This window comes from Pseudarthrobacter woesei, from assembly GCF_055412745.1.
Genome location: NZ_JBVAYU010000011.1, coordinates 55,152 through 108,178, shown reverse-complemented (window position 1 = coordinate 108,178; position 53,027 = coordinate 55,152). Strand labels below are relative to the sequence as shown.

Genomic DNA, 53,027 nt, shown 5'->3' with positions numbered 1-53,027 from the left:
ACCTCGTCACCCCGGTCCCGGGCACGGACCTGGTCCGCGACGAGGGCATCCGCGCCGGCTCCTCGTCCGAGAAGCTCGCCGGGCTCAAGACCGTGTTCCGGACCGGGGACGGCACCGTCACCGCCGGCAACGCCTCACCGCTCTCGGACGGTGCGTCCGCGGCCTGGCTCGGCTCCGAAAACGCCGCGGGGCTGCTGGGCCTGGAACCGCTGGCCCGCATCGCCGGCCGCGGCGCGCACGCGAACGATCCCCAGTTCTTCGGCTACGCCCCCGTGGAGGCCGCCAACAAGGCCCTCGCGAAGGCCGGCATCGGATGGGACCAGGTGGGCGCCGTCGAACTCAACGAGGCCTTCGCCGCTCAGTCCCTGGCCTGCATCAACGCCTGGGGCATCGACCCCGCGATAGTGAACCGGCACGGCGGCGCCATCGCCATGGGCCACCCGCTGGGCGCCTCCGGCGGCCGCATCCTGGGCACCCTGTCCCGGTCCCTGCAAGCCTCCGGGCAGCGCTGGGGAGTCGCCGCGATCTGCATCGGCGTCGGCCAGGGGTTGGCCGTTGTCCTTGAAAACGTCACCACAACCGCCGTGCCGCCGGCAAAACCAGTAAAGGGATAGGACATGCTGAACTTCGTAGACAGCGTCGGCGAGGCCGTCGCCGGCATCAAGGACGGTTCCACCGTGATGATCGGCGGCTTCGGCAACGCCGGCCAGCCGTTCGAACTCATCGACGCGCTGATGGACTGCGGCGCCACCGGCCTCACCGTGGTCAACAACAACGCCGGCCAGGGCGACCAGGGCCTCGCGCTGCTGATCAGGGAAGGCCGGGTGAAGAAGATGATCTGCTCTTTCCCGCGGCAGCCCGATTCCTGGCACTTCGACGCGAAGTTCCGCGCCGGCGAGATCGAGCTGGAACTCGTCCCGCAGGGCAACCTTGCCGAGCGGATCCGCGCCGCCGGGGCCGGGATCGGCGGCTTCTTCACCCCCACCGGCTACGGCACCATGCTGGCCAAAGGCAAGGAAACCCGCATCCTGGACGGCCGAGGCCAGGTCTTTGAAACCCCCATCCACGCCGACGTCGCCCTCATCAAGGCGCTCACCGCCGACGGCAAGGGCAACCTCGTCTACCGCAAGACCGCCCGGAACTTCGGCCCGATCATGGCTGCCGCGGCCCGGCACACCGTCGTCCAGGTGTCCGGGATCGTCCCCACGGGAGGCCTTGATCCGGAGATCATCGTGACCCCCGGAATCTACGTCAACAGCATTGTGAAGGTGGCCTGAGATGAACAGCCAGTCCAACAGCCACGCGGGACTTCAAACCTCCGACAAGCCGCTGGGCCGCGATGACCTGGCCCGCCTCGTGGCCCGGGACATCACGCCCGGTTCCTTCGTGAACCTCGGCATCGGCCAGCCCACCCTGGTCTCCAACTACCTCGAGCCGGAGCAGAACATCACGCTCCACACCGAGAACGGCATGCTCGGCATGGGCCCGGAAGCCACCGGAGACCAGATCGACGGCGATCTCATCAACGCCGGCAAGATCCCGGTCACCGAACTCCCCGGCGCGTCCTACTTCCACCACGCCGATTCCTTCGCGATCATGCGCGGCGGGCACCTGGACATCTGCGTGCTCGGCGCCTTCCAGGTCTCCGCCACCGGCGATCTCGCCAACTGGCACACCGGCGCGCCGGACGCGATCCCGGCCGTCGGCGGCGCCATGGACCTCGCCACCGGGGCCAAGGACGTCTTCGTGATGATGACGCTCCTGACCCGCGACGGCGTCTCCAAGCTCGTCGAGACCTGCACGTACCCGCTGACAGGCATCGGCTGCGTGACCCGGGTCTACACGGACAAGGCCGTCTTCCTGACCGGCCCCGACGGCGTCGAGGTCCGGGAAACCTTCGGCTGCACCCTGGCGGAGCTGCAGGAAATGGTGCCGGTGCCGCTCAAGGCCGCGTCCGCCGTCGGAAGCTGAGAATCCGCCCGCACCGATAAAGTGGTGCGGGATTGAGAGGCGTGGAAATGAATAACGCAGCAAAGGGCGCCAAAGCCGGCGGCGCGCCCGCGGCGAGCGACCAGTACGTGCAGTCACTGGCGCGCGGGCTGGCGGTGATCCGCGCCTTCGACACGGACCATCCGAAGATGACGCTGACCGAAGTGGCGGCCCGGACGGACCTGACCCGGGCCACGGCACGGCGGTTCCTGTACACGCTCGTGGAGCTGGGCTACGTCCGCACCGACGGCAAGATCTTCGCGCTGACCGCCAAGGTGCTGCAACTCGGCTACGCCTACCTCTCCGGGCTGTCGCTGCCGCAATTCGCCCAGCCGCACCTCGAGGAGCTGTCGCTCCAGCTGGGGGAGTCGACGTCGGCCGCCGTCCTCGAGGGCACGGACATCGCCTACATCGCCCGGGTTGCGACGCGCCGGATCATGACCGTGGGCATCACCGTGGGCACCCGCTTCCCGGCGTACGCCACCTCGATGGGCCGGGTGTTGCTCGCCGGCCTGGGGCCCGCCCAGCTGGAGGAGTACCTTGCCGCCGCCAACATCAGGCCGCTCACCCCGGAGGCCATCAACACGCGGGAGGGCTTGCTCGCGGAGCTCGCCGTCGTCCGGGCCCAGGGCTGGTGCCTGTTAAACCAGGAACTCGAAGTGGGGCTGATGTCCGTCGCGGCGCCGGTCCATGACGGGCCGAAGGTGGTGGCCGCCATCAACGTCTCCCTGCAGGCGCAGTCGGTAGCTGCCCAGGCCGATCCGGAGGCCTACCTCGAATCGGTGCGGCAAGCGGCCGTGGCCGCCGCCGAACTCGTCTCGGCAGATCTCTCCGGCGGGCGCTAGCTGTCAGCTGTCGCGGTCCGGAACGGGTGCCGTTGAAACGGTGATGGTGACTCCGGTGGAATCGTCCCGGATCTTCAGATGCAGGTCCCTGCCCACCAGCGTGGCGTGGATATCCTCGCTGTCCTCAGGCGCGAGCTGCTCAGCCAGCCGGGTGACAGCCAGCGCCATCGCCCGGCCCCAGTCGTGGGGATCCATACTGGACGCCTCAGCCTCGGCCGAGTAGTTCTCCTGTGGTTCGGTCATGTGCTCCCGCTTCCCGCCCCTGGAGCTCATCCTGTCGGGCGTGTCCGGACAGGCATCCGGCCGGCCACTGAGATCGGGCCGGCACGCTCCAGTACCTAAGCATGGCCAGTTTAGTGACCCCGGCAGCCGAACGTCCATGATTCGGGTTCCCGGTGCGGAAGTTACGCCGGGAGTCCGGCTAGGATTTTGAGTTCGGGACACCGCCTGCCTACCTGCCCTCGAAGGACGCCATGCCAGAGAACAACCCCGCTCCTGATAGCCAAACAGCGCTGGACAGCGAAACAGCGTCCAGGCGCGCCGCCGTGATCATTAACCCGATGAAATCCCCGGGTCAGGACTTCAAGGACGCCTTCCACCGGCTGTGCGAGACGGAAGGCTGGGCCGAGCCGCTCTGGCTGGAAACGACCGCGGAGGACACCGGCCTCGGGCAGGCGCGCCAGGCGCTCGACGCGGGGGCCGACGTCGTCATTGCCGCCGGCGGCGACGGCACGGTCCGCTGCGTGGCAGAGGTCCTCGCCGGTACCGGAACCGCGATGGGCCTCGTGCCGCTGGGCACCGGAAACCTGCTGGCCCGCAACCTCGGGATCGGCATCATGGATCCGCTGTCGGCCAGCCGTGACGTCCTCAACGGCACGGACGCCGCGGTGGATGTGTTGAAGGCCGTGCTGGACCATTCGGAGGACGAACAGCTCTTCCTGGTGATGGCCGGGCTCGGCTACGACGCGGCGATTATGGCGAACACGGTCGACGAACTCAAGGACCGCGTGGGCTGGCTCGCCTACGTGGAGGCCGGCATCCGGCACCTGCCGGGCAAACCCGTAAAGGCGAAGATCAGCATCGACGGGCAGGCCGCGGTGCGCCGCCGGATCCGCAGCGTTATGGTCGGCAATTGCGGCAAGATCATGGGCGGCGTGGAAATTTTCCCCGGCGCCAAGGTGGACGACGGAATCCTCGACCTCGTGATCCTTGCCCCCGCCGGGCGGTTTGGCTGGCTGAAGGTGTTGGCCGGCGTGTTCGGACGGAAGAATTACAAGAATAAGTCCGTGGAATATTTCACTGGAAAATCCGCTGAAATCACCCTGGACCACGAACAGGAATTCCAGCTCGACGGCGACCACCTGGGCAAGGCCCAACACCTCAAGGTCACCGTCGAGCACAACGCCCTGACCATCCGGATGACCGCCCGGAGGGCGTAGATCCGGCCCCGCGCGGGTTCGCCCGCGGCGGGGCGGTCCGCCCGCCCGGGTCCGCCCGCCCGGGTTCACCCGCCCGGGGCGGGCCGGTGGGCCAGGATCTCCGCGAGTTCCGCGAGCCGGTGCGCCCGGGCGGATTCGGCCGGAGTGAACGGCTCACCGGGCCGGGAGAAGGTCATCGGACCGTGCCATGCCGTGGGAATCCTCAGCACGGCCAGGTCTGCGGCCAGCGGGGTGCCCGAATCGCCGGCGTCGCTGTCCGGCCCGGTGATGATTCCCGCGCGCAGCAGCTCGGCTACTGCCAGCGGCAGCTCGGCGGGGTTCGCCGCGATCCGGGCCGCGAGACTCAGCGCTCCGGTCTGTCCGTCCGCCATGGCCAGCGCCGTGGTGGGCCAGACGTGAGGTTGGCTGCCGCCGCCGTCGCGCAGGGCTTTGAGCAGATCGGCTTCGCGCAGTTCGCCCGGTGCCGAGAGCACGAATTCATCCAGTACCCCGCCGGCCACCGGGTGGACGTGGATGCTGAGGATGTTGGTGTCCAGCCCGGCCAGCGACTGGGTGATCCTCTGCAGGGAGCCGGGCCGATCCTTCAGCACCGTCCGTGCCCGCCATAATGCCGGAGCCTCGTCCAGCCGGCTTCGGTGGCGCAGGGCGGGGGCGTGCAGCCAGCGCCGCAGCATCCGCGCCGCGGACGGCTCCGCCACCCAGATCACGAGGATCGTGGCTGTCAGCGTGAGGACCAGCACTTTGGCCACATACGGAAGATGGGTTTCGACCACCGCGGCATGTACCAGCAGTTCGATCGGCAGCATCACCGCGATATTGGCCAAGGTCAGCCGGGTCTTGGTCGGCTCGGGCATCTGGCCGCACACTTCGCAGCTCAGCACGGACGTTGCCGGGGACGATGGTGTGCCTGGTTTTCTGCCGGCGGCTGGAGGCTTCATGGGTCCCATGATGTCCGGCTGCTGTTTCCGGCGGATTGCGGCGGCGTGACGATTGGGTCTTCCGGTGCCGTGCCCGGGCCAGGGCGGCCCTAGCGGACGGATTCCCTGGCCGGCTTGGCCGGCTGCTTCGCTGCCAGTTCGCCGGCGGCCCCGTCGAGCCGTTCGCCGGTCCGTCCGGGGCCGGCGAGCTGGGCCAGCAGGTCACGGATTTCCGCCAGCAGGGCGGTGTCTGCCGGGATCGGCTTCTCTTCGGGCTCCGTGGTGGCGAGGCGCTTCTTGACCAGGCGGTTGATGCGGTTCATCGGCGCCACGAAGATGAAGTACACCACGGCGGCCGTGATCAGGAACGTGACGAAGGCCGTAATGACCGCGCCGAAATTGACGAAGGTCTTCTCATTGCCCGGCCAGATGTGGAAGCCCAGCCCCTCGGTCTCCACGCCGCCGGCGGCCGCAATGATCGGGTTCACGACGTTCGAGGTGAACGCGCCCACCAGGGCCGTGAATGCGGTGCCGACCACCACCGCGATGGACAGTTCGATCACGTTTCCGCGCAGGATGAAATCCTTGAATCCTTTAAGCATGGGGTCCTCCGTGTGCCTTTGCCGTGCATCTGTGGTGCGCTGTCCCAAGCAGGGGAATCAACCGCTAGACGCTATCACTTCTAGCGCCCCGGCCCTCTTCCACTGAATGGATGAGGATGGCGGTTCCGCGCCGTTCCGGCGTAGTTTCGAGTCTGGATGCCAGCGCCGCCGTCGTAACAATCCGACTGCCAGAAGGAAGCCTCCGGTAACAAGGACCACCAGATGGCGATCCGCTGCACCATCGGTGTCTCTCTTCCACTGATCACGCTGGTGCTGCTGGACTGTCCGGACCTGGCCATTTTCGCCTCCTTCGGCGCCAGGCTGCTGGCCGGGGGGCTGCTCGCTGATCGCCGCCTGGTGGCGGCTGCGCCCGCGGGATCGTTGTTCCACATCTTTTGCCTTTGCCGCGATCGCGTCCATCCCCAACCAGCCGCCACTCTGGCAGGGCGTGCTCGTGGCGGTTTTGGCCGTTGCCTTCTCCCTGCTGGTCGGCCTGTCGTCCCGCTCGTGGGCTACAGGACACGGCGCCGGGTCCAAGGCCTCTGTCCATTGCCGGGCGGGACTCCGAGGCTAATCTGGACAAGACCAAGCAGCGAAGGGTTCCCATGGAAGCTGTACAGACACAAACCAGGGACGTGCTGGACGTCAGCGGACTCGTCAAGCGCTACGGGAACCTGACCGCGGTGGACGGAGTCTCCTTCCACATCCGCGCTGGCGAAACCTTCGGGCTGCTGGGCCCCAACGGCGCCGGAAAGACCACCATCATCTCCATGGTGGCGGGCCTGATCCCCGCCAACGCCGGCACGGTGAGCGTCGCGGGCCGGGACATGGCCCCGACCGAAACCGCGGCCAAGCGGAACATCGGCCTCGTCCCCCAGGACCTGGCCATCTACCCGGACCTCACCGCACGGGAAAACCTGAAGTTCTTTGGGCGGCTGCAGGGACTGACAGGCAAGGAACTCACCCGGCGCTGCAACGAGGTGCTCGAGCTGATCGGCCTGAGCGACCGTGCAGGGGACCTGACCAAAAAGTACTCGGGCGGCATGAAGCGCCGGCTGAACATCGGCATCGGCCTGCTCCACCGGCCCACCCTGCTGATCCTCGACGAACCGACCGTCGGGGTGGATCCGCAGTCCCGCAACTCCATCCTGGAATCCGTGGAAAAACTCTCCGTGGAAGGCATGGCGGTCCTGTACACCACCCACTACATGGAGGAAGCGGAGCGGCTGTGCGACCGGATCGCAATCATCGACGAGGGCCGGATCCAGGCCGAAGGCACCCGGGAGCAACTGATCCGGCTCACCGGCGGCGTGGACCGGATCAAGCTTCACGGCGGCGGCAACACGGCGCGCGCTGCTGATGCCCTCCGCGGGCTGCCGGCCGTGCAGCACATCGACAGCGACGGCGCCGGCCTGACGCTCACCGCCAGCGACGGGCCCACCGCACTCGCCGGCATCGTGACGGGAGCCGGGGACGCCGGAATGTCCGTGACCTCCGTGGAAATCGTCCGGCCCGACCTTGAATCGGTCTTCCTGCACCTGACCGGCAAGGCGCTGAGGGACTGAGATGCGCGGGCTGTGGACCATGGTGGCGAGCGATTTGCGCCAGCGCATCCGGGACAAATCCGTCATCATCTTCTCCCTCGTCGTCCCGCTCGCCCTGATGGGCGTGCTGAGCCTGGTGTTCGGCGGCCTCGGCGATGACACCGTGGGCCTGCAGCCGGCCACCGTCGTCGCCAGTGCGGACGACGCCGACCAGCTGGGGGCCGCGCTGCTCGGCGCCATCGATTCGCTCGAGATCATGGACGTCACAGTCAAACGGGTGCCCGCCGCCGAGGTCCGCAGCGAGACCCAGGCCAGCGGGGCCGACCTCGGCATCATCGTCCCCGCGGGGTTCAGCGCCGCCGTCCTCTCCGGGCAGGCGGCGTCCGTCCGGCTCGTTGAAGGCAACGGGGCAGGCCTGGAGGCGAGCGTGCTGATTTCCGTAGTCCAGGGCGTTATGGACCAGTTCGCCGCCGGGACCGTCACGGCATCCGCCGCCGGCATCTCCGGGCTGCCGCCGCAGGAGCTCGCGGCCCTGGCCCAACAGGCGGCGGCCGGCGCCCCGCTGATCACGCTGGCCGAAGGGCAGGCGGCCGCCGAGCAGCTCACGCTCCGCGGCACCCTGGTCGCCGGCCAGGCCGGGCTGTTCCTGATGTTCACGGTCGGTTTCGGCGTGCTGGGGCTTCTGGCGGAGCGCGAACAGGGGACCCTGGCCCGCCTGCGGTCGATGCCGATCAACGCCGGCACCGTGGTGGCGGCCAAGGCCGGCGTCGGCTTCATCCTGGGCGTCGTGGCCACCACTGTGCTGCTCACCGCCGGATCCGTGCTGTTCGGCGTCTCCTTCGGCTCCCCGCTGGTGGTGGGCGCCCTGATTCTCAGCGTCGTCACGGCCGCGACCAGCCTGACGTTCATCGTTGCGCGCCTGGTCCGGACGGCGGAGCAGGCCAACGTGGCCCAATCCATCCTGGCGATGGTGCTCGGCATCGCCGGCGGCGCGTTCTTCCCGGTCCAGGGCACCGGTTTCGCCGCGACCGTCCTTGACCTGAACCCCATCGGGGCGTTCATCCGCGGCCTCGGTATCTCGGCCGGCGGCGGCAACCTCGCCGACGTCGCGGCGCCGATAGGAGTGATGGTGGTTTTCGCGCTGGCCGGGACCCTCGTCTCCCGCGTCCTTCCGGACCGGGGAGCGCAGGCATGAGCGCCGTCCTGGCGATCGCCGGCGTCGAACTGCGGCGGTTCCTGCGCGACAAATCCAACATTTTCTTTGTCTTCATCTTTCCCCTCGTACTGATCCTGCTGCTCGGCTCGCAATTCGGCGCCGGCAGCGGCCAGGCCCATGTGGGCATCTCCGGCCCGCGCGGCGCGCTGTCGCAGGCACTGGCCGGCAAGCTGGAGGCCTCCGGCGCCGAGGTTACCTTCGCCGGCGCGAACACCGTCCGGGCGGAGCTCAGCCGCGGACGCACCGACGTGGGGCTGTTCATCGACGACGCCGCCGCGGCGGACTTCGACGCCGGCCGGCCGGCCGAGCTCGACGTCGTGGTGGCCTCCCAGTCCTCCGCGCAGGCCGTTATGCAGGCGGTACGCACCGCCGTGCAGGCGGTGAGTATGGAACAACGCCAGCTCTCGGCCCTGACCGGCGCCGGAATCCCGGCCGGCGAGGCGGAGGGTGCCCTGGACCGCGCCCGGCAGCTGGCCGTGTTGCCAACGGTGGAGATCACGGACACCAACGAGATATCGCAGGAGTTCCGGGGCCTGGGCCGGTTCGATCTGGGCGCCTCGCAGCAGCTGCTGCTGTTCGTGTTCCTCAGTTCGCTCACCGGCGCGGCCACGCTGATCCAGGCCCGGCGGTTCGGTGTGGTGGGCCGGGTCATGGCCGCCCCCGTTTCCGGCGGGCAGGCCGTGGCGGGGCAGGCGCTGGGGCGGTTCGCCATCGCCCTGGTCCAGGGCGCCTACATCATGATCGGCACCGCGCTGCTGTTCGGCGTCGAGTGGGGCAACCTCTGGCTGTCCGCCCTTGTCCTGACGCTCTTCTGCGCCGTCGCGGCCAGCGCCGCGATGGTGGTCGGCTCCGTGATGGACAACGACGCCGCCGCCGCCGGAATCGGGGTCGGCGGTGGTCTGGTGCTGGGCGGGCTGGGCGGCTGCATGGTCCCTCCCGAGTTCTTCCCGGAGACGCTCCGCGCCGTTTCCTACGCCACCCCGCACCGCTGGGCCTATGACGCCCTCGCGGACATCCAGCGCCACCAGGGCACCCTGGCCGATATCCTTCCCCAGCTGGGCGTGCTGGCCGTGATGGCGGTGTGCCTGCTCCTGGTGGGCGCCCGGCTGCTGCGCCGAAGCCTCACCCGGGCCCTGTAGCGCCGGTGACGGGCCTTGGCGCGGGCTCCAGCGACCGGAGCCAAGGGCCTGAACCTGGCCCTGCACGACGTCAAGGTGCTCTTCGAAGGATTGGACAGCTTCTACAAGACGGGTTCCACAGCGCTGCTCGATGGCTACAGCGGCCGCGCCTACCTCGCCGAGGCCTACACAGGCTGGCCGGGTGCGCAGTAGGGGCCGCTGTCAGGGGACGCGCACGGGTTCGTCCCGCACGGCGTCCGCCGGGCCCGCCGTCGTGCCGTCCTTGCCGACGGATCCGGCCTTTGCCGCCCTGGCCGCCTTCCGGCCCGATCTGCCGTAGACCAGATACATAGTCACTCCCGTGATGACCATGAGCAGCACCGTGTAGACGAACGTGTTGGAGACCCCGTCCACACCCTCGGCGCCGTCCGTGTTCGCCTTGATGACCAGGCCCAGGGGCTGGAACAGCGGGTGGGCCAGGAAGATCGCGGTGTCATAGTCGTCCAGCATGCTGTTGAAGTTCAGGGCAGTGATGGCGGCCGCCGCCGGCAGCACGATTGGCAGCAGGATCCGGCGGAACATGTACAGGGTCCTGGCGCCCATGATGCTGGCAGCTTCCTCGAGCGAGGAGTTCACCGAAGCAAAGGACGCCTTCAGCATGCGGAGGGTGAACGGGATCTTGACGGTCACGAAGGCGATGAGCAGGAGGACCGTGGTGCCGGTCAGCACGGCGCCGCCGACCAGCGGATTCGGATGGTCGTAGCTGAGGATCAAGCCCAGGGCGAGCAGGGCCGAGGGGAGGATCCACGGAATGTGGAGCAGGTACTCGAAGACGGCCGTGACCCAGTTGCGGTACTTCTGCAGGAGCCGGGCCACGAACAGCAGCCCACCGACGGCGATCACCGCGGCCAGGGCGCTGTAAACGATGCTGATGATGAAGGGCCGCAGCCCCGATGGTTGGGTGAGCACCCGGATGTAGTTGTCCAGGGTGAGGCTGCCGGGGGACAGTTGTCCGGTCTGGATCGCGACGCCGTCGGCGAAGGAGTACAGCACGATCAGGACCACGGGCAGTGTGTAGACGGCGAACAGCAGGTACGCGACGGCGTGGACCGCCACATTCGCCACGGGGTTGCCGATCTGCTGCTTTTGCAGCCCGGAGGAGACTTTGGAAACCGAGAAGTACGTTCCCCCCTTTTCCAGCCGTGTCATGACTGCCAGCATCAGCATGGTGGCCACGCCGAGGATCACGGCGAGCAGCGCGGCGAGGTCCCGCGACGTCGGGCTGTTGGCAAAGGTAAGGATCATCGGCGTGATGGTCTGGAAGTCCCGGCCGCCGAGGACCTGCGGCGCCGACAGCGCGCCCAGCCCGGTCAGGAAGGACAGGACGGTCACGGCAAAGAGGGTGGGTTTGAGCATCGGAAGGACGATCCGCCGCAGGATGGTCCAGGTCGAGGCCCCCATGTTTCTGGCCGCTTCGATGGTTTGGTAGTCCACGCCTTTGAGCGCGTTGGTGACAAACAGCATGTGGTTTGTCGTCGTGGCGAACGTCATCACGGCCAGGACGGCAAAGAAGCCGGAAAACCAGCCGGGTTCCATCCCGGGGAACATCCCCAGCAGGAAGCCGGTGACAATCCCCTTGTCCCCGTAAATGAACTTGTACCCTGCCGCCAGCACAATCCCGCCGTAGATAAACGTCGTGGCGTAGCCGAGGAACAGTATCCTCGAGCCGCGGATCTTGAAGTACTGGGTGACCAGCACGATGAAGATGCCCACCACATTGACGGTGATGGACAGCGCGATGGCCAGCAGAAAACTGTTTCCCAGTGATTTCATCGCCCGTTGGGAGGAGAAGAGCTTTTCGGCCGCGCGCCCGGAGAAACTGCCGTCCGGAAAGAAGGTCTGAATCAGCACGTTCGCATTGGGCCAGACCAGAAAGGCCGCGATGAACCAGGTCAGCGCGACCCCAACGATCAGGACGGCGGGCGAGCGGAGCATGCTCCGAGTGCTTGCCCCCTTCGCTCTGCCCCCGCTGCTCACCGGCGGGCCGCTTCCTGCGGCCGGCGCCCGAGTGCGGCGCCGGTTTCCGGGTGGTACTGCAGGACGCGGGATGGCTGGACGTACACCGTTGTCTGGCTGCCCGTCTGGGGGTGGGCCCCGCCGTCTTCCCTGACCAGCAGCCGGATGTCGGAGCCGTGGCAGCGGACCACGTACCGGCTGTGCAGCCCGTGATACGTCTTCGAGACCACGGTTCCCTCCACGGGGACGGCAGGGGCGTCCCCGCCGGAGGGTTCCAGGGACGCTTTTTCCACCCGCAAATAGGAGTTGGCCGTGGGATCGAGGGTGTGCATCGACTGCCGGTTCAGTTCCGCGACGAACCCGGCGGTGAGGCGGGAGCTGTCCCCGATGAAATTGCAGACGAATTCGGTGGCAGACTCGTCGTAGATGCTTTGTGGGGTGCCGATCTGTTCCACCACACCCTTGTTGAAGACCGCTACCCGGTCACTCATTGCCAGCGCCTCGTCCTGGTCGTGGGTGACGTAGACGGTGGTGATGCCGAATTCGCTTTGGAGGTCCTTGAGCTGCTGCCGAAGCTGGTGGCGGAGCTTGGCGTCCAGGTTGGAGAGCGGCTCGTCGAGGAGCAGGATCTTGGGCTGCAGTACCAGTGCCCGGGCGACGGCGACGCGCTGCTGCTGCCCGCCGGAGAGCTCCGCCACGTTTTTGCGCAACTGCTCGTCGGAGAGGTCTACGCGCCTGGCGATGTCGCGGACGAGCCTGTCGCTCTCGGCCGGTCTCTCCTTGCGGACCCGCAGTCCGAACGCGATGTTCTCCCACACGCTCATGCTGGGGAACAGGGCATAGTTCTGGAAGACCATGCCGACGTGGCGCTTGTCGCTCGGGAGCCGGGTGACGGCCTTGCCGTCGACGTAGACCTCGCCGGCGGAGGGTTCAATGAACCCGGCCAGGGTGCGCAACGCCGTCGTCTTTCCGCATCCGGAGGGACCGAGGAGCGTGAAGAACTCGCCCTGCTTCACATCGAGGTTCAGCTCGGGGATGGCGGTGAAGTCACCGAAAGTGACTTCGATGTTCTCGAAACGGATCATGGGAACCTGTCTTGTGTGGCGGCCGTCGGCGGCTGGCGGGGAACCAAATATGGGTTGCAGCCGGCATCGGTGCCGGCTGCAACCCAGGGCTGGCTCAGCTCATGTATTCCAGTTCGATCTTTTCGACCCACTGGCCCATGTTTTCCTGGACGAAGTTCCAGTCGATGTCCTGCTGCTTGAGGGTGCTGAAGAACTCGACGACTTCGGGCTTTGCCTTGGCCACGGCGGCCTTGTTGACCGGCATGGAGTTGAACTGCTGTGCCCAGTCACCCTGGGTCTGCGCGCTGCCGAACCAGTTGATGAACTTGAGGGCCTCGTCCTTTTTATCCGTTCCCTTGACCAGGGCCACCTGCTCGATGGCCAGCGGCACACCGACAGAAGGCATCACAGTTTCCACGTTGACCTTGAACGACTTTTCACGTTCGACAATGATCGAGGAGGGCATCTGGCCCATGTCCGTGTCGCCCGAGGCGATGCGGGCGAAGAGATCGGTTTTGGCCACTGCCGGGGATCCGTTACGGAAATACCCTTCGATCTGCTTCCAGCCCTCGTCGGAGATACCCAGATCGCCGCTGTCGTCCTTGTATCGGGTCAGGATGCCGGCGAAGACCAGCTGCGCGGTGGCGGTGCCGAGGCCGGTGACACGCTCATAGCGGGACTTGAATTTGTCCTGGCTCCACAGGTCGGTCCAGTCCTTGGGTGCCTGGTCCTTACTGAACGTCCCGGAGTTGTAGCCGAGGAGAATCGCCTGCTGGACCAGCGGCCAGTAGGCCTTGCTGCCGGACTTGTCCCCCTTGGCGGTGTCGACTTCTCCGGACCAGGAGGGTGTGAACGGCTCAGTCGCACCGGCGGCCTTGATCTGCTCGAAGTACATGTTGTTCAGCCCGAATGCGACGTCCGCAATCGGGTTGTTCTTTTCGGCAATGAGCTTGTTGGTGGCGTCCGCGCCGCCGGCCCCGACGATTTCGATCTTGAAGCCCGCTTCCGCCGCCTTCTTCGTGAGCCACTCGCCGCGGCCTTCACCGTTGGAGTTGGTGTAGACGATGAGGGTTTCGCCGGACGGTGGTCCCGAGGGTGCGACGGCGGCGGGTCCGGCAGCCGTTCCCGACGCCGCGGGGGCAGCGGCGCCCGCTCCGCAGCCGGTAAGCAGGGTGGCGGCGACGGCGGCGGCAACAAGGGTTTTCAATCTGCGCACGAGTGGGACTCATTTCTGAACGGGATCAGAGGGGCATTTGTCCGGCCAGCCTATAGGGGCAACCGCCGGAGTCGACGGTTATGGCTATCGATTCGATGAAATAGCCGGCCCTCGGCACTTGAGTCTGGTCCGTCCGGCAGAACGGAGTGCGCCCATGGCGTTAACCCGCCGTGAACATCCAGGGCAGCCTGGCCCGTGCCGGTCCGGCTGCGCCGTCTCGAGCGCCGGTCGTAGAATCGGTCACATGGACGCTCTAACGGTCGTCGGCGGCGGCATCGCAGGGCTGGCACTTGCCGCGCATCTTGACCCGGCCCGCTTCCTGGTGACCGTCCATGAGCGGCGGCAGGAGCTGCCGTCCGTGGAGACGTCGCTGGCCATGTGGCCCACAGCCCAGCAGGCACTTGATGCGATGGGGATCCTTCCCGCGATCCTTGCCGCCGGCTCCGGCTTTGGCGCCATGGCACTCAGGGACGGATCCGGGAACGTCTTCCTGCAGGCCCGGGCGCCGGGCGGGGTCGGAGTTTCCCGCGCTGACCTCCTGCGGCTGCTGGACGCAGCCGTCCCCGATTCGGTGCTTCGGGCCTACGGGCCCGTGGCATCGCTGCCGTCTTCTGCCCTGGTGGTCGGCGCCGACGGAGTGCACAGCGTGGTCCGCCGGGCCGCCTGGGGCGAACACTCCGGGGCAAGGCCCAGTCCATACCTTGCCCTGCGCGGCATCATCGACGCGCCAGTGCCCCCGGACACCGGCGGTGAATACTGGGGCCGCGGGCAACTGTTCGGCATCATCCCCGCAGCACGCGGCAGGACGTACTGGTATGCCTCCTACCGGTCAGAGCTGGGGCCCGGCGGCATCGACGTCGGGGCGGCACTGCATGCCACCCGCGAGCGGTTTGCCGGCGAGTTCTCCGGAATCGGCCGCGTACTCGCGGCTGCGACGCCGGAAGGGACGCTGGCACAGCGAATCTGGACTGCGCCGCCGCTGGCGGGGTACGCCCGGGGCGGCGCGGTGCTCGTGGGGGATGCGGCGCACGGAATGACGCCGAATCTGGGACGCGGCGCGTGTGAGGCGTTGATTGACGCGGTCACGCTGGCGGATCTGCTCAACACCCGGCCGCTCCGGGAGGCGATTGCGTCGTACAGCAGGCGGAGGCTGCTGCGCAGCCAGGCCCTGCGTGTGGCGTCGTCCGCCATAACACGGCTGGCGCTCGCGGAACGTGCCCAGCCGCTGCGGGACGCGGTGCTCAAGGCCGCCGCGCGGCCCAGGCGTGCTCCCGCCGTCGAACGCTGAACCCCTAGTCCTCGTCCAGCGCCGCCGTCAGGTGGTGGGTCGGGATCCGGTCCCGGTCATAGGTGATCTCGGTGAAGCCGTGCGGTGCCGGCTTGCCGTGCGGACCGAGGTTTACAAAGACGATTTCCTCGATCGTGAGGATGCTCTGGCGGGTGATCATGTTCCGGACCTCGGCGCGCATGGTCAGGGAGGTACGGCCGAAGCGGGTGGCCGTCAGCCCCATTTCGATCAGGTCGCCCTGCACGGCGGAGCTGACGAAGTTGATCTCGGAAATGTACTTGGTGACGGCCCGGCCGTTGCCCAGCTGCAGGATGGCGTAGATCGCCGCTTCCTCGTCGATCCACTTCAGCAGGCTTCCGCCGAACAGCGTGCCGTTCGCGTTGAGGTCTTCGGGCCGCACCCACTTGCGGGTGCGAAAGGTGATGTCTGCCGGTTCCATAGTGCGAGATTAGCCGACGGCGGTGCGCCGGGTGCTGTGTGACGAGCGGCGGCGCGGGTCCTCACGCCATCGCGGTGTGGGCGGCGCTGTGCGAGTCGATCGCCTTGGCGTAGCAGTACGAGTGCTCCACCCCGATGTAGGACCCGAAGTTGGGCACCGGCAGGAAGCCGGCGCTCGCGTAGAAATGCCTGCCGTCAGGCTGCGCGGAGCCGGCCTCTGCGGTGATCCTGGTGATGCCCAAGGAATGGGCATGCGCCTCCAGCGCCGCCAGGATGGAGCTGGCCACGCCGGAGCCGCGCGTGTAGGGCAGCACGTAGAGCCGCTTGATCTCGGCGGTGTTCACGTCCAGGATCCGCAGTCCGCCGCAGCCCACGGGCTGGCCGGAAGCCTTGTCGTGCGCGACGAGGAACACGGCGGTGTCAGCTTCCGACGGCGGCGGCCCAGGTTCGTGGTCGCTGCTGCCGAAGCGGGCGTCCAGTTCCGCCTGCTGGGCCGCGCGCAGATCCGCGCCCACGGGGTTGGCCCAGGTGACCTGCCGTATGTTGAGCCGCGGGTTGGTCTGCATCATTGCCTCGCTTCGCCGAAGGGTTATGCAACTCAAGGCTAGGCAGTGCCGGTTTCGTCCGTGTTTCCTGCTCGTAAGGCTTCGGAGAACTCGTTGACAGGTGCGGCAGGCGGCCACTACGGCGTGCGGCCGGCCGGGTCCTCCGCCGTCGGGTCCGCGAGGGCCAGACCGCCCACGGGACTTCCGTCCCAGTGGATGAGCCGCCAGCCGGCGTCGGGGTCCCCGTCCAGCGCCACGATACCGGTGTTGGCCAGCACATGCCGGGCGGCAAAACCGGGTTCCCTATTGGCGGCCCGGAGCCCTGCCCAGACGCGGATGGCGGCGCCGTGGCTGACCACGGCCACGGTCCCCGCGCCGCCGGCTGCCGCTGCCGCGGCAATCCGGGCGATCGAGGCATCGTAGCGTTCGAAGAAGTCGTGTCCGCTGGGTCCTGCCGGCATCCGGCGGTCCAGTTCGCCCTCGGCCCACCCGAACACCGTGCCGAGGTAGCGCAGGTGCGATTCCCGGTCGGTGGCCTTCTCCAGCGCCCCGGCTTCGATCTCCCGCAGCCCCTCCAGCACCTCGATCTTCAGGCCGCGCACCGTCGCGAGCGGTGTGGCCGTGATCTGGGTGCGGATCAGCGTGGACGCGTAGAGGAAGCCGATCTGCTCATTGGCCAGCGACCTGGCCAGGGCGGCGGCCTGCCGTTCGCCGAGCTCCGTCAGCCCGGGGCCGGGGTGGGCGGTATCCAGCTGGCCCAGGACGTTGCCGGGCGTCTGGCCGTGGCGGATGAGCAGAAGCCTCATTTGAGGTGGTCCACCAGCTTGTCCGCGATGCCGGTGTACTTGCCGGGGGTGAGCGCCAGCAGCCGGGCTTCGGCCTCCGCGGACAGGCCCAGGCCCTGGACGAATTCGTGCATCCGGGCGGCGTCGACGCGCTGTCCGCGGGTCAGGTCCTTGAGCCGCTCGTACGGGTTGTCCATGCCGTCGACGCCGGCGATCGCCTCGGCGCGCATGACCATCTGGATGGCCTCGCCCAGGACTTCCCAGTTGGTGTCGAGGTCCGCGGCCAGCACGCTCTCGGCGACGTTGAGCCGGTCCAGTCCCTTGGCCACGTTGGAGATGGCGAGCAGCGAGTGGCCGAACGCGACGCCGATGTTGCGCTGCGAGGAGGAGTCCGTGAGGTCGCGCTGCCAGCGGGAGGTGACCAGGGTGGAGCCGAGCACGTCGAGCAGGCCGGAGGAGATCTCCAGGTTGGCCTCGGCGTTCTCGAAGCGGATCGGGTTGACCTTGTGCGGCATGGTGGAGGATCCGGTGGCGCCCGCGACCGGGATCTGCACGAAGTAGCCGATCGAGATGTAGCTCCAGACGTCCGTGCAGACGTTGTGCAGGATCCGGTTGAACCGCGCGACGTCGGCGTACAGCTCGGCCTGCCAGTCGTGGCTTTCGATCTGGGTGGTCAGCGGGTTCCAGGCCAGGCCCAGGCCCTCGACGAAGCTCTGGGCAACCTGCTGCCAGTCGGCGCCGGGGGCGGAGGCCACATGCGCGGCGTAGGTGCCGGTGGCGCCGTTGATCTTGCCGAGGTACTCGGTCTTGGCGATGCGGTCCAGCTGGCGGGTCAGGCGGTGCGCGAAGACCGCGAGTTCCTTGCCCAGGGTGGTGGGCGTGGCCGGCTGGCCGTGGGTGCGGGAAAGCATCGGCACGGCGCGGTTGTCCTCGGCCATGGCGCCGATCCGGGCTACCAAGGCCCGGGCGGCCGGCAGCCACACATCCTCCACGGCACCCTTGATGCCCAGGGCGTAGGAGAGGTTGTTGATGTCCTCCGAGGTGCAGCCGAAGTGCACCAGGGCGGTCAGGTGCTCGATGCCGAGGCCGGCCAGGCGCCGGCCGATGTAGTACTCGACGGCCTTGACGTCATGCACCGTGACGGCTTCAATGTCGGCCAATTCGGTGACCGAGTGGGCGTCGAAGCCGGTGACGATGGCGCGCAGGTTCTCCTGCTGAACGGCAGTCAGCGGTCCGGCGCCGGGCAGGACGTTGTTGCCGGTCAGGTGGATGAGCCACTCAACCTCCACGGCGACCCGGTCGCGGTTCAAGGCGGCCTCGGAGAGGTAATCGACCAGCGGGGCGACGGCGGACTGGTAGCGGCCGTCCAGCGGGCCGAGCGCGATCTGGGGTGAAGACGCGGCGAGGGCCAGGCGTCCGGACGGCGTGCGGGTTTCAGCTGTGGCGGCAGTTTCAGGCATGTCCCGATTCTTTCACGAAGTCACGCCGCGTCTTAAGTGCGCTGTTCCTTGTGACTTGCGGTTGTCCGGTGGTTGTCCGGTGGCTCCTCCGGAGGGTTGTCCATTTGGGTTGTCCACATAGCTGCCGCTGGAGCATTGGCACGGCCAGCCGTCCCTCTAGCGTGGGGTTCATGACGACAGGGATGACTAGTGCAATGGCCGGCTCAATGATCGGCAGCCTGACGGCCGCCGACGCTGCGGCGTGCGCCTCGCGCAGCTACGAGGTCCAGCAATTGGCGGCCCGCGTTGCCGCCTGCGCCGACCAGGCTGATGCCGTGCTGTCCCACTTGGTGCGGCTGGAGCTGCAAACCTGGCAGTCGCCCGCCGGACGGGCGTACCGGACCTCGCTCTCCCTGCACGCAGCCTCACTCCGCCGGGTCCGGAACACCCTGCAGGATGCCGTGGCCGTGGTGCTCCGGCACGCCCAGAATGTGGTGCTGTCCTCCGGCCGGCCGGGTTCCTGATGGCGGAGGCCACGCCGACCGGCTCCGGGGGAGCGCCCGTTCCCGCGGCGCCGGTCGACGGCATGCTCCGGATCCGCGGCGGGGTGGGTGGGCTCAGCTTCCAGTTCGAGGAGCTGCTCGCCGGGGCTGCGGCCCTGGACGGGGTGGCGAAGGAGTTGGCGGCCGTGGAAGCAGACGCAGACGCGGTGCGGCGTGCCCTGTTCCCCTATCAGCCCGATTCCTACGCCAGCGGCAGCAACGCCATCATCGCCGTCGGAGAGGGGGCCCAGGCCCTGGGCCGTGTCCGGGCCGAGCTGGAGCGACTCTGCCGCGAGGTCAGGGCCAGCCACCGGGAGTACGAGTTCGCCGAGGCCCGGAACAGCCTGCTTCTGCGGATCGGCAGGACGGGCGCAGGGTACGGACCGTTGTGGGGGCTTTTCGGACTACCTCCGATGACCCTCCGCGATGTGGTGGAGGATGAGGTCTCGCAGGCGCCCGCGAGGCTGGCGCTGCTGCTGGGCGTGCCCGCCGCGTTGGCCGGGGCGGGCGGTGCCGTCATCGGCGCAGACGGCGTCCGTGGCGTAGTCCGCGGGCTGGCGGCGGCGCCCGGCCTGGAGTTCCTGCAACCCCGTCCGGTCCGGGTCGACGGCAGGGAAACCCGGACGGAGGAGGTCGACGTCTCACCTGCCGGGCTGCTGCTGCGGGCCGGGGCGCTTGGCCGCACCAGCGGAGACATCGAGGTCCTGCGGCTCGGGGAGGGAAGTCAGCGCGCGTGGGTGGTCGTCATCCCGGGAACGCAGGGCGGGCTGCCGGCGGGCGCAAACCCCTTTGACCCCGCCGGCGTCGCAGAGGGCCTCGGCTACGACTCGGCGGAGACGGCCCAAGCCGTCCGGCGGGCCCTGGCGGAGGCCGGTGCCGCGGCGGGCGACCAGGTGGCCGCCGTCGGCTACAGCCAGGGCGGCATCCACGCCATGAACCTCAGCCAGGACAAGGCGTTCCTGGCCGAATACGGGTTGAGGTTCGTGCTCACGGCCGGTTCGCCGGTGGGAGGAATCGAGCCCGTGCCAGGTGTCAGCAGCCTGCATCTGGAGCATGCGGACGACTGGGTGCCCGGGACGGACGGGCGGCCCAACCCTGACACCAAGGACCGTGTGACCGTCACGTTGACGAATCCGATTGCCGTCCGGGACTGGCTGGAACCGGGCATGGGGCCGGGCCACCGGATGGGCCTCTATGCTGACGGCGCCCGGGAGGTCTCGGCGAGCCGGGATCCGTCGCTTCAAGGCTCCACCGCCGCGCTTGCCGCCGTCGTGGGGGCCGGGGGTGCTGCCACCGTCACGCGGTTCTCGCTGCGGCGCGATGCCATGGCGTCGCCGCGGGGAGTTCCGATGGCACCGGGCCCGCGGCCGGGCCCGGCGAAGGCCCCGATGCAGGGTCCGATGCAGGGTCCGGGCGGCAACCCAGGAGACCGCGCCCAGCAGCCGGCGGCCTAGCGCTCGCCGGCCAGGTGCACCTCCCTAGCGCCGGCCGGTGACGGGCAGCCAGCTGGCCACGAGGGACACCGCGCTGATAATGAGGGCGGCGAACACGGCAGTCCAGAAGAAGGCGTCAATGGTGAATTGCACTGTGGTGTAACTGCTGATCCAGGACGTCAGGTAGAGCATTGCCGCGTTGATGACAATCGTAAAAAGACCCAGGGTGAGGATGGTGATCGGCAGCGACAGCAGGCTGACGATGGGCTTGACGAAGGCGTTGACGAGTCCGAAGACTAAGCCGATGAACAGGTAGCCAAGGATGATGCTGATCGTGCCGTTGCCCGCGGTGGAAATATCGAGGCCGGTGAGGATCCAGCACGCGATTGCCAGGGCCAGCCCGTTGATGATGACCCGAACGATGAATGAGCGCATGGCCCCATGCTGTCATATCTCCGCCCGTGGCGGCAGGGCCGGGAAGTAGGCTAGATGGCATGACTTCATCAGAGAACCCGGCCGGGGGCATCAGGCCCCGCCCGGTGGTAGACCTCCTTCCCCGCTATGCGGCCGGCAAACCGCCCGTCCCCGTTGAGGGCCTGGTCAGCTACAAGCTTTCCTCCAACGAAAACCCGCTGCCCCCGATCCCTGCAGTGCAGCAGGCGATCGCGGCGCAGACCGACTTCAACCGCTATCCGGATCCGCTGAGCAGCAGGCTCCGGGCCGCGCTCGCCGGCTTCCTGGACGTTCCCGCCGAGGACATCGTCACCGGCGCCGGCAGCCTCGGGGCACTGAACCAGCTCCTTGCCACGTTCGCCGGCCAGAACGACGACGGCAAGCCGGACGAGGTCATTTACGCCTGGCGCTCGTTCGAGGCGTACCCGATCTGCGTCGGCGTCGCCGGCGCCGAGAGCGTCCGGATCCCGCTGACCGCCGACGGCCGACACGATCTGGACGCCATGGCGGCCGCGGTGACGGCCCGCACCAGGATGATCCTGCTGTGCACGCCCAACAACCCCACCGGGCCCATCCTCACCACCGCGGAAACCGAACGCTTCATCCGGACTGTGCCCTCCGACGTTGTGGTGGTCATCGATGAGGCCTACCAGGAGTTCGTCCGCGACGAGCACGCTGTTGACGGCATTGAGATGTACCGCAAATATCCCAACGTTGTGGTGTTGCGGACCTTCTCCAAGGCGCACGGCCTTGCCGGGCTGAGGGTGGGCTACAGCGTGTCCAACCCTGACCTCAGCCAGCACCTGCGCGTCACCGCCACTCCGTTCGCGGTGTCCCAGATCGCGGAAATCGCCGCCGTGACCTCACTGCGGCATTTCGCCGAGGTTGTAGAAAGGGTACAAAGCCTGGTGGACGAACGGGACCGCGTCACGGCCGGTCTCCGTGAGCTCGGATGGTTTGTTCCGGAGGCGCAGGGAAACTTTGTCTGGCTCAACCTGGGCTCCAATAGTGCGGAATTCGCTGCCCTTGCGGGGGAGCGCGCACTCTCCGTGCGCGCCTTCGGGGACGAGGGGGTGCGGGTCAGTATCGGGGAGGCCGAGGCAAACACCCGTTTCCTGGAACTCTGTGCGATCTATACAAAACCGCCACGGCGTTCCTAGCGCTTAACATGAAGCCTGCGGGCTGCCTACTGCGGATAAAGTAGGGACGAGTAAGCCAAATATATGCCGGATCAGGAATATATTCCTGATCCGGCATATATCCCAGCGATTGCGGCGCATTCGGATGCGGCAAGCAAGGAGACGGTATGGGCGCCACACATCTGCCCTCTACCGAGTTCGACGGAACCGATATGGATGACCACCTCGAGGCGGAAGCCGAAGCCCAACTAGGCGACCCCGCGGAGCCGATGGTGCAGCTGCTGGGCCCGGACGGAAAGCTGGGCTCCGACCCGGTCTTCTCCGAATACGCCGAGCGGCTCACTCCGGAAAAGCTCCGCGGATTCTATGCCGACATGGCCAAGATCCGCCGCTTTGACGTGGAAGCCACCGCCCTCCAGCGGCAGGGCCAGCTGGCATTGTGGGTCCCGCTCACCGGCCAGGAAGCCGCACAGATCGGCTCCGGCCGGGCCAGCCAGCCGCAGGACTACATCTTCCCCACTTACCGAGAACACGGTGTGGCGCTGACCCGCAACGTGGACCTGGCCGAGCTGCTCCGCCAGTTCCGCGGCGTCTCCAACGGCGGATGGAACCCCAAGGACACCAACTTCCACCTCTATACCCTGGTCCTCGCGGCCCAGACCCCGCACGCGGTCGGCTACGCCATGGGCATCCAGCGCGATCAGAGGCTCGCGGCGGCCGCCGCGGACGGAACGCCGGGCGGGGCGCCGGAGCCCAAGGCCGCCGTCGTGGTCTATTTCGGTGACGGTGCCAGTTCCGAAGGCGACGTCCACGAATCCATGGTCTTCGCCTCCTCCTACAACGCGCCCGTCGTGTTCTTCTGCCAGAACAACCACTGGGCCATCTCCGTGCCCAGCTCCGTGCAGACCCGCATCCCGCTGGCCAACCGCGCCAAGGGCTACGGCTTCCCCGGCATCCGGGTGGACGGCAATGACGTGATCGCCGTCCACGCCGTCACCGAGTGGGCACTCGATCACGCCCGCGAGGGCAACGGCCCCGTGCTGATCGAGGCGTTCACGTACCGCGTCGGTGCACACACCACGGCCGACGACCCCACCAAATACCGGGAATCCGCGGAGGAAGCCCGGTGGCGCGCGAAGGATCCGCTGGAACGCCTGGAAAAGTACCTGCGCGCCCAAGGCATGGCGGACGACGCCTTCTTTGACCAGGTCGGGGCCGCCGGCGACGAACTCGCCGCCTACGTCCGCAAGACCACCCACGACCTGGAAACCCCGGACATCCGGACAGCCTTCGCCAACACCTATGTGGAGGCCCACCCGCTGGTGGCCGAAGAGCTGGCCTGGTTCGAGGAGTACAGTGCCGGGTTCGCCGACGAGGCCGAGGCAGCGACCGGCCAGGCAGAGGGGGCGGCCAGCTCATGACCACCATGACCATTGCCAAGGCCATCAACGAGGGCCTGCGCGCAACACTGAACAACCACCCGCGCTCCCTGCTGATGGGCGAGGACATCGGGCCCCTGGGCGGGGTCTACCGCGTCACCGACGGCCTCATCGCCGAATTCGGTGCGGACCGCGTCGTGGACACCCCGCTCGCGGAGTCCGGCATCATCGGTACCGCGATCGGCCTGTCGCTGCGCGGCTACCTGCCCATCTGCGAGATCCAGTTCGACGGCTTCGTCTTCCCGGGGTTCAACCAGATCACCACCCAGCTGGCCAAGATGCACTCCCGCAGCAACGGCAACCTGACCGTTCCCGTCGTCATCCGGATCCCCTACGGCGGCGGCATCGGCTCGATCGAGCACCACTCGGAATCCCCCGAGGCGCTGTTCGCCCACACCGCGGGCCTGCGCATCATCACCCCGTCCAACCCGCATGACGCCTACTGGATGATCCAGCAGGCCGTCGACTGCCAGGACCCCGTGATCGTCTTCGAACCCAAGCGCCGCTACTGGCTCAAGGGCGAGGTGGACACGGAATCCCCCGGGACCTCGGCGGATCCCTTCAAGGCCCACGTGCTGCGTGAGGGAACGGACGCGACAGTGGTGGTCTACGGCCCGCTGGTGCCGGTGGCCCTGGCCGCAGCGAACGCCGCCGCGGAGGACGGCCACAGCGTCGAGGTGATCGACCTGCGCTCCATCTCGCCGATCGACTTCGACACCGTCACGGCCTCGGTCAAGAAGACGGGCCGGCTGATCGTGGCCCACGAGGCCCCCACCTTCGGCGGCATTGGCGGCGAAATCGCGGCCCGGATCAGCGAGCGGGCCTTCCACTCGCTCGAGGCTCCTGTCATCCGCGTCGGCGGATTCCACATGCCCTATCCCGTGGCCAAGGTGGAGGAAGACTACCTTCCGGACATTGACCGCATCCTCGAGGCACTCGAACGTGCCCTTTCCTACTGATGCCCTGTACTACGGGGCGCCTTCCACAACCAAGGAAAACATGACTCTCCACAAGTTCAACCTCCCCGACGTGGGTGAAGGGCTGACCGAGGCCGAAATCGTCTCCTGGAAGGTCAAGGCCGGCGACACCGTCGCCATCAACGATGTCCTGTGCGAGATCGAGACCGCGAAGTCCCTCGTCGAGCTGCCCTCGCCGTTCGCCGGCACCGTCACCGAGCTGCTTGTCGCGGAGGGCGTGACGGTCGACGTCGGTACCCCCATCATCAGCGTGTCCGACGCTGCCGCCCCGGATGCTGCCGCCCCTGCGGCTCCCGACGTTGCGGCGCAGGCTTCCGCGGCTCCGATGTACGGCCAGCTTGAAGAGGACATGTCCGACGCCGGCGAGCCGGCCGGGCGCCCGGCCGGCGGTCCGCTGGTGGGATCCGGGCCCAAGGCTGACGCCGTGAAGCGCCGCCCGCGGGTTTCCGCTGCCCCGGCGATCTCGACAAGCTCAATCACCGGACCTGCCCGGGAAGCCGAGCCTGGGGCCACGCCCGCCAGGTTCCCTGGCCGAGCTAGCGAGGTTAGGGAGCGGGTGGGGATGGAGGGCCACGACATCTGGATCAGCCCGGAGCCTGTCGCCCAGGCCCTGCGGCCCGTCCCCACGGAAAGCACCGACCAGCGGCCCACCTTCGGCGGCGCCATCACCGGCCTCGTCAACCGGGTGCTGGCCAAGCCGCCCGTGCGAAAGATCGCCCGGGACCTCGGCATCGACCTCTCCGACGTCATCCCCACCGGCGCCCGCGGCGAAGTGACCCGCGAAGACCTCGTCAGCTACCAGGCCCAGCGTGACGCCGAGGTGGACCAGGCGGACACCTTCTGGGGCACGACCGGCCGCCCGCAGGAGCAGCGGATCGAACGGATCCCGGTCAAGGGCGTCCGCAAGGCCACCGCGAAGGCCATGGTCGAGTCTGCCTTCGCAGCCCCGCACGTGAGTATCTTCGTGGACGTCGACGCGAGCCGCACCATGGAGTTCGTCAAGCGCCTCAAGGTCTCCCGCGACTTTGAGGGCATCAAGGTCTCACCGCTGCTGATCCTGGCCAAGGCCGTCATCTGGGCCGCGGCCCGAAACCCCAGCGTCAACGCGACCTGGGTGGACAACCCGGACGGCAGCGACTCGGCCGAGATCCACGTCAAGCACTTCATGAACCTGGGCATCGCCGCCGCAACACCCCGCGGCCTCATGGTGCCCAACATCAAGAACGCCCAGGACCTGTCCCTCAAGGAACTGGCCCTCGCGCTGAACGACTTGGCCACCACGGCCCGCGCCGGTAAGACCCAGCCGGCGCAGATGCAGGGCGGCACCCTGACCGTTACCAACATCGGCGCCCTTGGGATCGACACCGGCACCCCGATTATCAACCCCGGCGAGGTGGCCATCGTTGCCTTCGGTACCATCAAGCAGAAGCCCTGGGTCCTTGACGGCGAAGTCATTCCGCGCTGGATCACCACCCTCGGCGGCTCCTTCGACCACCGGGTAGTGGACGGGGACCTCTCGGCGCGCTTTATGGCCGATGTCGCCGCAATCCTCGAAGAGCCGGCCCTCCTGCTGGACTGATACTGCCGGACGCAGCGCAACCCCCGCGGGCCTTCCCTGACTCCCCATGAGGGGTGGCGGCGCGGGATGAGGGGTGGCGGCGCGGGCCAAATCCGCGCTTTCCTGTCCCCGGGCCGTTGGTCGGCACTAGAGTGGCACCAGCCGCCGCCCGCCGGGTGGACGCAGATCAAAGGAGATGTTGCGTGTTTTCGAGCCCGTTCCCCGACGTGGATATTCCCAACGTCAGCCTTTATCAGTACCTTTTTGGCGGCCTCCGCGAGGAGGACCTGGACCGGATCGCCGTTATCGACGGGACGAGCGGCGCGGAGACCAGCTACCGCACGTTGCTGGCGCAGATCGATGCCCTGGCCGGAGCCGTCGCGGCCCAGGGACTCGGCGTCCATGGCGTGGCGGCGATCCTGTGCCCCAACGCCCCGGCCTTCGCGGTCGTCTTCCACGGCCTGCTGCGGGCCGGCGCGACGGTCACGACCGTTAACTCGCTCTACACAGCCGATGAGATCGCGCTTCAGCTCGCCGACGCCGGAGCGGAGTGGCTGTTCACCGTCTCGGCGCTGCTGCCCGGCGCTAAGGAAGCTGCCGCACGGGCCGGGATCCCGGCCGAACGGCTTGTGGTGCTCGACGGCGCCGAAGGGCACCCCTCGCTGCGGGACCTGCTCACCACGGGCGCGCCGGCCCCCGACGTCAGCTTCGATCCGGCCACGCATGTCGCCGTGCTGCCCTATTCCTCCGGGACCACGGGACGGCCCAAAGGCGTTATGCTCAGCCACCGGAACCTGGTCGCCAACGCGGAGCAGTCCCGCGGCCTGCTCAACGTCGCTGCCGACGACCGGCTGCTGGCGCTGCTGCCGTTCTTCCACATCTACGGCCTGACCGTCCTGCTCAACCTTGCCCTGCGCCAGCGGGCCTGCCTGGTCACCATGCCCAGGTTCGATCTAGCCGAGTTCCTTCGAATCATCCAGGACCACAAGTGCAGCTACCTCTTCATTGCACCTCCCGTGGCCGTTGCGCTGTCCAAGCACCCGCTGGTCGGCGAGTACGACCTCAGCTCGGTCCACACCACCCTCTCCGGCGCGGCACCGCTCGACGGGGACCTGGGAACCAGTCTCGCCAAGCGCCTGGGCTGCCGGGTACTGCAGGGCTACGGCATGACCGAGATGAGCCCCGTCTCCCACCTCATCCCCGTGGACGCCACGGATGTGCCCGTCAGCTCGGTGGGCTACACGGTGCCGAACATGGACTGCCGCCTAGTGGATCCGGCCACCGGGGAGGAGATCGAGGTCCCCGCCGAAGGCGCCAGCGCCCCGGGCCACCTGCTGTGCCGCGGACCGAACGTGATGCTCGGCTACCTGAACCGGCCCGAGGAAACGGCGGACACCCTCGACGCCGACGGCTTCCTGCACACCGGCGACATCGCCACTGTGCGGTCCGACGGCGTCGTGACAATCGTGGACAGGCTCAAGGAGCTCATCAAGTACAAGGGCTACCAGATCGCCCCTGCCGAGCTTGAGGCGCTGCTGCTGACACATCCGGGCATTGCCGACGCCGCCGTGATCGGAACCCCCGACGCCGACGGCCAGGAAGTGCCGATGGCGTTTGTGGTCCGGCAGCCCGGTGACGACGGCGCGCGGCTCGACGAGGCAGCAGTGATGGACTTCGTTGCCGCCAAGGTGGCGCCGTTCAAGAAGATCCGCCGGGTGGAGTTCATCGACGCTGTGCCCAAGTCCTCCTCCGGCAAGATCCTGCGCCGGATACTGAAGACGGCCCCGGCTGCGGCCGGCGGGAAGGCCTGACCCGCCTCATATCAGCCGGCAGTCCAGGCGCCGGTGCTCCCGGACGTGTCCTGGCTGCCGGCACTATGCGTTATTCGGCGGCGTCGGTCTTGGCGATGTAAACGTCGCAGGGAGCATTGTGGGCCACGCTGTTCGCAACGCTCCCCAGCACCCGGCCCAGTCCCTTCATCCTTCGGTTGCCGACCACAATCAGCTGCGCGCCGGCGCGGGATGCCTCGTCGATCAGGGCTTCGGCGGGCTTACCCCGGGCGGCGGCGTAGGTGACATTGACCTCAGGCGTTCTGAGGCTGTTGGCGACGCTCTTGGCGACCTTCTCCGCTTCGCCGGCATCGGAGACAATCCATTTGTCGCTGCCGCTGCCGAAGACTTCGGTCCGGTCGCTGTCGAAGGCGCTGACCACATGCAGGGTTGCCCCAAGGGAGACCGCCAGGCCTCGCGCGGTCTGCGCGGCCTTCATCGCAGTTTCACTGCCATCGACGCCGACAACAATAATTCCGGTCATAAAATACTCCTTGGGGTCAACGATCGTCTTCGGCCATGCGCCGTTGACTCAGGCTACAACGCTGCGATGGCTTCCCGCAGGACCGGCGCCAGCCTGCGGACGCCTTCGCGGATGGATTCCGGCGGGACCGCACTGAAGGCTAGCCGGAGCTTGTTGGACGGTTCATCCGAATGCGTAAATGCCGCACCGGGAATGAATACGACGCCGGCGTCGATCGCCTTCCTCAGCAGCGGATAGGTGTCCACACCGTCCGGCAGGGTCACCCAGACGAAGAAGCCGCCTTCGGGGCGGGTCCAGCTGAGGCCGTCGGGCATGTAGTCGTCGAGGGCCGCGAGCATCGCGTCGCAGCGGTCCTTGTATAGCCCCCGGTACGTTTCGATCTGGCCGCGCCAGTCGTAGTCGCGCAGGTAGGCGGAGACCAGCATCTGGTTGAGCGTGGGCGGGCACAACGTCACGGCCTCGGAGGCCAGGTAGTAGCGGCGCTGGAGGTGTGCGGGGACAAGGGCCCAGCCGATCCGCAGGCCCGGCGCGAAGATCTTCGAGAAGGACCCCATGTAGATGACATCGTCCGGGTTTGCTGCCCGCAGCGGGGTCAGCGGTTCCCCGTCAAAGCGCAGCAGGCCGTAAGGGTTATCTTCCAGCACTAAGATATTCGCATTGCGGCATATATCGACGACCTGCTGCCGGCGCTCCTGGGACAGGGTGATGCCGGAGGGGTTGTTAAAGCTGGGGATCGTGTAGAGGAACTTAATGTTCTTGCCGGCGGTCTGCAGGGCGGCGATTTTGGCTTCGAGCAGGTCCGGGACGATGCCGTCCCCGTCCATCGGTACCGTGGCAACCTGCACCTGGTAGGCCTCGAACGTGTTCAGCGCGCCAACGTAGGTGGGGTCCTCCACCAGGACCACGTCACCGGGGTTGCAGAAGACCTTGGTCGCGACATCCTGGGCGGACTGTGAACCCGCGGTGATCACCACGTTGTCGGGGTTGGCGTCCAGGATCCCTTCCGCGGCCATAACCTCGCAGATCTGGGTCCGGAGTTCCTCGGTGCCCTGCCCTCCGCCGTACTGCAGGGCTGTCATGCCTTGTTCGGCGATGATCTTCGCGGCGGTCTGGCCGAGCCGCTCGAGCGGGAGGGACTGGAGGTACGGGCTTCCGCCGGCGAGCGACACGAGGCCGGGGCGCATCGAGATGTCGAAGACATCGCGGACTGCCGACTGCTTGATATTTGCTGCGCGCTCCGAGAAGAGTTCCTCGTGGCGGTGGGCGGACGTAGCCGCACGTTCGATTGCGTCAATTGCCTCGGCCGGAAGTGTTTCTGCGGCGGCATCAAGTGTTTCGTGGGTCACATTTCCAAGGGTACAGCCCGTGTTGTCTTGCAGGCAACGTTTGTTCACAAAACGCCCCGAGCTGCGGCATCCCTCCGGCGGACGCGGAACGTCCCCGGCAGAGTCTGCCGGGGACGTCGCAGGTAAAGCGCGGAGCGAGGGGGCTAGGCTGCGGACGGCGTCCGGGACTCGGCGAGGGCGTCGAAGACGCCCCTGATCTGTTCGACAACCTCGGCGTCGTCCTTCGGGTGGACCGCGGCGAAGCGGACCATCGACCCGGGGACAGCCAGCTTGACGTCCTCGAGAACCCGGGCGCCGGCGATGCCGACAGCTTTTCGGGCCTCATCCTGGGCCCAGACTCCGCCGAACTGGCCGAAGGCGGTGCCAACGACGGCGGTCGGCTTGCCGCTCAGGGCCCCGGCGCCGAACGGGCGGGACAGCCAGTCGATGGCGTTCTTGAGCGAGGCGGGAACGGTGCCGTTGTGTTCCGGGGTGACCAGGAGCAGGGTGTCGGCGGCGTTGGCAGCGGCGCGCAGGGCGGCGGCGGCGGCCGGGACCTGGCCCTCGACGTCGATGTCCTCGTTGTAGAACGGGATGTTGCCGAGGCTGTCGTGGATGATGACTTCCACCTGCTCCGGGGCGTTCAGCTGGATCGCTTCGGCCAGCTTCTGGTTGGTGGAATCGGCGCGCAGGCTGCCGACCAGGGTGAGAACGGTGTTCTTGGACATGTGAACTCCTAGGTATCGTGCCGCGGAGGATCCTGCGGCTGACGGATCGTGGAGGCTTTGCCGGCCTTCACTGAATCAAAACGGACTGCGGTCCGCTTCTATTCCCCGGGGCTAGAATGTGCGGTGTGAGCTTAATCCCGATCCGCCCGGGCGTGGAGCCTGAGCGCCGCGACGCCGCCCGGAACCGGGAGGTGCTGCTCCGGGCTGCCCGCGAGCTTATCGAGGAATGCGGGGCGGACGGCCTGACCATGGCCACGCTGGCGCAGCGCGCGGGTGTGGGTAAGGGGACGGTGTTCCGGCGGTTCGGCAGCCGGGCCGGGCTCATGATGACCCTGCTCAGCGACGCCGAGGCCGGGTTCCAGGGGCGCTTTATGTTCGGACCGCCGCCGCTGGGTCCCGGCGCAGCGCCGCTGGAACGGCTCATTGCCTTCGGCGAGGAACGCATTGCCTGGGTGCTGGAGTTCGGGGAGCTTGCCCGGGCCGCGGATGTGTCCGCCCGCAACAGGTTCGACGTGCCGGCCGCCGTGCTCTGCCGCCGGCATCTGGAGATCCTGCTGCAGGAGGCGGGTGTGGCAGCCGATCCCTGGCTCATGGCCACCTCGCTGAGCGCCACGCTCGAACCGGAGCGCCTCCTGCATGCCGTCAGGATGCACAAGATCACCCCGGAACGGCTCGCCGCGTCCTGGCGGGAGCTCACCTCGTGCGTGGTCCGCGGAGCGTAGGCTGCTCGGGATTCCAAGCGGCCGCCGGCTAAATCTATTCCCCTGAGTTATTCATAACGATCTGATACCCGACTCGCGGAACACCGCCTCCGGGCGCACCCGCCGGCACCGTGTCTCAAGGGCGAGAACAAGGACATCGACGTCGTCACTTCCGGCGCGTACGAGTTCGTTGACTCCGTCAAGGCCGGTGCCAGCAACAAGGAAGTTGTTGTCACCACCACCCAGCCCGTCTACCCGCTGGATTCGCTCTTCACCGGCCTGATCCACCCGGCCGTGAACACCCCCGCGATCTTCAACGAAGGCTTCACCGGCGACATGCACCCGGAGCGGATGGCCGGCCCGTTCAAGCTGGACAAGTACGACGCCGCCGCCAAGACCGTTACGCTGGCCCAGAACGACAAGTGGTGGGGCACCAAGCCGGTCCTGGAAAAGGTCATCTTCCGCCAGCTGGAGACCAGCGCCCAGATTGCTGCGTTCAAAAACGGTGAAATCGACGGCGTCTCGGCCAACACCATCACCCCTTACAAGCAGCTCGACGGCACCAAGAACTCCGAGGTCCGCCGCGGCCAGCGCCTCTTCGCCGGCGGCCTGAACCTGAACGCCCAGAAGGCGCCGATGAGTGACGTCGCGATCCGCAAGGCGATCTTCACCGCCGTCGACCGCGAAGCGCTGCGCAAGGTCCGCTTCAACGGCCTGAACTGGGAAGAAACCAGCTCCGGATCGATGATGCTGCTGCCGTTCTCCAAGTACTACGAGGACAACTACCCGGTCAAGGAATCCGGACCCGAGGCCGCCAAGAAGGTCCTCACCGACGCCGGGTACACGGCCAACGCCGCGGGGGTCATGGAGAAGGACGGCGTTCCCGCTGCCTTCAGGATCAGCAACTTCGGTGACGATCCGACCACCCTGGCCTTCACGCAGACCCTGCAGAACCAGCTCAAGGCCGGCGGCATGGACGTCGGCATCGACCAGCGCGCCTCCGCAGACTTCGGCAAGGTGCTGGGCAGCCGCGACTTCTTCATGAGCGTCTCCGGCTACACCGTGGGCCCTGACGCGACCGACTCCGTGAAGCAGTTCTACGATTCCAAGACGAACGAGAACGAACTGGGCGACGCCGAGCTGGATGCCGGGATCAAAAAGCTCTCCACCATCGCCGACAACACCGAGCGCAACAAGGCAGCGATGGAAGTGGAAAGGAAGCACATGGCGAAGTACTTCTCCATGGGCGTTGTGATGAACGGTCCGCAGATCTCCTTCGTGCGCACCGGCCTGGCCAACTACGGCCCGTCCCTGTTCAAGAGCCTGTCCCAGGTTCCGGACTGGACCACCCTCGGCTGGGAAAAGAAGTAACTCCCCGCTAAGCAGCGCCTCCAGCAGCGAGGGCCGGCACTCCCCGAATCGGGCGGGCGCCGGCCTTCGCCGCTTAACCGCCCACTGGGGCGCCCGGGAGTAGCGTGGAGCCATGACAACAGACTCCACCCGGCCCATCCGTGCCGCGGTCGCCGGCTTCGGCCTCTCCGGCAGCGTCTTCCATGCCCCGCTGCTCGCGGCCAACCCCGCCTATTCCCTCGACGTGATCGCCACCTCCGACGCCGGCCGGAAGTCCGCCGCGTCCGCCCGGTACCCCGGCGCCCGGCTTGTGGACACGCCGGCGGACATCCTCGGACTCGCCGGCGACCTGGACCTGCTGGTGCTGGGAACACCGCCGGCCACCCACTACCCGCTCGCGAAGGCGGCGCTGGAAGCCGGCCTCGACGTCGTCGTGGACAAGCCTTTTACCGTGCGCAGCGCCGAAGGCGAGGAGCTGATCGGCCTCGCGGCAGGGCTGGGCCGGGTGCTGACCGTCTTCCAGAACCGGCGATGGGACGGCGACTTCCTGACCGTACGCGGGCTGCTGGACAGCGGTGCCCTCGGCACCGTGACCCGTTTCGAATCCCGTTTTGAACGCTGGTCCCCCGCGGTCGCGAAGGCCTGGAAGGCGGACGCGACGGCGGACGACGGCGGCGGGGTGCTGTTCGACCTCGGCACGCACCTGCTGGACCAGGCGCTGGCGCTGTTCGGACCCGCCACGGTCATGCACGCGGAACTGGCGGCGCGCCGGGCGGGCGAGAAGACCGACGACGACGTCTTCCTGGCCCTGCGGCACGAATCGGGGGTTACGAGCCATCTGTGGATGAACATGCTCTGCGCCCAGCAGGGACCCCGCTTCCGGCTGCTGGGCAGCGACGGCGCCTTCACCAAGCACGGCATCGACCCGCAGGAGCCCTTCATCGTGGCCGGCGGCAGCCCGCTGGACCCCGCCTACGGCGTCGAAGACCGGGACTGGGCCGGGCTGCTCGGCAGGGACGGGCACCTGGACCGGCTGCCCACCGAGCGCGGCGCCTACCCGGAGTTCTACCGGATCCTGGCAGCCAAAATCAGCGGCGGCGGGGCCGGATCGGCATTGCCGGTCCCGGTGGACCCGGCCGGGCCGGTGGAGGTCCTGGGGCTGATCGAGCGGGCCCGGTCCCTGCCAGCTTAACTGGACAACGGCAGCCATCCTCGCCGAGGGTGACTGCCGTTGTACGGCAACGCGTGTGTTACGCGGAGACCAGCTGGTGCCAGTCGGCGACGAGGGGCAGATTGTGCGCCTCGGAGACCGAACGGTGCGCGACCTTGCCGGCGGCGATGTTCAGGCCGGCGGCAAGGCTGGCATCGCGGTCAAACGCGGCCTTGACGCCCAGGTTGGCCAGTGAGACTGCGTAGCGCAGGGTGACGTTGGTCAGCGCGTAGGTGGAGGTGTTCGGAACGGCACCCGGCATGTTGGCAACGCAGTAGAAGATCGTGTTGTGGACCTTGTACGTCGGCTCCTGGTGTGTGGTGGGGTGCGTGTCCTCGAAGCAGCCGCCCTGGTCCACCGCGATGTCCACCAGCACGGAGCCGGGCTTCATCCGGGAGACCAGCTCGTTGGTGACGAGCTTCGGGGCCTTGGCCCCCGGGATCAGCACGGAGCCGATCACGAGGTCGGCGTCGACGACGGACTTCTCGATCTCGTAGGCGTTGGAGGCCACGGTCTTCAGGCGGCCCTGGTACTGGGCATCGAGTTCGCGGAGGCGGTTGATGTTGATGTCCAGGATGGTGACGTCGGCGCCGAGGCCCAGGGCCATGGCGGCGGCGTTGGTGCCGGCAACACCGGCGCCGAGGACAACGACCTTCGCCGGGCGGACCCCCGGTACGCCGCCGAGCAGCACACCCTTGCCGCCGGCCGGAGCCATCAGCGAGGTGGCGCCGACCTGGACGGAGAGCCGGCCGGCAACCTCGGACATCGGGGCCAGCAGCGGCAGCGTGCGGCCTTCCTGGACCGTCTCGTAGGCGATGGCGGTGACGCCGCTGTTGATGAGCGCCTGCGTCAATTCCGGCTCGGCGGCGAGGTGCAGGTAGGTGAAGAGGATCAGGCCCTTGCGGAAGCGGTGGTATTCGGCCTTGACCGGCTCCTTGACCTTCATGACCATGTCCGCGCGGGCCCAGACGTCGTCTGCTTCGACGACGATCTCGGCGCCGGCGATGGCGTATTCCTCGTCCGTGATGCCCGAGCCCAGGCCCGCGCCGCGCTCCACCAGGACCGAGTGGCCGTGCGTGCGGAACTCGTGGACGCCGGCAGCCGTGATGGCAACGCGGAATTCATTGTTCTTGATCTCTTTGGGGACACCGATGATCATTGTGGGCTCCAGTCGTGGCGGCCTTGTGGGCCTGGGTGTTTGCGGGGGAAGTCGTACTTCCAGAATAAATCCTGTTGTGAGGCAGGCGACAGGCTCCGCCGCAAGGTCCGGACGGGTTGCCGCGGAATTTGGCGGTTTTTGAAATCCCGCACTCGACATTTGTCGACACGGCAAGCGGCAGGTGTCGCCTGCTGTCCGCCCGCCGGCAGGTGGTGTGGCTTTCGCCCCGGGCCCTCCCCTGGCAGTAGTCTGGCAGCATGCAGCAGCAGGAGGTGGAGCAGCTCGTGGAGCAGGTGGCGCTGAAGCTTGGCCGCGGCCTGTCGCTGGAAGACCTCGACGGCCTCCTGCTCGCCTACAGCTCCAACCAGTCCCACGCCGACCGGGTCCGGGTGAACTTCCTGCTCAGCAAACGCGTGGCCGCGGACGTCAGCGCGTGGCAGCTCTCGCATGGGATCGCGACGGCGGTGCGGCCTGTCGTCGTGCCGGCGAACGAGGAGCTGGGCATGCTGGGCCGCGTCTGCGTGCCCCTGCTGGTGCGCGGCTTCCGGGTGGGATACCTATGGGTCCAGCTGGACGCCGAGGAGCCGAACGCGACGCCGGTCCTCGCCCAGCTGCCCGAGGTCGGCCGCGAAATTGAACAGCTCTCCGCCCTGCTGCTGGACTCCAACACCGCCGAGTCCGAATTCCGGCGCCGGCGCGAGCAGGAGTTCCTGGCCGCCTGCAAGGGCGAGTCCAACGCCGCCGCGGCCGTTGCCGGCTGGAAGGAAGTGCAGGGCCGCGGGCCCTGGCAGCTTGTGACCGTGCTGGATGCCGACGGCTGGGCGGAAGCAGCGGACCCGATCGCCTCCACCCTGATCCACCGCTCCGCCGCGCTTCAGGCCACCATCGGGGTGGACGCGGCCCTGTTCAGCGCCGGCACCCAAACCCACGCCGTCGTGCTGTTCAGGGAATCCACCGGCCGGGCGGACCACGCCCAGGTGCTGGTGCACTACCAGCTGGAACTGGCCAAGCGCTCCGGTCGGTCCGTGCGCCGCATCATCCTCGGGACTTCCGAGGGCTTCGCCAAGCCCCGCGAGATGGCGGAGGCCTACCGGCAGTCCCGGCAAGCGGCCCAGGCCGCGGCAGTGGATCCCCAGCTGGGCGAACTCGTGGACTGCCGCGCCACGGGCCTGTACCAGCTGCTGGCCTCCGCCGGCGGCGGGGCGGGGGCCTGGGCGGATGCGGGCTCGGTGTATTTCCGGATCCTGGAGGACCACGACCGGAACCATGAGCTCCTGCCCGTGCTGGAGCTGTTCTATGACAATGACGGCTCGGTCCAGGAAGTGGCGGACAAGCTGCACCTGCACCGGAGCAGTATCTACAACCGGCTGGGCCGGATCCGGCAGCTCCTGGGCGTGGATCCGCTCAAGGGGATGGCCCGGCTGGAGCTCCATGCGGCGCTCAAGGCGCGGCGCTGGGCGGGCCGGCCAAGGATCTAGAACGCCCTAGGTGCCGTGGCCGTCCCGCTTGGGCCGCTCGGTATCCAGGGGGAGGCCCGGTTCGGTGCGGGCAGGGTCATCCCGCGCCGCCTCCCGCGCCTTTTCTCTCCTGCGGAGAGACATCCGGCTGTCCGTCCACATGGCGACGGCGACAAACGCGACGCAACTGGACATAAACGTGGCCGTGTTGTTCAGCCCCATCGCGGTTCCGAGGATGCCGGTGAGCACCATGGCGGCAATGCCGGCCACGATGTGCCACCCTCTGAACTTACCCACCGTCCAAGCGTAACCCCGGCCTTCTCCGCGTTTCCGCGTAGGGCCGTGATCGTTGCTTGATCCTTATCACGCGGTCACGAAGCATCCGTTGCGCCGTCATTCTCGGGGGTGGGAGCGCCTTCGGCGGTACTGTTCTTCTTCTGGGTTTGGAGCCATGCCATGATGTCGGCCAGCCGGATGCGGCGGTGCGTGCCGCGGTATTCCACCGGGATTTCTCCCCGGTCCGTCATGTTCCGCAGGTAGGTGTGCGAGATGCCCGCCAGCTCAGCTGCCTTCGAGGTGGTGAGCATGTCCTCGACGCTGCTGACGGTGACGGACTCGCCGCGGCTGAACCGGCCCAGCAGGTCGACGACGGCGTCCCGCGCCGCCGGCGGGAGCCGGTGCACGGTGCCGTCCACGAACACCGTGATGTCGTCGCTGCCGTTGAGGGCGTACGTGAGTTTCTGCGCGTCCTCGGCCGGAAGTCCGGCCGTCACCCTGGGAGCAATCAGTGTCATGGTGGCATCCTAGCGCCCCGGGCGGGCCCTCACATCCTGCGTCTACAGGCCGAGCTCTTCCAGTACCGGCAGCTTCTCCCGCACCCAGGCCCGCGCCTCGGTGGCACTCGGGGCGGAGAGCGCCAGCTTGGCCAGCTCCTGCGCCTCGGCCAGCGTAACGGTCTTCAGCACGGCGGCCACGGCCGCGAGGGAACGGGCCGTCATGGACAGGGTGGAGACGCCGAGCCCGGTAAGGACCACGGCGAGGGCCGGGTCCGCTGCGGCTTCACCGCAGACGCCCACCGGCTTGTTGTGGCCCTCCGCGGCGGAGCCTTCGACCGTGAGGCTGACGAGCCGGAGGACGGCGGGCTGCCAGGGGGTGTTCAGCGCGGCCAGCGGGCCGAGCTGGCGGTCCGCGGCCATGGCGTACTGGGTGAGGTCGTTGGTGCCCAGGCTGGCGAAGGCCACCTCCCGGAGGATGGCCTCGGCCGTGAGGGCTGCAGAGGGGACCTCCACCATGACGCCGGGGGTCTTGATGCCCGCCTCCGTGCACAGCGTCGCGAAGCGGGCGGCTTCCTCCGCCGTCGAAATCATCGGTGCCATCACCCAGACGTCGGCTGCGGATTCCTGTTCGGCCCGGGCGATGGCCTGCAGCTGGCGTTCCAGCACGCCTGGCGTGGTGAAGTCGGTCCGGTAGCCGCGGACGCCGAGGGCCGGATTAGGCTCGGTGGCGTCGGTCAGGAACGGCAGCGGCTTGTCCGCGCCGGCGTCGAGCGTGCGCAGAACGACTTTCTTGCCCGGAAAGGCGTCGAAGACGCCCTTGTAGGCGGCGGCCTGTTCATCCACCGTGGGCTCGGTGTCCCGCTCCAGGAAGCAGAACTCGGTCCGGAACAGCCCCACGCCCTGGGCGTTGAGCTTCGCGGCGGCCACGGCGTCCTTGGCGCCCCCGACGTTGGCGAGGAGCGGGACGAGGTGGCCGTCCGCCGTCGCGCCCGTGCCGTCAAAGTCCGCCAGCAGCGAGGCGGTGGCGGCCCACTGTTCGGCGGCGGTGCGCTGGGACTCGTCCGGATCCGCCGTGATAAGGCCGGCGGCACCGTCCACGTAGACTTCGGTGCCGTCCGCGAGCCGGTCGACGCCGGTTGCTGCCACGACGGCGGGCAGGCCGAGGGAGCGGGCAATGATCGCGGTGTGGGACTGCGGTCCGCCGCCCGCGGTAAGCAGGGCCAGGACCTTCTCCGGGTCCAGGGTGGCGGTGTCCGCCGGAGCCAGGTCCTCGGCGATGAGGATGAAGGGGGTCGCGGAGGTAGGGATTCCGGGGGCGGGCACGCCGCGCAGTTCGGCCACGATCCGGGCGCGGACGTCCAGGACATCGGTGGCACGCTCGGCCATGTAGCCCCCCAGATTGTGCAGCATTTCCGCGACGGAGGCGCCCGCTTCCCAGATGGCCCGCTGGCCGGAGGTGCCGCGGGCGATCAGCTTGGCGGCGGATTTGAGCAGCATGGTGTCCGTGGCCATGAGGGACGTGGCTTCGAGGACGGCTTTCCCGTCGCCGCTGACTGTCACGGACCGGGCCTTGAGTTCGTCATGGACGGCCTTCGCGGCGGTCTTCAGCGCCGCCGTGGCATCTTCCGCCGTGACGCCGGCCGGAAGTTGTTCCCCGGCAGGGGGTTCGCTGATCGGTTTGGGCATCTGGCGGATGGTGCCGATGATGCGGCCGGGGCTGACGCCTACTCCTGGGAAGTTCTGCACTGAAGGTCCTCATTCTCTGCCGTGGGCGGTAAGCCATTAAATCAGGTGACGCCGGGGGCCGTCCGAACCGGGCCGGAGGCTCCGTGCCGGATCGTCCGGGTGGGCCAGCCGACGGCAACGTCGGCGGGCGGATCCGGTACCTGGAAAAATTGTATGTGATGCACTTCATATAGCGTTGCTATAGGTGCTAGGGTAGCGGTTATGAGTTTCGATGGCCAGCTTCCGCCCAAGACCCGGCTTCTGCGTGCGGCTGCCGGGCTGCTGGCCAAGTCCGCCGGAGCGGCAGTGTCCACCCGCCAGATCACCAAGCTGGCAGGCGTGACGGCCCCCACCCTGTATCACCACTTCGGTGACAAGGAAGGGCTCTTCGACGCCGTCGTTGCGGCCGGTTTTGAGGAATTCGTGGCGGACGAACGCGACTTCGCGCCGTCCGGACAGCCACTGGAAGACATCCGGCGGATGTGGGACAAACACGTGCAGTTTGGCCTCAAGCAGCCGGAACTGTATCTGGTCATGTTCGGCAATATCCGCCCTGAGAGCCGCCCGGCAGTCGTTGCAGATGCCGAGGCTCTCATGGAGGAGCTGCTGAACAAGGCTGCCGTGGCAGGCCAAATCAACGTCCCGCCGCGGGAGGCAGCCAGGAGTATCCTGGCGGCCAACGTGGGCGTGACCCTCATGCTGATCACGGAAAAGGCGCCCGAGCGGAACCTCGAGCTCTCGTCCATGACCCGCGATGCCATGATCTTTGCGGTATCCACGGACCAGGCCCGGGACAACGGTCCGGAAGCCTCCGGAAAATCGTCAGTGGTCGTGGCGGCGATCGCCCTGAATGCAGCACTTCAGGCCTCGCACTCTGACCAGCTCTCCAGTTCCGAACTGAAGCTCTTCCTCGAATGGCTCCACCGGATCTCCACCCGCTCCACCAGCTAGCTCGGCGACATTATCGGACCAACCTGCGGTGCAGCAGGAATGACGGTTAGGAAATCACATGGCAACAGAGACAGTTGCGAAACCCCGCACCAGCGTGCGGGTGGGCGTCCAGAAGTTCGGGACGTTCCTGTCCGGAATGATCATGCCCAACATCGGCGCGTTCATCGCCTGGGGCCTCATTACCGCGCTCTTCATCGAGAAGGGCTGGATCCCGGTCCCACAGCTCGGCGGCTTCGGCACAAACGCGGAGGGAGTTCCGAACACGGGCCTGGTAGGGCCCATGATCACCTATCTGCTTCCTCTCCTGATCGCCTACACCGGCGGCCGGATGGTCTATGATGTCCGCGGCGGCGTTGTGGGCGCCATCGGCACCATGGGCGTGATCGTCGGTGCCGGCATTCCGATGTTTATTGGTGCCATGATCATGGGCCCCCTCGGCGGCTGGACCATGAAGAAGATTGACTCGATCTGGGACGGCAAGATCCGGCCCGGCTTTGAGATGCTGGTGAACAACTTCGCCGCCGGTATCTGGGGTGCGCTGCTGGCCATGCTTGGCTTCTACGGAATCTCCCCGTTGGTCACGGCGTTCAGCACGGCCGCGGGCAACGTGGTCCAGTTCCTGGTCAACAACGGCCTGCTGCCCCTGACCAGCATCTTCATCGAACCGGCCAAGGTGCTGTTCCTCAACAACGCCATCAACCATGGCGTGCTGACGCCGCTGGGCATCCAGCAGTCACTTGAGCAGGGTAAGTCCATCCTGTTCCTGCTGGAGGCCAATCCCGGCCCGGGCCTGGGTATCCTGCTCGCCTACATGTTCTTCGGCAAGGGCCTGGCCAAGGCGTCGGCGCCCGGTGCCGCCATCATCCACTTCTTCGGCGGTATCCACGAGATCTACTTCCCTTACGTGCTGATGAAGCCCATCCTCATCGTCGCCGCGATCGGAGGCGGCATGACCGGGGTCGCGACACTGGCCATCACCAATGCAGGCCTCGTGGCGCCGGCGGCCCCGGGGTCCATCATCGCGGTGCTCGCCCAGACCGCCCGTGACAGCTACATCGGCGTGATCCTCTCGGTGGTGCTCGCCACCACCGTCTCCTTCCTGATCGCTTCGGTAATCCTGAAATCCAGCAAGACTCCCGTGGGTGAATCCGAGGACGAGGCCCTCGGCGCCGCCACCGGCCGGATGGAGGAAATGAAGGGCAAGAAAAGCTCGGTGTCCTCCATGCTCACGGGGTCCGGTGCCGCCGGCGGCGGTGTTGCAGTCCTCGCCGGGCCGGTCAGGAACATCGTCTTTGCGTGCGACGCCGGCATGGGCTCCAGCGCGATGGGCGCCTCGGTGCTGCGGAATAAGATCAGGGCGGCCGGCTATCCGGGTGTCGTGGTGACCAACTCCGCGATCGCGAATCTCAGTGACAGCTACGACGTCGTCATCACCCATCAGGACCTGACCGAACGGGCCACGCCCCTGACGGCCAGTGCCGTGCACGTCTCCGTGGATAACTTCATGAACAGCCCGAAGTACGACGAGATCGTGGAGCTGGTCAAGAGCAGCAACACCGAAATCGCGCCGGGCGCCGTTGCCGTCGCTCCGGCCGCCGCTGAAACGCCGGAAGCCCGCGAGGAAACCGGCCCCGCCGGCATCCTCGTGGCCGAAAGCGTCATCCTCAACGGCACGGCAACCACCCGGGACGCCGCGATCGACGAGGCGGGCCGGCTCCTGCTAAACCGCGGCGCCGTCGACTCCGGCTACCTGGACGCCATGCACGAACGCGAGGAATCGGTGTCCACGTACATGGGCAGCTTCCTCGCCATCCCGCACGGCACCAACGCCGCGAAGGACCACATCATGAGGTCCGCGGTGTCGGTGATCCGTTACCCGGACGGCATCGACTGGAACGGCAAGGAAGTGAAGTTCGTGGTCGGCGTCGCCGGCATCAACAACGAGCACCTGCACATCCTTTCCTCGATCGCCAAGGTCTTCACGAACAAGGCCCAGGTGGCGCAGCTCGAGGCGGCCACCACAGTCGAGGAAGTCCTGAACCTGTTCGGAAAGGTCAATTCATAGTGAAGGCTGTCCATTTCGGAGCCGGAAACATCGGGCGCGGATTCGTGGGCCTGCTGCTGCACGAAGCGGGGTACGAGGTGGTGTTCGCAGATGTCGCTGAGGCCCTGATCACGGAGCTGGCCGCCGCGGACAGCTACCGGGTCCACGAGGTGGGGGAGCACCCCACCGTCCGCACCGTGGACAACTTCCGCGCGTTGAACTCCAGCAGCCAGGAGGCGGACGTCATCGCGGAGATCGCGACGGCGGATATCGTCACCACCGCTGTGGGGCCGAACATCCTCAAGTTCGTGGCTCCCGTGATCGCCAGGGGGATCGCCGCCCGGGCCGCCGGACTGGCTCCGCTGCAGGTGATGGCGTGTGAGAACGCGATCAACGCCACGGACATCCTCAAGGACGGGGTGTCGGCCCAGTGGGACCCGGCCGCCGGGTCCCTGGCGGCCGCCGCCGTGTTCGCCAACACGGCGGTGGACCGGATCGTGCCCAACCAGGAGGCAGGGCAGGGCCTGGATGTCACCGTGGAGACCTTCTACGAGTGGGTCATCGACCGCACCCCGTTTGCGGGACACGAGCCGGTCATTCCGGGCGCGACCTTCGTAGACAACCTGGCACCGTACATCGAGCGGAAACTGTTCACCGTGAACACCGGGCACGCCGCGGCCGCCTACTTCGGATTCGAGGCCGGCCTCGGGAAGATTTCCGAGGCCATGGCCGACCAAGACGTCGCGGCGGATGTCCGCGCAGTCCTGGACGAGACCAAGGAACTGCTGGTGCACAAACACGGCTTCAACCGTGGGGAGCAGGAGGCCTACGTCCAGAAGATCCTGGGCCGCTTCTCCAATCCGCACCTGCCTGACACCGTGAACCGGGTAGGCCGGGCGCCGGTGCGCAAGCTCAGCCGGCACGAACGCTTCATTGGTCCGGCGGCGGAGCTGGCCGAACGCGGGATCGTCCCCGAAGCGCTGCTCGGTGCCATCGCGGCAGCCCTGCGCTTCAACGATCCGGCGGACGCCGAAGCCGTGGAGCTCGGGCAGATCCTTGCCGCTTCCACCGCGGACGAGGCGACGGCCAAGATCACCGGGCTGGAGCCGAACCACCCGCTGTTCCGTGCCGTTTCCGCCCTCGTGGAGGACGCCAAGGCCACCGTGTAGACGGTCCATGAACCGCCGAGCAACAAACGCCGACGCCGGAACTCACCGCAAGTCCCGGCCGGACGCGCACCGTTTCTATGAGCGGCTCGGCTTCGCTGCCCGCCACGAGGGAATGAAGATCATTCTCTGAGCGCTCCCGGCGGCGCCGCTCAGTTGGGATCGCAGGGCGGCCTGTGACGGCACTCTTTGGCCCCGGCCGGCCCAACCGTTAGGCTTCCTAGCCATGGACGCTCCTGAAATGGCCGACGCCGGGCTACTGGCCCTGGCCCAAGATCTCCGCGAGGCGCTCCGCCACAGCATCTACCTCGTCCGCCGCCTCGACGCCGACGGCGAACTCAGCACCGCCCAGCTCAGCACGCTCAAGATGCTGCTGGACAACGGCATCCGGGTCGGCGAGATCGCCCGAAACCTTGGCGTCAAGGTCCCGAGCGCCACCGAGCAGATCATCAAACTCGAACGCGCCGGCCTGGTGCGGCGGGAGGCCGATCCGGACGACTCGCGCGCCGTTCGGGTGAGGATTACGGCGGCGGGCCGGGCCGCCGTCGACTCCGCCACCACGCGCCGGAACGCCGTTCTCGCAGAAATCCTCCGCACCCTTTCGGACAGCGACCGGTCCGCGCTCGCGGCCGCCCTGCCGGTGATGGGCAGGATCAGCGCCACCCTCCCGCCGCGGTAGGCGAAGCCTCATCGCTCCAGCAGGATCCCGTCCGGGTCGCACCAGATCCTCGCCCCCGGCCGGACGGAGACGCCGTCGATCGCCAGCTCCACGTCGCTCTCGCCGGTGCCGGTCTTGGCGCTCTTGCGCGGGTTGCTGCCGAGCGCCTTGACTCCGAGCGGCAGTTCCGCGATCGCTTCCCGGTCCCGGATGGCGCCGTAAATCACGACGCCGGCCCAGCCGTTCGCCACGGCGCTCGCGGCGATCAGGTCCCCCATCAGCGCCGTGCGCAGGGAGCCGCCGCCGTCGACGACCAGGACGGCGCCGTTGCCGGGAGCCGCCAGGGTGGACTTGACCAGGGCGTTGTCCTCGAAGCAGCGGATGGTCCGGACCGGGCCGCTGAAGTGCGAATGGCCACCGAGGGACTGGAACTGCAGGGCCAGGGAGTCGAGCTCCTCGCCCCGTTCGTCGTAGAGGTCGGCGGTGTTGACGGCAGATGCGGCCACGGGTTCTCCCTGTTGCTGGAAATAGTCGGCGGGTGTTGATCCCCACGATAGTCTGGGCCCACACTGAACTTCAGCCTGAGCAGTCAGTTCCGGGGGAACCATATGAGCCTGTCCGATTTACCGGGAGCAGCTCCGGATCCCGCCCGCGCTGCGCTTTCCACGGAAGGCCCGGTGGCGCTGGCCGAACCCGAACGGCGCGTCCGGCCTGTCTGGGTGGCGGGCGTGGTGCTGGTCAATGTCGGCATCAACGCGGCATTCTTCGGCCCGATCCAGGTGCTGCTCGGCCAGCAGGCCGCGGCCTTCAGCGAAGGAGACAAGGAATCCATCCTTGCCCTCGTGACCGGTGCGGGTGCCGCGGTGTCGCTCGTGGCCAACCCCCTGTTCGGCGCCTTCAGCGACCGGACCACCTCCCGGATGGGCCGGCGGGTGCCCTGGGTCCTTTTTGGGGCCGTCCTCGGCGCCGCTGCCCTCATCGCGCTGGCGGGGGCGCCGAACGTTGCCGTCATGACCCTGCTCTGGTGCCTCGTGCAGGCCGGCTGCAACGGGGCCTATGCCGCCATCACCGCCGCCATCCCGGACCGGGTGCCGGTGGCGCAGCGCGGCACGGTAGGCGGCCTCGGGGCCATGGGACAGACGGTCGGCATCCTGATCGGCGCAGTGATCGCCGCCGCCGTCACCGGGAACTTCGCCGTCGGCTATCTCGTCTGTGCCGTGGCGCTGCTCGCCGGCGTCGCGCTGTACTTCTTCCAGAGCGACGACGTCCGGCTGCCCGCGCAGGCCCGGACCCCGTTCAGCCTGGTCGGCTTCGTGACGGGCTTCTGGATCTCCCCGGCGCTCTACCCCGACTTCGCCTGGGCCTGGCTGACCCGGCTGCTCGTGAATATCGGCAACCACATGGTCACCCTCTACCTGCTGTTCTTCCTCAAGGACGCCGTCCACCTTGAAGAAACTGAGGGCATGGCGCCGGAGTTTGGCGTGCTGATCCTCACCGGGCTGTATGCGGTGATGGTGATCATCACGAGCGTGATCGGCGGCCCGTTGAGCGACCGGATGGGCCGGCGGAAGCCGCTCGTCATCGTCTCCTCGGCCATCATCGCGGTGGCGTCGCTGATCCTGGCCTTCGCGCCGACCTGGACCGGGGCCATGGTCGGCGCCTCGGTGCTGGGGATCGGCTTCGGCTGCTACCTTGCAGTGGATTTCGCCCTCATCACCGAGGTCCTGCCCTCCGCGCTGAGCCGCGGCAAGGACCTCGGCGTCATCAACATCGCCAATTCGCTGCCGCAGGTCCTCGCGCCGCTCATCGCATTCCCCTTCGTGACCATGTGGGGAGGCTACGTTTCGCTGTACGTGGCGGCCGCTGTCATCGGGCTGCTCGGTGCCGTATTCGTGGTCAAAATCAAGGGCGTGGACTGACCGTATAGGGGTGCCGAACGGGCGCCGCCCGGGCAGCGCAGGCCTTCTGTATGACTGGCTTACCGCCCCGTAGTGTGGCGTATAGTGGACGGGAATTGCCGCGGCAGCGCTGTGGGGGGTCCCTCCCGGCTGCCGAGAAAACCGACCCCGGAACGCTGCTGATGCCTGAATTTCACTCAGAACTTCCACCGATGGCCCCTCCGCCCACCCTGCCCCGGCAGAGACTCCGCTACACCCGGATTCTCGATGTGGCCGCCAGCTTCGCCCGCAAGGGCCTGGACTCCGTGGTCCTCTCCGAGGTCGCGGCCAAGGCCGATGTTCCGCTCGGAACTCTGTACCGCTACTTTCCCTCAGCCACCCAGCTGGTGCTGGCGCTCTACCGCAGGCAGCTCGCGGAGCTGCTTGCGGCCCACTCGCCGGCCGGCTCCCCGGCCGGCCCCACCGCCCCCTCCTCACCCGCCGCTGCGACCGCCGCGAAGAAGAAGGGTGCGGGACGGTCAGCCGAACACACCGCGGATGACGTCCCCGCCCACGCCCTCGCCGGCGTCGTGATGGAGATCTTCCATATGCGCCTTATGCAGCCTGCCGTCGAACAGTGCCTGGGCAAGGCGGTCTATGTGACGGACACCGACACGACGCGGCTGCTGCGCGAAATCGATTCGACCGCGGAGAAGGCTGTCACCGCCGTGAGTGGCGACGCCGCCGTGTCCCGGGTGCTGCTGCTGACCGTCAGCGGACTTGTCCAGGCGGTCCGCTGCCGCCGCCTTTCACTCTTTGAGGCCGAGGAAGACCTCAAAAAGGCCTGCTGGCTGCTGACCCGCAGCCGCCACTGCGCGTAACCCGTACGTAACTGGTCTAGACCAGCAGGAGTAACCTACCGGCAATTAATAGCGTGTTCTGGTGACGTCAGGCACGTTGACGCGAGGATAAACGTTTCACCAGGGCCGCCCGTGTGTCCCGCGCCACGTCGTGCGGCTGTAGATGTGTTTACCATTGCAGAACAGCAGCGGCCCGGCCGCCAGCAGTACCCGGACAGTCACCGCCGGCCCGCCAACCTTGGGCCGGCACCGATGTTCCGCAGACCATCTTGAGCATGCCTGTGCTTGAGCTTCCATGAGCCGTATGCCCACGGTGAGCCCCAGGAGACAACGACGTGTCCACTGAAACGATCAATCCCACCGACGCCACTTCCCCCGCAGAGCCCGTAGCCGCGCTCAGCGACGAGGAAATCTTCGCCTCCCACCAGGGCGGCAAGCTTTCGATTTCCAGCACCGTCCCGCTCGCCAGCAAGCGCGATCTGTCCATCGCCTACACGCCCGGCGTCGCCCAGGTCAGCCGCGCCATCGCCGCCAACCCGGAGCTCGCGAAGACCCTCACCTGGGCCCAGCGCCTCGTGGTGGTCGTCAGCGACGGCACGGCCGTTCTCGGCCTCGGCGACATCGGCGCCAGCGCCTCGCTGCCCGTGATGGAAGGCAAGTCCGCCCTGTTCAAGGCCTTCGGCGGGCTCGACTCGATCCCGCTGGTGCTCAACACCACCAACGTGGACGAGATCGTCGAGACCCTCGTCCGGCTGCGCCCCAGCTTCGGCGCCGTCAACCTTGAGGACGTCTCGGCGCCGCGCTGCTTCGAGCTCGAGGAGAAGCTCATCGAGGCCCTGGACTGCCCGGTGATGCACGATGACCAGCACGGCACCGCCGTCGTCGTCCTCGCCGCCCTGACCGGCGCCGCGAAGGTAACCGGCCGCGAACTCGGGAAGCTCCGCGTTGTCGTTTCCGGCGCCGGCGCGGCCGGTATCGCCGTCGCCCAGATGCTCCTGGCCGCCGGCATCACGGACGTGGTCCTGCTGGACTCGCGCGGCGTGATCAACAGCGAGCGTGCGGACATCGCCGCCGATCCCGCCAGCAAGAAGGCCCAGCTTGCCAAGAGCGGCAACCCGCGCGGCGTCTCCGGCGGCCCCGCCGATGCACTGCTCGACGCCGACGTGTTCATTGGCGTTTCCTCGTCCAAGCTGGCCGAGGACCACCTCAAGCTCATGAGCCAGGACTCGATTGTGTTCGCCCTGTCCAACCCGGACCCCGAGGTACTGCCCGAGGTCGCGCACAAGTACGCGGCCGTCGTCGCCACCGGCCGCAGCGACTTCCCGAACCAGATCAACAACGTCCTCGCGTTCCCCGGCATCTTCCGCGGCGCCCTCGACGCCGGCGCCCGCCGGATCACACCGGCCATGAAGCTGGCAGCGGCCCGCGCCATCGCGGCGCTGGCCGAGGATGATCTCTCCGCCGACTACATCGTGCCCAGCCCGCTGGACCCGCGGGTTGCCCCGGCAGTTTCGGCAGCAGTCGCCGCGGCGGTCGAAGCCGAGTAGCCACAGCCGAACAGACACAGCCGAACAGACGACGACGGCGGCGCATCCTTTTGTCCCGGCGTCGTCGTCTGATCTGCCTGGCCTTCCGGCCGCTGGTCGGCGGCCCTTCGCCTGACCGTCCGGTGCGGTCCGGAACCATAGACTGGGGTGATGAACCCCGAAACAGCCGTGACGATTCTCTGCGGCCTGGCCATCCTTGTGGGCGTCGCGGGGACCGTCATCCCGGTGCTCCCCGGCAGCCTCCTGATCGGGCTCAGCCTGCTGGCCTGGGCGATCTGGGGCGGCGCCGGCACCACCGGATGGGTGGTGTTCGGCATCGGCCTGGTCTTTGTTCTGGCCGGAATGGCCGCCAGCGCCGTGCTGACGGGCCGCAAACTCAAACAGCACAGCATCCCCGGCCGCTCGGTCGTGGCCGGGCTGGTCCTCGGAGTGGTGGGGATGTTCATCATCCCCGTGGTGGGACTGGTCGTCGGCTTCGCGGCCGGCCTGCTGCTCAGCGAGCTGCACCGCACCCGAGTCTTCCGGACCGCCGTGGCCTCCAGCTGGGCCGCGCTGAAGGCCACCGGCTTCGGCATGATCGTCGAGTTCGGCCTCGCCTGCCTCGCCGCCAGCACCTGGGTCATCGGCCTCTGGGTCGCGGCCGCGGCCTAGCTGAGCGTGTCCGGGGAGTCGCGACGGCCGCTGCGCTGCGTTCCCGCCCAGTTGCCCCCGCCCGCGAGCTACCGGCCGAGCCGGGATCGCCGGAAACGCCAGGGGTTCCGGGGCGGGGCGGGGACGCAGCCGGGAAGCAACCGGGACGGAATGACGCAGCACCCGGCTTCCTGGCACAGGTGTGGCGCCTATCCGGGCCGATCCCTAGGCGCTGACAAACTCCGCCAGTGCCGCCAGCTGTGCCCGCCGGGCTTCCGGGTCCAGATACATCATGTGGCCGGCCTCGTGATAATGGTGCGTGAACCTGGCGAGAGCCTCCGGCGGCAGGTCCATATGCGCCCAGACGTACTCCGCGGCGAAGTGCGGGGTGGCGCCGTCGAGGTAGCCGTAGTCCACATGGACGCGCAGCTCCGGGTTGTAGGCGAGGAGCCGTTCAAGATCCGCGCTGACGTCCACCGGTGCCCCCTCGAACGTGGTGTAGCTCCACGGCTGGACGCGACCGGAGAGGACCTCGTAGGGGAGGTCGTTCTGGTACCCGAGCTCGGCGCGGAGATAGTGGTTGATCGCGGCGGCGTAAGGCCCGTTGATCGCCCGGAGCGAGGGGTCATCCCAGTTTTCTGAGAGCTGGCGGTTGTCCGGCCGCTGGGTGAAACGGCCGTCGATCCGGCCGACGGTGAGGCCCTGCCCGCGGAGCAGCTCGGCGGCAAACTCGCCGTAGGTCCAGCGAAGGTTGGTGCGGCGGATGAAGTCCTCGTCCAGGGTGGTCACCGCACCGAGCCGGGCCACCACGTCGTCGAGCTCCTCCGCGGTGAGCCGGGATCCCTGGCTCAGCGCGTAGCCAAAGTCCCGGCCCGCGAAGGCCTCGGCTTCCGCGAGCACCTCGGCGAGCTCCCGGCCGGGATGGCGGCCGTGGTAGTGCGCAATCGCGGCGTAGGTGGGGATGTGCAGCGCGTACGGGGTGTCATTTCCAGGCTGGAAATACAGTGTGGAGAGGTTGAGGACCGTTGAGATCAGGCCGAGCCCGTTGACGGCCATCCCGTACGCGTCGAAGAGCCGCTTGGCCACGGCGACGGCCCGCAGCGTGCCGTAGCTCTCGCCCACGAGGTACTTGGGCGAGAGCCAGCGGTTGTTGCGGGTGGCCCAGAGCCGGATGACCTCCGCCACGAGGTCACGGTCCTCGACGAAGGCGTGGAACTCCTCGGCCGGACCGCCCTCCACGACGCGGGAGAACCCGGTGTTCACCGGATCGATCATCACCAGGTCGGCGTGCGCCAGGATGGTTTCGGGGTTGTCGACTACACCGTAGGGGGCCGGGGTGAGGTTGCCGACGTCCCCGCTGTCCACCATCCGCGGGCCCAGCAGGCCCATATGCAGCCAGACGCTGGAGGAGCCGGGGCCGCCGTTGAAAGCGAAGACCACAGGTCGCCGGTTCGCCGCCGGCTTTCCGGCCGAATCCGCGGAACCCGCTACCGGAGCCGGATCGGCAGCCGGATCCGCGACGTAGCTGACCATGAAGATCTCGGCCTTGGCCTTGAAGCCGTCGGCCTTGCCGTCCTTCACTTCCTCGCGGCGCAGCACCAGCCGGCCGGTCGTCGTCGTGTACTCCAGCCCGGACGGCAGCGTGTGGCGCCGGTGGATGAAGTCGTCGCTGACCTCGGGGGTTTTGGGGCCGGGGCGGGCGGTTCCGGAAGCGGACGAGTCGTCATTGAGTTCAGCCATTCCCAGAGCCTACTAGCATGGGTGCATGAGCGCCGGACCCGCAGAATCCGTTCCCCAGCAGCCCGTCCTGTACCGCGATGCCCGCGATCTGACGCCCTTCCGCAAGGCCCTGGTCCGGACGCCCGTGCGCGGCCTCGCCGACGGTGTGGGCGGGCTGGTGTCCGCAGTGCTGGCGGGGAGGAGCCGAGGCGCGCTGGCCGTCGAGGGCGGCGCCCCGCGGCTGACAAAGGGCTTCGGCGCCGGGCCTGGCAAGGCGACCCGGGCAGTGCACGCCGCCATCTTCTCCAGCACCGACCCGGACCGGTTGATTGCGCTGGCACGCGCCTACCCTGGCTGGGCCGGGCTGTGCTACCTCATGGCCGGGCTGCTGGCCTACTCGCACGACGGCCACCTGCGGGCCTCCGAACTGCTCCGGCGCGGCCTCTCGATCAGGAACGACGACGACGCGAACCGCTACGCGTCCACCTACCTCTCCGGCGTGGTCACCCGGGTGGCAGTGGCCGAGCGGATCGAGGTCTCGGTCCTTTTCAGCGAGGAAGCCGTGTTCCTCGCCCTGTCGCACTCGCTGCGCGAGACCGGCCAGACGGAGGCCGCGCTGGCGGCGCTGACCGGACTGCCGCCGTCGTTACCGCTGGCCCTGGCCCGATGCTCGCTGGCGGCGGCACTGGGGCGGGATGCGGAAGTCGCGGCAGACACCGAGGGACTGCTCAACGGTGACGACCTCGCCGCCGCGCTGCTGCTGGTGCGGGCCCGTTCACTGCGCAGACTCGGCGACTATGCCGCCTCCCGGGCCGCGCTCCATGAGGTCCTGCGCCGCCGGAAGACCGACTTCACCCTGCGCAGCGATGCCCTGACGGACCGTGCGCTGCTCCTGCTGGACAGCGGGCGGAAGTCCCTCAACCCGCGGGAGTGGCAACGGCGGAAACCCGCCGAGCTGGAGGCGGTGAGATCGATCCGCAAGGACGCCGAAATGCACGAACTCTGGGACCGCGAATACGGCAAAGCCGACGGCGGCTGCGACGGCGGCTGAGACGGCGGCTGAGCGGGCGGGCCGGGCGCCGGGCGGGTGAACTGCTGGCCCGGCCCAGGCGGCACATTCGGGTGGTTGCACGGTCATGAAGCGGATGCGGTCCGTCTGCCCGTGGATCTCGCCCTTCGGGCCCGCGATGGTGAGCGCGACCTTGCCGGATGCCCTGATTTCAGGCCAGTAGCTGCTGTCTGTGACCCGCACGGCGGACTTCAAGAGCTCTCCGTTCCTCATGTCCAAACGGGCCTGGCGGCTGCTTTTAATCTGCCAAACGCCTGCAGCGGCGAGGGCGGAAGCCCAGGGTCGAGGCAGTGCGCGGCCTCACTGGTGCACCTTGGCACTGAAACCGGAGGTGAAGCGGTCCATGATGTGCGGGATGTTGTTGGTGGGGCGGTAGTGCTCGACGCAGTCATTGACGTCGGAGCCAATGATGTCCCGGGCGCGGCCAGGATCGGCGCGCAGCAACTCCTGGTTCGCCGGGAGGGTGTTCCGGCTGATCAGGGCACAGCGCTGATCAGCGTCGGCGATGTTGCCTTTCGGGAACCCTGTAGGGAAGTCGGTGCGCAGCTGGGCCGGGTTGTCCCAGCTGGTCCCAGGCTCGCGCCGTCTCAGGGCTGATCGCGCCGGAATCGCGGAGACGGTTCATTTCCTCCGGACCGCCCGTCAGGTAGGCCTCGTGCTGCCGGGCCGCGAGGTGCAGCAGATCAGGCGCCCAGCAGCCCCGTGGTCCGGTAGGGGATAACCTCGCGGAGGAACATGCTGGTGGAGGTCCGCACAATGCCCGGGCAGAGCCGGATTTCCTCGGACACGCGGTAGAGATCGTCCGGGCTCGTGGCAACCACCCGGATCAGCAGATCGGTCTCGCCGGCCGGGGCATGGCACTCGAGCACCTCCGGGATGTTCCGCAACGCGGCGATCGCCTCGTTCAGATGGCTCTGGTCCAGTTCTGCGCTCACCGCCGCCGCCACTCCCCGGCCCAGGGCGGACGGCAGCACCCGGCTGCTGTTCCGGCGGAGGGCGCCCGACGCCGACATCCGCTCCAGGCGCGACTGCACAGTGCCGCGTGCCAGCCCCAGCTTCTGGGCCAGCACCATGATGGGCAGCCTCGGATCTTCATCGAGGGCGATCAGGATCCGCCGGTCCGTCGCGTCGAGTTCCTGCAAAATGACCACTTCCTGCCGGTTACTGCCGTCCGTCTTGGTCAGATTAACCAGTCTAAGCGAAGTCTGTTGCACCAACTGTAGGGCATCTGTTGAAATAGTGACAACAACGGGACACAGGCTACCGCCGGATCCCCAAGGCTACAGGCACTCCGGCACACCACCCGGGCCCTGGATGAGGCATCCCGCAAGGAACCCGCCGCTGATTGACACTTGTTCACACATCGTCTTTCTGCAGAATCTCCGCACTCTCAGTGCCATGGCCCGGAGCAACGTCCCCGGGCCCGGCACGGCAAGAGCCCCTGAGCCACCGACGTCGGTTTCCCCGAAGTCATCGGTAGCTGAGGGGCTCTTGTGTTGTTTCAGGCAACGCGGGGTCACATTGCGCCCATGTTGGACCCCGACATGGGCCGTAGGTGACCCCGCGTTGGTGGTTGGAGGGGCTCTTGAGGTGCGCCGCATAGGCTGGTTCCATGACATCTGCCGGCCGCTTCGCCCCCAGCCCGTCCGGGGAGCTGCATGTGGGCAACCTCCGGACGGCTATTCTGGCGTGGCTCTTTGCCCGCTCCACCGGCCGCCGGTTCCTGCTGCGTGTCGAGGACCTGGACCGGGTCCGGTCCG

The 53,027-nt window shown here is 67.8% G+C and carries 51 protein-coding genes and 3 pseudogenes (1 of these 54 only partly in view); 32 read left to right on the top strand and 22 right to left on the bottom strand.

Annotated elements, in window-relative coordinates; translation table 11 throughout:
• From ACZYZE_RS15385 to ACZYZE_RS15370, 4 genes are all read left to right on the top strand, one after another.
• Nucleotides 1–614 (top strand): thiolase family protein (locus ACZYZE_RS15385; RefSeq protein ID WP_463908619.1); only part of this gene is annotated, 614 nt, incomplete at its 5' end.
• 3 nt (nucleotides 615–617) lie between these two features.
• A complete protein-coding gene (locus ACZYZE_RS15380; RefSeq protein ID WP_463908617.1) occupies nucleotides 618–1,277 on the top strand; it encodes a 3-oxoacid CoA-transferase subunit A in 660 nt (219 codons plus the stop codon).
• Between the two features lies 1 nt (nucleotide 1,278).
• Nucleotides 1,279–1,971: a 3-oxoacid CoA-transferase subunit B gene (locus ACZYZE_RS15375; RefSeq protein WP_463908615.1), complete on the top strand. Its 693-nt coding sequence runs from the start codon at nucleotides 1,279–1,281 to the stop codon at nucleotides 1,969–1,971.
• Nucleotides 1,972–2,018: 47 nt separating this feature from the next.
• On the top strand, nucleotides 2,019–2,834 hold the full coding sequence (locus ACZYZE_RS15370; RefSeq protein WP_459319934.1) for an IclR family transcriptional regulator domain-containing protein: 816 nt from the start codon (nucleotides 2,019–2,021) through the stop codon (nucleotides 2,832–2,834).
• 3 nt (nucleotides 2,835–2,837) lie between these two features.
• Here the strand turns inward: ACZYZE_RS15370 and ACZYZE_RS15365 are convergent, their stop codons facing one another.
• Nucleotides 2,838–3,077 carry a hypothetical protein gene (locus ACZYZE_RS15365; RefSeq protein WP_463908613.1) on the bottom strand — a complete coding sequence of 80 codons (240 nt, stop codon included), beginning with the start codon at nucleotides 3,075–3,077 and terminating at the stop codon, nucleotides 2,838–2,840.
• Between the two features lie 230 nt (nucleotides 3,078–3,307).
• On the opposite strand from ACZYZE_RS15365, the gene ACZYZE_RS15360 reads away from it, so the two are divergent.
• Nucleotides 3,308–4,273 (top strand): diacylglycerol/lipid kinase family protein, encoded by a 966-nt coding sequence (locus tag ACZYZE_RS15360; protein WP_459319936.1) that lies wholly within the window; start codon nucleotides 3,308–3,310, stop codon nucleotides 4,271–4,273.
• A 65-nt stretch (nucleotides 4,274–4,338) separates the two neighbouring features.
• Here the strand turns inward: ACZYZE_RS15360 and ACZYZE_RS15355 are convergent, their stop codons facing one another.
• Both ACZYZE_RS15355 and mscL read right to left on the bottom strand, forming a co-directional pair.
• Nucleotides 4,339–5,211: an ACT domain-containing protein gene (locus tag ACZYZE_RS15355; RefSeq protein WP_459319937.1), complete on the bottom strand. Its 873-nt coding sequence runs from the start codon at nucleotides 5,209–5,211 to the stop codon at nucleotides 4,339–4,341.
• 89 nt (nucleotides 5,212–5,300) lie between these two features.
• Nucleotides 5,301–5,792, bottom strand: a complete 492-nt coding sequence (gene mscL / locus ACZYZE_RS15350; RefSeq protein ID WP_463908611.1) for a large conductance mechanosensitive channel protein MscL — start codon at nucleotides 5,790–5,792, stop codon at nucleotides 5,301–5,303.
• Between the two features lie 605 nt (nucleotides 5,793–6,397).
• On the opposite strand from mscL, the gene ACZYZE_RS15345 reads away from it, so the two are divergent.
• The 4 genes and pseudogenes from ACZYZE_RS15345 to ACZYZE_RS15330 all read left to right on the top strand — a co-directional run.
• The gene (locus ACZYZE_RS15345) at nucleotides 6,398–7,357 is read left to right on the top strand and encodes an ABC transporter ATP-binding protein (protein WP_463908609.1); all 960 of its coding nucleotides are present in this window, start codon (nucleotides 6,398–6,400) and stop codon (nucleotides 7,355–7,357) included.
• A 1-nt stretch (nucleotide 7,358) separates the two neighbouring features.
• A complete protein-coding gene (locus tag ACZYZE_RS15340) occupies nucleotides 7,359–8,531 on the top strand; it encodes an ABC transporter permease (protein ID WP_459319940.1) in 1,173 nt (390 codons plus the stop codon).
• Nucleotides 8,528–9,691: an ABC transporter permease gene (locus ACZYZE_RS15335; protein ID WP_459319941.1), complete on the top strand. Its 1,164-nt coding sequence runs from the start codon at nucleotides 8,528–8,530 to the stop codon at nucleotides 9,689–9,691. The genes ACZYZE_RS15340 and ACZYZE_RS15335 overlap by 4 nt, the downstream gene beginning before the upstream one ends.
• 27 nt (nucleotides 9,692–9,718) lie before the next feature.
• A pseudogene (locus ACZYZE_RS15330) lies at nucleotides 9,719–9,883 on the top strand (FAD-dependent monooxygenase); the annotation flags it as partial.
• Between the two features lie 9 nt (nucleotides 9,884–9,892).
• On the opposite strand, the gene ACZYZE_RS15325 reads toward ACZYZE_RS15330, so the two are convergent.
• The 3 genes from ACZYZE_RS15325 to ACZYZE_RS15315 form a co-directional block, all read right to left on the bottom strand.
• The gene (locus ACZYZE_RS15325; protein WP_463908606.1) at nucleotides 9,893–11,665 is read right to left on the bottom strand and encodes an ABC transporter permease; all 1,773 of its coding nucleotides are present in this window, start codon (nucleotides 11,663–11,665) and stop codon (nucleotides 9,893–9,895) included.
• Between the two features lie 38 nt (nucleotides 11,666–11,703).
• Nucleotides 11,704–12,771: an ABC transporter ATP-binding protein gene (locus ACZYZE_RS15320; protein WP_463908604.1), complete on the bottom strand. Its 1,068-nt coding sequence runs from the start codon at nucleotides 12,769–12,771 to the stop codon at nucleotides 11,704–11,706.
• Between the two features lie 94 nt (nucleotides 12,772–12,865).
• The gene (locus ACZYZE_RS15315; RefSeq protein ID WP_459319944.1) at nucleotides 12,866–13,966 is read right to left on the bottom strand and encodes an extracellular solute-binding protein; all 1,101 of its coding nucleotides are present in this window, start codon (nucleotides 13,964–13,966) and stop codon (nucleotides 12,866–12,868) included.
• 244 nt (nucleotides 13,967–14,210) lie between these two features.
• Between ACZYZE_RS15315 and ACZYZE_RS15310 the strand changes: the two genes are divergently transcribed.
• Nucleotides 14,211–15,254 carry an FAD-dependent monooxygenase gene (locus tag ACZYZE_RS15310; RefSeq protein WP_463908603.1) on the top strand — a complete coding sequence of 348 codons (1,044 nt, stop codon included), beginning with the start codon at nucleotides 14,211–14,213 and terminating at the stop codon, nucleotides 15,252–15,254.
• A 4-nt stretch (nucleotides 15,255–15,258) separates the two neighbouring features.
• Here the strand turns inward: ACZYZE_RS15310 and ACZYZE_RS15305 are convergent, their stop codons facing one another.
• The 4 genes from ACZYZE_RS15305 to purB form a co-directional block, all read right to left on the bottom strand.
• Nucleotides 15,259–15,693, bottom strand: a complete 435-nt coding sequence (locus ACZYZE_RS15305) for an acyl-CoA thioesterase (protein ID WP_459319946.1) — start codon at nucleotides 15,691–15,693, stop codon at nucleotides 15,259–15,261.
• A 61-nt stretch (nucleotides 15,694–15,754) separates the two neighbouring features.
• Entirely contained in the window at nucleotides 15,755–16,258 is a 504-nt protein-coding gene (locus ACZYZE_RS15300) for a GNAT family N-acetyltransferase (RefSeq protein ID WP_459319957.1), read from the bottom strand.
• A 116-nt stretch (nucleotides 16,259–16,374) separates the two neighbouring features.
• Nucleotides 16,375–17,043: a histidine phosphatase family protein gene (locus ACZYZE_RS15295; protein WP_459319947.1), complete on the bottom strand. Its 669-nt coding sequence runs from the start codon at nucleotides 17,041–17,043 to the stop codon at nucleotides 16,375–16,377.
• Nucleotides 17,040–18,482 carry an adenylosuccinate lyase gene (gene purB, locus ACZYZE_RS15290; protein WP_463908601.1) on the bottom strand — a complete coding sequence of 481 codons (1,443 nt, stop codon included), beginning with the start codon at nucleotides 18,480–18,482 and terminating at the stop codon, nucleotides 17,040–17,042. The genes ACZYZE_RS15295 and purB overlap by 4 nt, the downstream gene beginning before the upstream one ends.
• Nucleotides 18,483–18,676: 194 nt before the next feature.
• On the opposite strand from purB, the gene ACZYZE_RS15285 reads away from it, so the two are divergent.
• Nucleotides 18,677–18,985, top strand: coding sequence for a hypothetical protein (locus ACZYZE_RS15285; RefSeq protein ID WP_459319949.1), 309 nt, complete (start codon nucleotides 18,677–18,679; stop codon nucleotides 18,983–18,985).
• Entirely contained in the window at nucleotides 18,985–20,457 is a 1,473-nt protein-coding gene (locus ACZYZE_RS15280; RefSeq protein WP_463908599.1) for a hypothetical protein, read from the top strand. The genes ACZYZE_RS15285 and ACZYZE_RS15280 overlap by 1 nt, the downstream gene beginning before the upstream one ends.
• Before the next feature lie 24 nt (nucleotides 20,458–20,481).
• Here ACZYZE_RS15280 and ACZYZE_RS15275 read toward each other — a convergent pair whose 3' ends face one another.
• Nucleotides 20,482–20,871 (bottom strand): phage holin family protein, encoded by a 390-nt coding sequence (locus ACZYZE_RS15275; RefSeq protein WP_463908597.1) that lies wholly within the window; start codon nucleotides 20,869–20,871, stop codon nucleotides 20,482–20,484.
• A gap of 59 nt (nucleotides 20,872–20,930) precedes the next feature.
• On the opposite strand from ACZYZE_RS15275, the gene ACZYZE_RS15270 reads away from it, so the two are divergent.
• The 5 genes from ACZYZE_RS15270 (at nucleotide 20,931) to ACZYZE_RS15250 (ending at nucleotide 27,813) form a co-directional block, all read left to right on the top strand.
• Nucleotides 20,931–22,049 carry a histidinol-phosphate transaminase gene (locus ACZYZE_RS15270; protein WP_459319952.1) on the top strand — a complete coding sequence of 373 codons (1,119 nt, stop codon included), beginning with the start codon at nucleotides 20,931–20,933 and terminating at the stop codon, nucleotides 22,047–22,049.
• Nucleotides 22,050–22,195: 146 nt separating this feature from the next.
• On the top strand, nucleotides 22,196–23,449 hold the full coding sequence (gene pdhA, locus ACZYZE_RS15265; RefSeq protein WP_463908594.1) for a pyruvate dehydrogenase (acetyl-transferring) E1 component subunit alpha: 1,254 nt from the start codon (nucleotides 22,196–22,198) through the stop codon (nucleotides 23,447–23,449).
• A complete protein-coding gene (locus ACZYZE_RS15260) occupies nucleotides 23,446–24,426 on the top strand; it encodes an alpha-ketoacid dehydrogenase subunit beta (RefSeq protein ID WP_459319954.1) in 981 nt (326 codons plus the stop codon). The genes pdhA and ACZYZE_RS15260 overlap by 4 nt, the downstream gene beginning before the upstream one ends.
• Nucleotides 24,427–24,466: 40 nt before the next feature.
• A complete protein-coding gene (locus ACZYZE_RS15255) occupies nucleotides 24,467–26,023 on the top strand; it encodes a dihydrolipoamide acetyltransferase family protein (protein WP_463908592.1) in 1,557 nt (518 codons plus the stop codon).
• Between the two features lie 182 nt (nucleotides 26,024–26,205).
• Entirely contained in the window at nucleotides 26,206–27,813 is a 1,608-nt protein-coding gene (locus ACZYZE_RS15250; protein WP_463908590.1) for an AMP-binding protein, read from the top strand.
• Nucleotides 27,814–27,883: 70 nt separating this feature from the next.
• Here ACZYZE_RS15250 and ACZYZE_RS15245 read toward each other — a convergent pair whose 3' ends face one another.
• The 3 genes from ACZYZE_RS15245 to ACZYZE_RS15235 form a co-directional block, all read right to left on the bottom strand.
• Nucleotides 27,884–28,315, bottom strand: a complete 432-nt coding sequence (locus tag ACZYZE_RS15245) for a universal stress protein (RefSeq protein ID WP_463908588.1) — start codon at nucleotides 28,313–28,315, stop codon at nucleotides 27,884–27,886.
• 53 nt (nucleotides 28,316–28,368) lie between these two features.
• Nucleotides 28,369–29,661: an aminotransferase-like domain-containing protein gene (locus tag ACZYZE_RS15240; RefSeq protein ID WP_463908587.1), complete on the bottom strand. Its 1,293-nt coding sequence runs from the start codon at nucleotides 29,659–29,661 to the stop codon at nucleotides 28,369–28,371.
• A gap of 143 nt (nucleotides 29,662–29,804) precedes the next feature.
• Nucleotides 29,805–30,368, bottom strand: coding sequence for an NAD(P)H-dependent oxidoreductase (locus ACZYZE_RS15235; RefSeq protein ID WP_463908585.1), 564 nt, complete (start codon nucleotides 30,366–30,368; stop codon nucleotides 29,805–29,807).
• A 125-nt stretch (nucleotides 30,369–30,493) separates the two neighbouring features.
• Here ACZYZE_RS15235 and ACZYZE_RS15230 point away from each other — a divergent pair, with 125 nt between their 5' ends.
• The 3 genes and pseudogenes from ACZYZE_RS15230 to ACZYZE_RS15220 all read left to right on the top strand — a co-directional run bounded on the left by ACZYZE_RS15230 (nucleotide 30,494) and on the right by ACZYZE_RS15220 (nucleotide 33,611).
• Complete coding sequence (locus ACZYZE_RS15230) at nucleotides 30,494–31,090, top strand: TetR/AcrR family transcriptional regulator (protein ID WP_463908583.1); 597 nt, start codon at nucleotides 30,494–30,496, stop codon at nucleotides 31,088–31,090.
• A gap of 120 nt (nucleotides 31,091–31,210) precedes the next feature.
• A pseudogene (locus ACZYZE_RS15225) lies at nucleotides 31,211–32,440 on the top strand (ABC transporter family substrate-binding protein); the annotation flags it as partial.
• 112 nt (nucleotides 32,441–32,552) lie between these two features.
• Complete coding sequence (locus ACZYZE_RS15220) at nucleotides 32,553–33,611, top strand: Gfo/Idh/MocA family protein (RefSeq protein WP_463908581.1); 1,059 nt, start codon at nucleotides 32,553–32,555, stop codon at nucleotides 33,609–33,611.
• Nucleotides 33,612–33,669: 58 nt separating this feature from the next.
• Here ACZYZE_RS15220 and ald read toward each other — a convergent pair whose 3' ends face one another.
• Nucleotides 33,670–34,788 carry an alanine dehydrogenase gene (gene ald, locus ACZYZE_RS15215; RefSeq protein ID WP_459319250.1) on the bottom strand — a complete coding sequence of 373 codons (1,119 nt, stop codon included), beginning with the start codon at nucleotides 34,786–34,788 and terminating at the stop codon, nucleotides 33,670–33,672.
• 138 nt (nucleotides 34,789–34,926) lie between these two features.
• On the opposite strand from ald, the pseudogene ACZYZE_RS15210 reads away from it, so the two are divergent.
• Nucleotides 34,927–36,266, top strand: a pseudogene (locus ACZYZE_RS15210) (PucR family transcriptional regulator).
• 6 nt (nucleotides 36,267–36,272) lie between these two features.
• Here the strand turns inward: ACZYZE_RS15210 and ACZYZE_RS15205 are convergent.
• The 3 genes from ACZYZE_RS15205 to ptsP all read right to left on the bottom strand — a co-directional run bounded on the left by ACZYZE_RS15205 (nucleotide 36,273) and on the right by ptsP (nucleotide 38,767).
• Complete coding sequence (locus ACZYZE_RS15205; RefSeq protein ID WP_463908579.1) at nucleotides 36,273–36,542, bottom strand: hypothetical protein; 270 nt, start codon at nucleotides 36,540–36,542, stop codon at nucleotides 36,273–36,275.
• A 74-nt stretch (nucleotides 36,543–36,616) separates the two neighbouring features.
• The gene (locus tag ACZYZE_RS15200; RefSeq protein WP_463908577.1) at nucleotides 36,617–37,039 is read right to left on the bottom strand and encodes a helix-turn-helix domain-containing protein; all 423 of its coding nucleotides are present in this window, start codon (nucleotides 37,037–37,039) and stop codon (nucleotides 36,617–36,619) included.
• Between the two features lie 42 nt (nucleotides 37,040–37,081).
• Entirely contained in the window at nucleotides 37,082–38,767 is a 1,686-nt protein-coding gene (ptsP, locus tag ACZYZE_RS15195) for a phosphoenolpyruvate--protein phosphotransferase (RefSeq protein ID WP_463908575.1), read from the bottom strand.
• Between the two features lie 201 nt (nucleotides 38,768–38,968).
• Between ptsP and ACZYZE_RS15190 the strand changes: the two genes are divergently transcribed.
• The 5 genes from ACZYZE_RS15190 to ACZYZE_RS15170 all read left to right on the top strand — a co-directional run bounded on the left by ACZYZE_RS15190 (nucleotide 38,969) and on the right by ACZYZE_RS15170 (nucleotide 43,586).
• Nucleotides 38,969–39,697, top strand: a complete 729-nt coding sequence (locus ACZYZE_RS15190; protein WP_459319255.1) for a TetR/AcrR family transcriptional regulator — start codon at nucleotides 38,969–38,971, stop codon at nucleotides 39,695–39,697.
• A gap of 58 nt (nucleotides 39,698–39,755) precedes the next feature.
• Nucleotides 39,756–41,762: a PTS mannitol transporter subunit IICBA gene (locus ACZYZE_RS15185; RefSeq protein WP_459319256.1), complete on the top strand. Its 2,007-nt coding sequence runs from the start codon at nucleotides 39,756–39,758 to the stop codon at nucleotides 41,760–41,762.
• Nucleotides 41,762–42,910: a mannitol-1-phosphate 5-dehydrogenase gene (locus ACZYZE_RS15180; protein ID WP_463908573.1), complete on the top strand. Its 1,149-nt coding sequence runs from the start codon at nucleotides 41,762–41,764 to the stop codon at nucleotides 42,908–42,910. Before ACZYZE_RS15185 ends, ACZYZE_RS15180 begins: the two co-directional genes overlap by 1 nt.
• A 7-nt stretch (nucleotides 42,911–42,917) precedes the next feature.
• The gene (locus ACZYZE_RS15175; protein ID WP_459319258.1) at nucleotides 42,918–43,040 is read left to right on the top strand and encodes a GCN5-related N-acetyltransferase; all 123 of its coding nucleotides are present in this window, start codon (nucleotides 42,918–42,920) and stop codon (nucleotides 43,038–43,040) included.
• Nucleotides 43,041–43,133: 93 nt separating this feature from the next.
• Nucleotides 43,134–43,586 carry a MarR family winged helix-turn-helix transcriptional regulator gene (locus ACZYZE_RS15170; RefSeq protein ID WP_463908571.1) on the top strand — a complete coding sequence of 151 codons (453 nt, stop codon included), beginning with the start codon at nucleotides 43,134–43,136 and terminating at the stop codon, nucleotides 43,584–43,586.
• An 8-nt stretch (nucleotides 43,587–43,594) separates the two neighbouring features.
• Here the strand turns inward: ACZYZE_RS15170 and rraA are convergent, their stop codons facing one another.
• Nucleotides 43,595–44,071: a ribonuclease E activity regulator RraA gene (gene rraA, locus ACZYZE_RS15165; RefSeq protein WP_459319260.1), complete on the bottom strand. Its 477-nt coding sequence runs from the start codon at nucleotides 44,069–44,071 to the stop codon at nucleotides 43,595–43,597.
• A 102-nt stretch (nucleotides 44,072–44,173) separates the two neighbouring features.
• Between rraA and ACZYZE_RS15160 the strand changes: the two genes are divergently transcribed.
• The 4 genes from ACZYZE_RS15160 to ACZYZE_RS15145 all read left to right on the top strand — a co-directional run bounded on the left by ACZYZE_RS15160 (nucleotide 44,174) and on the right by ACZYZE_RS15145 (nucleotide 48,500).
• Nucleotides 44,174–45,484: an MFS transporter gene (locus tag ACZYZE_RS15160; RefSeq protein ID WP_463908568.1), complete on the top strand. Its 1,311-nt coding sequence runs from the start codon at nucleotides 44,174–44,176 to the stop codon at nucleotides 45,482–45,484.
• A gap of 161 nt (nucleotides 45,485–45,645) precedes the next feature.
• A complete protein-coding gene (locus tag ACZYZE_RS15155; protein WP_463908566.1) occupies nucleotides 45,646–46,323 on the top strand; it encodes a TetR/AcrR family transcriptional regulator in 678 nt (225 codons plus the stop codon).
• 314 nt (nucleotides 46,324–46,637) lie between these two features.
• On the top strand, nucleotides 46,638–47,849 hold the full coding sequence (locus ACZYZE_RS15150) for an NAD(P)-dependent malic enzyme (RefSeq protein ID WP_463908564.1): 1,212 nt from the start codon (nucleotides 46,638–46,640) through the stop codon (nucleotides 47,847–47,849).
• Between the two features lie 150 nt (nucleotides 47,850–47,999).
• Nucleotides 48,000–48,500 carry a DUF456 domain-containing protein gene (locus tag ACZYZE_RS15145; RefSeq protein ID WP_459319264.1) on the top strand — a complete coding sequence of 167 codons (501 nt, stop codon included), beginning with the start codon at nucleotides 48,000–48,002 and terminating at the stop codon, nucleotides 48,498–48,500.
• A gap of 204 nt (nucleotides 48,501–48,704) precedes the next feature.
• On the opposite strand, the gene ACZYZE_RS15140 is transcribed toward ACZYZE_RS15145, so the two are convergent.
• Nucleotides 48,705–50,219 (bottom strand): S10 family peptidase, encoded by a 1,515-nt coding sequence (locus ACZYZE_RS15140; RefSeq protein ID WP_463908562.1) that lies wholly within the window; start codon nucleotides 50,217–50,219, stop codon nucleotides 48,705–48,707.
• A 25-nt stretch (nucleotides 50,220–50,244) separates the two neighbouring features.
• Here ACZYZE_RS15140 and ACZYZE_RS15135 point away from each other — a divergent pair, with 25 nt between their 5' ends.
• A complete protein-coding gene (locus ACZYZE_RS15135; RefSeq protein WP_463908560.1) occupies nucleotides 50,245–51,249 on the top strand; it encodes a hypothetical protein in 1,005 nt (334 codons plus the stop codon).
• 318 nt (nucleotides 51,250–51,567) lie between these two features.
• Here ACZYZE_RS15135 and ACZYZE_RS15130 read toward each other — a convergent pair whose 3' ends face one another.
• Entirely contained in the window at nucleotides 51,568–51,711 is a 144-nt protein-coding gene (locus ACZYZE_RS15130; protein ID WP_459319267.1) for a hypothetical protein, read from the bottom strand.
• Nucleotides 51,712–51,950: 239 nt separating this feature from the next.
• Nucleotides 51,951–52,409: an Lrp/AsnC family transcriptional regulator gene (locus ACZYZE_RS15125; protein ID WP_459319319.1), complete on the bottom strand. Its 459-nt coding sequence runs from the start codon at nucleotides 52,407–52,409 to the stop codon at nucleotides 51,951–51,953.
• A 470-nt stretch (nucleotides 52,410–52,879) separates the two neighbouring features.
• Here ACZYZE_RS15125 and gluQRS point away from each other — a divergent pair, with 470 nt between their 5' ends.
• Nucleotides 52,880–53,027, top strand: partial view of a tRNA glutamyl-Q(34) synthetase GluQRS gene (gene gluQRS, locus ACZYZE_RS15120; RefSeq protein ID WP_463908558.1) — the 5' portion only. 749 nt of this gene lie beyond the right edge of the window; the window shows 148 of its 897 coding nt (coding positions 1–148); its start codon is at nucleotides 52,880–52,882; its stop codon lies beyond the right edge, outside the window.

Coding starts and splice junctions, on each gene's coding strand:
- ald (WP_459319250.1), bottom strand. CDS start 34,788: ATGATCATCGGTGTCCCCAAAGAGATCAAGAACAATGAATTCCGCGTT.
- ACZYZE_RS15170 (WP_463908571.1), top strand. CDS start 43,134: ATGGACGCTCCTGAAATGGCCGACGCCGGGCTACTGGCCCTGGCCCAA.
- ACZYZE_RS15280 (WP_463908599.1), top strand. CDS start 18,985: ATGGCGGAGGCCACGCCGACCGGCTCCGGGGGAGCGCCCGTTCCCGCG.
- ACZYZE_RS15260 (WP_459319954.1), top strand. CDS start 23,446: ATGACCACCATGACCATTGCCAAGGCCATCAACGAGGGCCTGCGCGCA.
- ACZYZE_RS15200 (WP_463908577.1), bottom strand. CDS start 37,039: ATGACACTGATTGCTCCCAGGGTGACGGCCGGACTTCCGGCCGAGGAC.
- ACZYZE_RS15160 (WP_463908568.1), top strand. CDS start 44,174: ATGAGCCTGTCCGATTTACCGGGAGCAGCTCCGGATCCCGCCCGCGCT.
- ACZYZE_RS15185 (WP_459319256.1), top strand. CDS start 39,756: ATGGCAACAGAGACAGTTGCGAAACCCCGCACCAGCGTGCGGGTGGGC.
- ACZYZE_RS15345 (WP_463908609.1), top strand. CDS start 6,398: ATGGAAGCTGTACAGACACAAACCAGGGACGTGCTGGACGTCAGCGGA.
- purB (WP_463908601.1), bottom strand. CDS start 18,482: ATGCCTGAAACTGCCGCCACAGCTGAAACCCGCACGCCGTCCGGACGC.
- ACZYZE_RS15295 (WP_459319947.1), bottom strand. CDS start 17,043: ATGAGGCTTCTGCTCATCCGCCACGGCCAGACGCCCGGCAACGTCCTG.
- ACZYZE_RS15245 (WP_463908588.1), bottom strand. CDS start 28,315: ATGACCGGAATTATTGTTGTCGGCGTCGATGGCAGTGAAACTGCGATG.
- ACZYZE_RS15310 (WP_463908603.1), top strand. CDS start 14,211: ATGGACGCTCTAACGGTCGTCGGCGGCGGCATCGCAGGGCTGGCACTT.
- ACZYZE_RS15380 (WP_463908617.1), top strand. CDS start 618: ATGCTGAACTTCGTAGACAGCGTCGGCGAGGCCGTCGCCGGCATCAAG.
- ACZYZE_RS15220 (WP_463908581.1), top strand. CDS start 32,553: ATGACAACAGACTCCACCCGGCCCATCCGTGCCGCGGTCGCCGGCTTC.
- ACZYZE_RS15235 (WP_463908585.1), bottom strand. CDS start 30,368: ATGTCCAAGAACACCGTTCTCACCCTGGTCGGCAGCCTGCGCGCCGAT.
- pdhA (WP_463908594.1), top strand. CDS start 22,196: ATGGGCGCCACACATCTGCCCTCTACCGAGTTCGACGGAACCGATATG.
- ACZYZE_RS15275 (WP_463908597.1), bottom strand. CDS start 20,871: ATGCGCTCATTCATCGTTCGGGTCATCATCAACGGGCTGGCCCTGGCA.
- ACZYZE_RS15325 (WP_463908606.1), bottom strand. CDS start 11,665: ATGCTCCGCTCGCCCGCCGTCCTGATCGTTGGGGTCGCGCTGACCTGG.
- ACZYZE_RS15335 (WP_459319941.1), top strand. CDS start 8,528: ATGAGCGCCGTCCTGGCGATCGCCGGCGTCGAACTGCGGCGGTTCCTG.
- ACZYZE_RS15140 (WP_463908562.1), bottom strand. CDS start 50,219: ATGGCTGAACTCAATGACGACTCGTCCGCTTCCGGAACCGCCCGCCCC.
- ACZYZE_RS15190 (WP_459319255.1), top strand. CDS start 38,969: ATGAGTTTCGATGGCCAGCTTCCGCCCAAGACCCGGCTTCTGCGTGCG.
- ACZYZE_RS15155 (WP_463908566.1), top strand. CDS start 45,646: ATGCCTGAATTTCACTCAGAACTTCCACCGATGGCCCCTCCGCCCACC.
- ACZYZE_RS15285 (WP_459319949.1), top strand. CDS start 18,677: ATGGCCGGCTCAATGATCGGCAGCCTGACGGCCGCCGACGCTGCGGCG.
- ACZYZE_RS15300 (WP_459319957.1), bottom strand. CDS start 16,258: ATGCAGACCAACCCGCGGCTCAACATACGGCAGGTCACCTGGGCCAAC.
- ACZYZE_RS15305 (WP_459319946.1), bottom strand. CDS start 15,693: ATGGAACCGGCAGACATCACCTTTCGCACCCGCAAGTGGGTGCGGCCC.
- ACZYZE_RS15270 (WP_459319952.1), top strand. CDS start 20,931: ATGACTTCATCAGAGAACCCGGCCGGGGGCATCAGGCCCCGCCCGGTG.
- ACZYZE_RS15145 (WP_459319264.1), top strand. CDS start 48,000: ATGAACCCCGAAACAGCCGTGACGATTCTCTGCGGCCTGGCCATCCTT.
- ACZYZE_RS15175 (WP_459319258.1), top strand. CDS start 42,918: ATGAACCGCCGAGCAACAAACGCCGACGCCGGAACTCACCGCAAGTCC.
- mscL (WP_463908611.1), bottom strand. CDS start 5,792: ATGCTTAAAGGATTCAAGGATTTCATCCTGCGCGGAAACGTGATCGAA.
- ACZYZE_RS15255 (WP_463908592.1), top strand. CDS start 24,467: ATGACTCTCCACAAGTTCAACCTCCCCGACGTGGGTGAAGGGCTGACC.
- ACZYZE_RS15375 (WP_463908615.1), top strand. CDS start 1,279: ATGAACAGCCAGTCCAACAGCCACGCGGGACTTCAAACCTCCGACAAG.
- ACZYZE_RS15340 (WP_459319940.1), top strand. CDS start 7,359: ATGCGCGGGCTGTGGACCATGGTGGCGAGCGATTTGCGCCAGCGCATC.
- ACZYZE_RS15365 (WP_463908613.1), bottom strand. CDS start 3,077: ATGACCGAACCACAGGAGAACTACTCGGCCGAGGCTGAGGCGTCCAGT.
- ACZYZE_RS15135 (WP_463908560.1), top strand. CDS start 50,245: ATGAGCGCCGGACCCGCAGAATCCGTTCCCCAGCAGCCCGTCCTGTAC.
- ACZYZE_RS15370 (WP_459319934.1), top strand. CDS start 2,019: ATGAATAACGCAGCAAAGGGCGCCAAAGCCGGCGGCGCGCCCGCGGCG.
- ACZYZE_RS15320 (WP_463908604.1), bottom strand. CDS start 12,771: ATGATCCGTTTCGAGAACATCGAAGTCACTTTCGGTGACTTCACCGCC.
- ACZYZE_RS15355 (WP_459319937.1), bottom strand. CDS start 5,211: ATGAAGCCTCCAGCCGCCGGCAGAAAACCAGGCACACCATCGTCCCCG.
- ACZYZE_RS15360 (WP_459319936.1), top strand. CDS start 3,308: ATGCCAGAGAACAACCCCGCTCCTGATAGCCAAACAGCGCTGGACAGC.